The organism is Paenibacillus sp. HW567 (assembly GCF_000374185.1).
In the GTDB taxonomy this organism is placed as follows: Bacteria; Bacillota; Bacilli; order Paenibacillales; family Paenibacillaceae; genus Paenibacillus_AQ.
In genome coordinates this window covers 6,589,323-6,646,993 of sequence record NZ_KB910518.1, presented here as the reverse complement: position 1 = coordinate 6,646,993, position 57,671 = coordinate 6,589,323, and the positions used below count along the sequence as shown (strand labels likewise).

Below are 57,671 nucleotides of genomic sequence, written 5' to 3'. Positions count from 1 at the left end.
ACCAATCCCTATTATAATAAGAAGAATTGGAGCCAAGAGCAAACTGCCAGCCACCGCAATGATGTTAAAATACTGCGGTGTTTTAAAGGCCACCATCACACCCAAGAGACTGAGGGCGGCACGGGTCAGAAACCCGAGATTTACGCGTCTCTTGCCTTCACCCGCCATCATATCCGCCACTTGCCGGACCTTATAGCCGAGGTAAGTCACATTGATGCAGCCAATAGCTCCACCAAGCGCCATACCGAGCGCAATACTCCGGAAGTCCGGGAATAAAGCCGCAGCCAGAACGCAAAGGACCACGAAGCAAAGTGTTGCTATTGCCAATACCTTGCGGTATCTGGATAAATCATCCATCACTTTCCTCCATGACAGCTTTAATAATGAAGATGACACCTGCTATACCACACAACACACCTAAAATAACACCAAGCGCTACTCCGAGCCCGGAGTTGTTCCACTTGCTGTCCAGCCATGCCCCCAAGAAATAACCGCCCAAAGTAAAGGCGGCCAAATTAATTCCGACAGCACTGACAAGACTCATGGCTTTTAGCGCCCGGCCCGTTTGTTTATGCGGTTCTTGAGGCTTATCAGGGCCCTTCATTTCAACACATCCTTAGAAGTCCCATTCATTTTACTGAATGTTACAAGAGTTTGTCAATCCAGCGCAAATCATGGCTTTTTCGGATGAAAGTATGAAAATAATCACAGCAAAACTCTCCAAAACCATATAAACCGTACAGTTTTACTGTATGTTGATTTTGGTCAATTCAGAATATCGTTTTCATGCTTTATAGCTTATTTTGTGAACATTCTGTGAAACTCTTCCGGACGTTCCTCGATCACACCGAAATGGTGCAAAATCGCATTGACAATTCTCTCGGAGGCTTTACCGTCTCCATACGGGTTGGCGGCCCGGCTCATGGACTGATACAGGTCCTGATCAGTCAGCAAAGCATGTGTCCGTTGATACACCTTCTCCTCGTCCGTTCCCACAAGCTCCAATGTTCCGGCCTCGATCCCTTCCGGGCGCTCGGTTGTATCACGCAGCACAAGCACAGGAACTCCAAAGGAGGGAGCTTCCTCCTGCAGGCCGCCGGAATCGGTCAATATCAGGTGGGTATGCGGATAAAAGTTATGCAGGTCAACGACATCCAGCGGATCAATCAGCTTGATTCTAGGGTGTCCGCCGAGTATTTCATGTGCCGGTTCCTTAACTGCCGGACTCGGATGCACAGGATAAACTATGGCTACATCTTCAAATTCATCAGCGATTCTTTTGACAGCACGGAAAATATGACGGTGCGGTTCGCCTTGAGATTCTCTGCGGTGCGCCGTCATTAAAATAAGTCTTTTTCCTGCAGCAAAATCCAGTACAGGATGCCGATATTCCGGCTGTACGGTATATTGAAACACATCAGTTACAGTATTGCCTGTGATATAAATACTTGATTCTTTTTTGTTCTCATGTCTTAGGTTGCCTGCCGACCAATCCGTTGGAGAGAAGTGTAAATCCGCAAGCACACCGGTAAGCTGACGGTTCATTTCTTCAGGATATGGAGACAGCTTATTCCAGGTCCGAAGACCTGCTTCCACATGACCCACTTGAATTTGCTGCAGGAAAGAAGCGTAGCTGGCAAGGAACGTGGTGAGTGTATCTCCATGCACCAGCACCAGATCCGGCTTGGCCTCCTTAAGCACCGGCTCCAGTCCTTCCAGCACCCGAATGGTAATTTCATTCAGTGTCTGGCGGTCCTTCATCACATCCAGATCATAATCAGGAGTGATTTTGAATACCTCCAGCACCTGATCCAGCAGCTCACGGTGCTGTGCAGTTACGCAAACAACAGATTCAATGTGTTCGGGATGTTTTGCCAGCTCCAGGACCAAAGGCGCCATTTTGATCGCCTCGGGGCGCACTCCGAAAATCGTCATCACTTTAATTTTGGACATAACCCCTATCCTCTCTTCAAATGCTTTATTTGGTTCCATACAAACGGTCTCCGGCATCACCGAGCCCTGGCACGATGTAGCCATGATCGTTCAAATGATCATCCAGCGCAGCGACATAGATATCAACATCCGGGTGGGCAGCTTGTACAGCGGCAACACCTTCCGGAGCAGCAATCAGATTCATCATCTTGATCTGAGTACAGCCGCGCTTCTTCAGCGAGCTGATTGCCGCGATAGCAGAGCCGCCAGTAGCCAGCATCGGATCAATTACAATCAGTTCGCGTTCCTGAACATCTGTAGGAAGCTTGATGTAGTATTCGACCGGCTGCAGTGTATCGGGATCACGGAACAGCCCTACATGTCCTACCTTCGCGGCCGGGAGCAGCTTCAGAACGCCTTCAAGCATTCCCAGTCCGGCGCGAAGAATCGGAATCAGACCCAGCATTCTTCCAGAGATCACTTTGCTCTCCGTCTCTGCTACAGGTGTCTGGACCTTAATGGTCTCAAGCGGAATGTCCCGCGTAATCTCATATGCCATAAGTGTAGCGACTTCGTCGACATGCTCTCTGAACTCTTTCGTATTTGTCCGCACATCACGAATAAATGTAAGTTTGTGCTGAATCAAAGGATGATCACAAATCACCAATTTTCCCATTCTTGTCCCTCCGGTAATTGTCTGTCTTTAATAGCCATAGAAAGCGCTTTTGCTTCCTCCAAGGCTAAATCTTGTTTATTATATCATCACCGAAGATGCTTTTCACCTACGACGGACCGGTTCAACAGACCGAATTACAATCTGCTGTACATCATTATGTGTAGGAACAATTCAAGTAGACCCCTTTACTCCATATATAAAACGAGACTTAGTTTATGTCATTTTGTAAAATTAATACTTTTCACATTTCTTTCACTACAATTGTTGAAAATTCCATGAACTTTCATGAATATTTCACGATGAAATTCGACATTTTACCGTCCAAAATTGTGAACATTGTGCAACATATTGCATGCAGAAGATAAGATTCTGGTTCATTGGCACAAAAAGCTCAAAGAATCCGGGGTGGAACGGAGGTAAATGGTCAAGTTAGTCGGAAGTATAAAACAGCCAGCCCCAGGTCCTACTGGTGGCATTTCCGCTGCTTTTCCAGTCAAACCAGCCGCCCCCGTCTCAGCAACGGCATTTCTGCCGTTAATTCTCATCAATCTAGCGGAGCGTCAAATTAAAATGGTGGAGTAGGGGCATGGGATGCCCGAAGGACGGAAGGTGTGAAGTGATCCTCCCCCAGGTGCACCCTTTCCCAGACGGGGTTCATTCTTAAATTGGCGTTTGACTCGGCGTTACGGACTGTGGTGCGCTTAATTATGATGAGAGTCATGGCTTGGGTAAGTTACGGACACCACGGGCCTTATGATCGAATATTCCGTTCCTAAACGTTCCTTGGAGAGACCAGAAGCGCCCCTCGGTCCGTTAAGCCGCAACAAGTGGCGTTTTCTTGAAAATAACGGCTCTCCGGTCCGCAAGGAGCCGACTTCACTGCTGCGTTTTCTCTTCCCCAGAGGGTATGGCCTCACCCACAAATTTAGCTCTGATGCCGGACTAGCCACACGCGCCTCAGCAACGGATTTCTGCCGCTGTTATTTTCTCAATGACAAGTGGAAACGGCTACGCCGTCCTTATAAGGACGGTATCCGTTTCAGCGAGAAATATATGGATAATTTATAGTGTGAAACATATTAATTCTGCCCTGAAAATAAAGTTGCTCTAAGGAACCAAAAGTGCGCATACCAAAACAAACCCCATGTTTTTATTTTTTTGAAATTGGCCGTTAGGCCGATTGTTCACTCAGGTTTACTTGATACCCGAGCGATTCCAAGCGTTTTATGGATCGGTTCATTACCATCTCGCGGTTTCGTTGGTCGAAGTAGTCAAACCCTAATTCTTTATATGCTTGTCTTCGCGTTAACAAGACATAGACTATCGCTAAAATGCTGTGCCCGACGGCTACGGCTGCTCTGTTTTTCCCTCGCCTGCCTGCGATCCGGTGATATTGGGCCGACAGGTAGGTGTTCTTTTTTCGTCCTGCCGCTCGCGCCGATTCCACCAGTGCACTTCGCAGCTTTTTATTCCCTTTTCGTGTCCTTGCTGATCGTTTTTTCCCCGCGCTTTCATTGTGACCTGGAGTCATACCTGCCCAAGAGCATAAATGCCCTGCGCTCGGAAACCGTGTCATGTCGGTCCCAATTTCCGCCAGAATTTGTTCGGCGGTTCGTTTACCGACACCGGGAATGGTATCCACTAACTTCAGGTCCTCTGCAAAAGGGGCCATTCGGCGCTCAATCTCTTCATCCAGTTCAGTGATCAACCCATTCAACTGGTCAATATGTCCTAATTGTTTCTCCAGCATGAGCAACTGATGAGGACCTAGGCTTCCCTCTAGTGCCAGCTTTAATTGTTCTTTCTTGGCTTTCAGCTTCTTTTGCGCAAAGTCCGCTAGAATCGAAGGATCCGTTTCGCCCTGAATCATCGCTTCCAACATGTTTCGTCCTGACACTCCAAGCACATTGGATGCCACGGACGAGAGCTTGATATTGCCTCCTTCCAGCACCTTTTGCAATCGGTTCACTTCCCGGCTTCGCTCTTCGATGATACTTCGCCGATACCGGATCACTTCCCGAAGTTCCCGCTGCTCCCGATTCGGAATATAGCTCCCTTGCACCAGCCCATGCCGGAGTAATTTCGCAATCCATTCCGCATCTTTCACATCTGTTTTGCGTCCGGGCACGGCTTTGATATGCTGCGCATTCACGACAACCGGCTTGACGTCTTCCAGTTCAAGCAGGTTATAAATCGGTTTCCAGTAATCTCCGGTGCTCTCCATCGCGACATGGGTGCACCGCTCGCTTTTAATCCAATCCACTAAATCGACTAGCCGGCGAGTCAGCGTTTCAAAGCTTCGAATCTCCTTTCCTTTCGGGGTGATGATACAGGCTGTGATACTCTTCTTGTGTACATCTAATCCACAACAACGTTCAATGAGGATCTCCATCTTTTCTGTCTCCTGCCTGCTGGCGCTTATTAAGGCTGGTGCAAAGACCAATGCTAAGGTTATTCTGCCCTGCGTGCTTCCCCGGAGGGAGCAACAATCTGTGATGCACCGGGTCGTTGGGGTCCGTCTTATATTCGGGTTCGTAACACCAAGAAGTTCCGACCTACCTTCGCCAGCCCAGTAACCAGTATAGACAATATTTTCATTCCTCAGTGATGCCGCGCAGCGGCATGGGTGTCTTATATTTCAAAAAAAGTCTCGGCAGGACTGGAAGAACCAGATCCTACAGAGACTTTTACATAAAACGCTACATCTAATTCAAAGGCAGAAGCTTAGTATCTCAGCGCCGGATAGATCGGATATTGCTCAGTAAGTGCAGCCACTTCACGGGCAGCCTCCGCAAGTTTGCCTTCATCCTTCGGATTCTTAAGCACATTGGCGATAATATGTCCGATCGTCACCATAGCCTGCTGGTCCATCCCGCGGGAAGTAACGGCAGGTGTACCGATGCGGATACCGCTGGTCACGAATGGACTGGTAGGATCAAATGGAATAGCATTTTTGTTCACGGTAATGCCGATGGAGTCGAGTACCTTCTCCGCATCTTTGCCTGTAATGTTCAGGCTGCGGGTGTCAATCAGCATAAGGTGATTATCTGTGCCTCCAGATACGATGTTAACTCCTTCACCGATCAGCGTCTCAGCCAGCACCTTGGCATTCTTCACCACATTCTCGGCATATGTCTTGAATGACGGCTGCAGTGCTTCGCCAAAGGAAACGGCTTTGGAAGCAATCACATGCATCAACGGTCCGCCTTGGGAGCCTGGGAATACTGCCTTGTCGATTGCTGCTGCCCAAGGCTGTCTGCACAGAATCATACCTCCGCGCGGACCGCGCAAGGTTTTATGCGTAGTCGTGGTTACAAAATGAGCATGCGGAACCGGACTCGGATGAAGCCCTGCCGCCACTAGTCCGGCGATATGTGCCATATCAACCATAAACAAGGCGCCAACATCATTTGCGATTGAACCAAGCGCAGCGAAATCAATCGTACGCGGATAAGCGCTTGCTCCGGCTACAATTAATTTAGGACGGTGTTTGAATGCTGCCTTGCGCACTTCATCATAATCAATCAGGAAGGTATCCTCTTGAACGCCGTAAGCGACAAAGTTATACAGCAAGCCGGATGCATTCACCGGGCTGCCGTGAGTCAGGTGGCCGCCATGAGCCAGATTCATGCCCAGTACAGTATCCCCCGGGTTCAACGCGGCAAGATACACCGCCATATTGGCCTGAGCGCCGGAGTGCGGCTGAACATTGACATGCTCCGCTCCAAACAACTGCTTGGCGCGGTCACGGGCCAGGTTCTCCACGATGTCCACATCTTCACAGCCGCCGTAATACCGTTTGCCGGGATAGCCTTCGGCATATTTATTAGTGAGCACAGAACCCATAGCTTCCATAACCGCTTCGCTGACGATATTCTCCGAGGCAATAAGCTCAATATTGGCACGCTGACGGCTCAGCTCCAATCCCATCGCTTCCAGTACTGCCGGGTCACTCTTACGCAATTGTTCCATGATTCTTATTTCCTCCCTAATGCTCTTTAGTTAATGGTTTTGTGAAGACTTACCAACCGTTCGTGTTCCCAGCCTTTCCTTAATCACAATTCCGTGATCCGCTGACCTCCGGGGTGCGGTACACGGCGCGCTCCCCGCCAATGAGCGGGGGTCTGCTCCAGGCCGCATTCACCCGTGCTGAACCAATGTAGCGCAGGCTTGGCCGAAAAGGCACCGCGACCCGGCGCAGATGCATGCCGATCAGCGTCTCTCCGATGTCTATCCCGGCATGGGCCTCTACGGTCTCAGCCAGAACAGGGTCAGCCATTGAACGGTACGCAGCAGCAGCCATCGAACCCCCGGCTCCCGGAATCGGCACTGCCGAAACCTCCCGGAGCCCCAGCTTTTCAAGCAGTGAACGCTCCATCACCAGGGAGCGGTTCAAATGCTCACAGCATTGATAAACTGCATGAAAGCCCCGCTCCTCAGCAACCTGAGCCACGCCCTGGAGCAATTGCTGCGCCACTTCAAGTGCGCCGCCAGTGCCAATACGGACACCAGCCACTTCACTTGTGCTTGCACCGACAACAAGAATCTTACCTGGTCCAAGCTTGCCGGCTTCCGCCAGTTCACGCACTACAGCAGCAGTTGCAGCGGTTAAAGAAAGCTCCGCTGCCGCCGGCTTGCCGGCATTTCCAGATGAACCCCCGGAGGCCCCGTTCTCCGATGAGTCCTGCTTCATGACTTGTTCCATCATTCTGCCTCCCTCAAGCGTTGCCTACTCTCAGCATAACAGCACTCCTACATTTTAAACAAAAAAGAGCAGTCCGCAGCCTTCTGCGGATGTGCTCTTTTGCCCAGGCGACCGGCCGTTTATTCCAGGTGCTCCATCGTGGTTTGATCCACCTTGTCGCCAGTCACACCGGAACCGGGTAATATTTATTTCATCTTATAGGAATGGCCGCGAAAAATCAACCACCTTTACAAACGGCGTAAGGACTCCAGCTTATCCAGCAGACTATGCAGCGCCGTGCGGATCTCGGCAGCCGCAAGTTCGTAATCCTCGCGCGAGCCGCCGAAGGGATCGGAAATATCAAAGCTTGGGATTCTTTGACGGATCTCGATGATCCGCTGCATATCAGCGGCATCCGGCTCCACACCCAGCGCCAGGTTAAGCTCTGCAGCGGCATACAGGCTATCCAGCTCGCGGATATCCTGCTCCACCGAATCTTCATCATGCACGTATTCTTTTAGCGTATAGGTCTTCGTAACCGCAGCCGGAAAATATTGCAGCACATGCCGCTTATGTCCGCCCGTTAATGTAAGCACCAGATCGGCCCAGGCCAACGTCTCTGCGCTGAGCTGGGAGGATATTATATGATCATTCACGCCTTCGTCCCGCAGGATCGCTGCGGCATGTCTGGATATGGAAGTACCGGAAATGGCGGAGACGCCTGCAGACCGCACTTCCACATCAATCCCCCGTTCCTTGGCCAGCTTCCGCAGAAGCCCCTCAGCCATAGGACTACGGCATGTATTTCCCGTGCAGACGAATAAAATATGCAGCATACTTTCCACCTCCATGAAATGAAAATTATAATCTTGTGCCGTTATTGTATCAGAAGATGAACAGCAAGCCAAACGCAAGCAGGATTGCTCCGCCCAGCGCCTCGCCGTATACCCCAAGCCCCCGGCTGACCCGTCTTCCCAGCAGCAGTCCGGTAATCGACATCAGACCGCCGGTGGCCCCAAAGGCAAGTACAGTTAAAATTATGCTATTCACAAACATCCCCAGTGAAACCCCCACTGAGAAAGAATCTATACTTACACTCAGTGCAATGAGCAGCATGCCCCAAAAGGACCGGTGATCCATAAAATGCCGATAGTTGTAGCTATCATTGTCCCGAAAAGAGTTAAACACCATATGCCCGCCCAGCAGTACAAGCAGGCCGCCCGCAGCATAAGCCGTAACTTGTCCGAGCAAATGCCCTACGTAGCTGCCTGTAAACAAGCCCAGCAGCGGCATCAGCACATGAAAAAAAGCAACAAGCAGACTAAGCTGCAGCACATGCAAAAGACGGATGCCCTTCATCCCGATTCCAACACCGAGCGAAAAAGCGTCCATCCCCAGCGCGATTGCCATGATGGCAACCGTCACAAGCTGCCCCCAACCTGTATATACTCCCCCTATGTCCATGCCCATACCCCCAAGGTCCGAAAGTTCTTGTACAACCACGATATGCGGACAAGGGGGGAAACATGACTGTGAAGCGTACGGGGGCGGTGAGAGACTGCTGCGATCTGCAGGCAGCTCTCCTCTTAATGAAGCTAAAGCCCGCAGGGTAGAAGCCGGAATTATCCGGCGTCGATGACGGTTCCGCTGGCGGCTTTCATCAGCCGGTTCATAATCGCTGCACCGAGGCCGGTATCCGGGCAGGCCTCGGCCAGAATATAGGTCGCTCCCGCTTCATCGAAGCGCCGCAGCGCGGCATACAGGGAGCGGGCCCCTTCCTCCGGCGAGGTCAGCGAGCCGAGAGAAACGACGCAGGCGGCCGGGACGGCGGGATACAGGGCCACATGCTCCTCGAAGAGGAGCAGGCCCGTAATCTCGCCATCCCGCTGCGCCGCCTGCAGCAGGCCCGCGGCGGCTTCCGCCACGCGCTGCGGCGAAGCGCCGCGCACTACGCCAAGCGCTCCGCGCGGGGCGTAGTGCGTGTACTTCATGCCCGGCGCGCGCGGCGCCGGGCTGCTGTCCCCGGCGGCCTGCGCCGCGCCGGGGGACAGGCCGGAAGCGCCGGCGGGCGCTTCCGCAGAAGCCGGGGCCGTGCCGACGGCCCCGGGACCGAGCACCGCCGCAAGCTGCTCGGCGGTGATGCCGCCGGGACGGAGCACCAGGGCCGTCCCGTCCGGCTGCACCTGCACGACGGTCGACTCCAGGCCGACTCCGGCCGCGCCGCCGTCAAGTACCCCGCCGATATAACCGGCGAGGTCCTCCAGGACATGGGCGGCCAGCGTCGGACTGGGCCGCCCGGAGCGGTTGGCGCTGGGCGCAGCCACCGGACAGCCTGCTGCGCGGATCAGCGCCAGGGCGAGCGGATGATCGGGCATGCGCACGCCGACCGTATCCAGCCCCGCGGTAACGAGCGGCGACAGCACGCCGGGACGCACGGGAAGCACCAGCGTCAGCGGGCCGGGCCAGAAAGCGTCGATCAGCGCCGCCGCTGAAGGATGCACCTCCGTAACCAGCCCGTCCAGATCACTGCGGCTGGCGATATGCACGATCAGCGGATTGTCGGAAGGCCGGCCTTTGGCGGCGAATACCGCCTCCACCGCAGCGGTATTGCGGGCATCCGCACCGAGGCCGTATACCGTCTCAGTCGGAAAGGCAACGGTACTCCCCTTGCGAAGCATAGCCGCGGCTTCTGCTAGGGCTTGCTTATCCTGTTCGCACACCGAGAAACCAGACGGCTCCAAGGCAGACTCTTTGAAGGAAGACAGCTCCCAGTATATTGTAGAATCTATTTGTCCGCTGTTTCGCTGGACCGCAAAGAGGTTCTCTTGATGTTCTGTCATTATTTATCACAAGCTTTCTTTAGGGTTCGTTATTCCAGATTTGCATAATCACAGAAACCATGAAGAAACGGCCCCACCAGGTGGAGCCGCAGCAATTCCAAAGTAAGTCCAGCTTATATCGTATCATGGACGGCAGTAGATTCATAGGAGCTTAGCTGAATAATCCGCTGATCCAGCTCCATAGATTCTCCAGCAGCTCCCAGAGGAAGAAACGCACCTTCGGCGCTTCCGCTTCCCCGCTGGCAGCGGCTGTGTCCGAACTCTGCTGCACCGTTTCTCCTGCTGCAGCCTTCACTTCAGGACGATCCCCGGAGGCCTCAGCAAGGGCGGCTTTGGCTCCTTTGGCCGCTGCCGGCGCAGCAGCATCTCCAGAGCCGGCATCAATAAAGCACAGCGGCGGGAACAGCACGCACCACCAGTTCTGCCCTTTGCCGGCCCCCAGCGTCACGCGCACAGCTTCATACTCCCCGGCCGGATAGACCTTGCCGCCGTACATTTTAGTCGGGAACGGAACGACTCCCAGCTCTACTTTATAATTATATTCAATCCCCCGTTTCGCAAGCTCACCCGCCACCAGCGCATTCAGCTCCGGCAGATGCTGTCTAATCAGAGCGCGTGCCTGTTCCAGACTTTGCGGGTCTTCCAGCGCGGAAACCCACTGGTTGATCTGCTCCACAATGCTGTCCCGAATCTGGCGTTTGACCAATTGATCACCTGCCGCATCCGAGTTCGCCAGAATCCGCAGACGGATGGAATCCTGGGGAATGGAGGCCTCCGCCACAGCGGCATCGCTTTTTTGCCCTTCCCAGGCCATCATGAGAATCATAAAAAAACAAATTAAAATGGCAGTATACTTAAAGGTTACGCGCAAGGAATCCCGTTGTCCCGGCTTGTTCATTTCCATCTTCCAGCAGCCCCTCTCCCTCTGAATCTCTTATGTCCTCAGTATGTCCAGAGATGGGAGAGTGCAAACCTATTAAACTATCATGAAATAACGATGCCCGAACAAAGGAGATTGTTATGGAAGCCTAGAATTGGGCGAAGTCAAATTGAGGGCCTTCTATGAAATTTCATCGTCTGAAGTACGGCGAAAGAGAGACAGGGTTGTCTATTAAATGCCGTGCGTATTCTTAGAGATGCAAGGCAGGAGCAGCGGGCAGATCCTCCTCCACCTCCTGTCCATACAGCAGCACACTCATCGCTATGCCCATGCTGGACATATTAATCAGGACTGAAGTCCCGCCGTAGCTGATGAACGGAAGGGTAATTCCCGTCAGCGGCATAAGGCCGATATACGCGCCGATATTCTCAAGAATCTGATACAGCAGCATCGCCACGATCCCAATAATCAGATAAGGACCGGCCCGTTCCTTGCACTCCAAGGCAATCAGAATCAGCCGGTGAATCAGGATAAAAAACAGCAACAGGAGCAGCGCCGCCCCTACGAAGCCGAATTCTTCGGCAATCTGGGCAAAAATCGCATCCGTATAGAGCACCGGTATTTTACCCGACTGGACGGAACCGCCCTTCATATACCCTTCCCCGCTGAGCCCGCCCGATGCAATGGCAATTTTGGCATTACGCGTTTGGTAGCTGTCGTCACTGCTCGCCAGCTCCGGTACCAGCCAGGGATCAAAGCGGGACACAAAATGCTCGCGGCCAAGCGTTTTACTCAAAAAGTTCGTCGTTTGATCATGATAGTTAATGTAGCTGAAAATAAAGCCGCCTATTGCCAAGGCCCCAACAATCAGGCCAATCAGCGCATGGGATAATTTAATGCCGCCTATCCACAAAAGACCGAGCAGGATAATCAAATAGCTGAGCGCGTTGCCCAGATCGTTCTGAATAATCACAATCACGAACGGCAGCAGCGCAACCAGACTGAGCGGCACAACATCGCGCCAGAACTGGAGCCTGCTCTTATTTTTGCGGACCAGCAGAGATGCCAGCCCAAGAATCAAAATCAGCTTGAACAGCTCCGCCGGCTGAAGGCTGAACCCCCCTACCTCCAACCAGCCCCGGGCACCGTATTTCACAGTCCCAACAAAGCTGACCAGCACCAATATCCCCGCACCCAGGATATAAATATAATGCGCATATTTAACAAGCAGGCGGTAATCGAATAAAGACAGTCCTATGAAAGCAAGAAACCCCACTCCGTACCATTTGATCATCTGGATGTGCAGGCCGTCATCTTTGCGTCCGTGGGTAACACTGTATATGGATAAAATACTGATGACCATCAAAAGGATTAGAACCACTACAATGACGCCGTCAATCTTTTTAAAACGCTGCAGCATGCGATGAACTCCTAACTGTATCCGGATTAAGGCCTCTTGCCGTCAAACGCCGACAGCGCAAAGCCGTTATTTCCCATTGTAAAGCAAGATACAGCGCAAATACAATTTTATAGCTCCCGGCCTTGAATTTGTAAAAACAAGCAGAACCGGCTGCGCTGTCCTTACTTCTATTATAAAAAAACCGCCGGAACCCATCTTAACGATAAGCTCCAGCGGTCTATAGTTATTCCGGTCTATCCTTGCTTAGTGGGTGAAGAATATACCGACGGATTCGGCAAGTCCTCCTCGACCTCTTGACCGTGCAGACGCACACTCATCACCAGGCCAATGCTGGCCATGTTGATCATCAGTGAGGTTCCCCCATAGCTGATAAAAGGCAGCGTGATTCCGGTCAGCGGCATAAGGCCGATAAATGCGCCGATATTCTCAAATATCTGGTACAGCAGCATCGCAACAATGCCGACGATCAGAAACGGCCCGCCCCGGTCCTTGCTCTCCAATGCAATTAGAATCATCCGGTGGATCAGGATAAAGTAGAGCAGCAACACGAGTGCAGAACCGACAAAGCCGAATTCCTCAGCAATCTCGACAAAGATGGAGTCGGAATAGGTATAAGGCACCCGGTCCGTCTGCACGGAGCTGCCATTCATGTACCCTTCCCCGCTCATGCCTCCTGAAGCGATGGCCAGCTTGGCATTTTTGGTATGATAGCTCGCCTTGGCAGTCGCCTCATCAGGGACGAGCCACGGGTCAAAACGTTCTACCCAGTGGGAGCGGCCGATATCGGTAAGAAACGTTTTGATTTCATCATGGTAGTGAATATAACTCATGATTCCCGCCACTGCCGCTCCGCCTATTACCAGCAATCCAATCAGGGCGTGGGAAAATTTGATGTTGCCAATCCACAGCAGGCCGAACAGGATCACAATATAGGAAAGCGCGTTGCCTAAGTCATTTTGACTGATGACGATCAGAAAGGGAAGCAGGGTGAGCAGTCCGAGCGGAACCACATCGCGCCAGAAAAGGAGCTTATTCTTCATCTTGCGCACCAGCATGGATGCCAGGAAAAGTATCAGAATCAGCTTGAACAGCTCCGCCGGCTGAAGGCTGAAGCCCCCGAATTTAATCCAGCCTTGGGCCCCGTTCTGCTCCTTGCCGATAAAGCTGACCAATACCAGAATCCCTATCCCCACACCATATACGTACAGTGCATATTTAACCAGCAGCCGGTAATCTACAAAGGTCAGTCCGATAAATGCAACGATACCCAGCACATAAAATTTGATCATCCGAAGATGCGCCCCGTCCAGCTTCTCCCGTCCATGTGTGACACTGTATATGGAAAAAATGCTGACGGCCATCAACAGGACAAGAATGACTACAATGACGCCGTCAATCTTTTTAATCTTCTGAAGCATATTCTGTCTCCTTACTCCGTACTGGGTCTTCTGAATTTCACGTCTACAAACCGAATTCCCGTCATTTCTATTGTACTGGAACGGGCAGCAAAAATACAATTTCACTGCATAGCCGAACTCCATAGCCTGGAGCAGACCTTCATGCTGTAACATCCGGCTGTTCCGGGAGATTAAGGATACATGGAAAAAGTAAAGCTAATTCCGCGCCGTTTGGCTCTGCCCCTCTACCGGGCGATCCCCAGCACGTGGCGCGGAATGCCTGCGAGATCGTCGATGGTGACGATCTCATTCCAGTGGCCGGCTGCGCGCAGCAGCCCGGCCACCTGCTCGGCCTGGCCTTGGCCGAGCTCGAACCCGACCAGCCGCGGCGGTGCCGGAAGCAGCCGGAGCTGGTCCATCATGCGGCGATACGGGTCCAGCCCGTCAGCGCCGCCGTCCAGTGCAGTGCGCGGCTCATGGTCGCGCACCTCGCGCTGCAGCCCGGCGATATCCCCGCCGGGAATATAGGGCGGGTTGGAGACGAGTATATCCGTCTCCATCCCCGCAAACGGCTCGAGCAGGTCGCCGAGCCGCAGCTCCACTGCCGTGCCGTGCCGCCGCGCATTGCGGCCGGCCACGGCCAGCGCGCCGGGCGAAATGTCGCCGGCGCAGACCCGCCACGCCGGCGCTTCCGCCGCCAGCGTGACGGAGATGGCTCCGCTGCCGGCGCCGATGTCGACGGCAGTCAGCGGGCGCGCCGAGCCGCCCGCATCCCCCTGCGCTGCTTCACCAGCAGCGTGCCTGCCTTCCCGCGCCGCATCCCCCTGCGCCGCTTCACCCGCAGCGTGCCCGCCTTCCCGCGCCGCGCCGCCCGGCTCCGCCACCACACCGTCCGGCCACAGCTCCGCGCCGTACTTCAGAATCGCCTCGACGAGCAGCTCCGTCTCGGGCCGGGGAATCAGCACATCGGGCGTCACCTCAAAGGCCCGCCCGTAAAATTCCTGCTCGCCGGTAATATACTGCACCGGCTCGCCCGCCGCGCGGCGGGTAACACCGGCTTCCCAGGCCGCCCGCGCCGCAGGCGGAAACGGATCAGCCAGTGCCATATAGTAAGCCGCGCCGGACAAGCCCAGCACATGCTCCAGCAGAAGCTGGCTGCTGCGCTGCGGCTCATTGCACCCGGATTTGTCCAAAAAAGAAGAAGCCTCCGCAAAGGCTTCCCTGATGCTTTGCACGTCAGGCATGACATAAGAGTCGTGGCTCAAAGCATTATTCTCCTTTTTCCATTAACTCCGCTTGCTCTGCAATCGACAATGCCGAGATAATTTCTGTAATGTCTCCGTTCATTACCTGATCCAGACGGTGCAGGGTAAGGCCGATACGGTGATCGGTTACACGGCTCTGCGGGAAGTTGTAGGTGCGAATCCGCTCACTGCGGTCGCCGGTGCCGACTTTGCTCTTGCGTTCTCCGGCATACTTCGCTTCTTCTTCCTGGCGCTTCATGTCCGAGATCCGGGCACGCAGCACCTGCAGCGCCTTATCCTTGTTGGAGTTCTGAGATTTGCCATCCTGACAGGTCGCCACAATGCCGGTAGGCACATGGGTTACACGAACTGCGGATTTCGTCGTATTAACCGACTGGCCGCCAGCGCCGCTGGAACAGAAGGTATCTACGCGGATATCCTTGTCAAGAATTTCAATTTCGAATTCTTCCGCTTCCGGCATCACCGATACCGTAGAAGTCGAAGTATGAATCCGTCCGCCGGATTCGGTAGTCGGAATACGCTGCACGCGGTGTGCGCCGCTTTCGAATTTCATTTTGCTGTAAGCGCCGCGTCCGTTGATCATGAAGATAACCTCTTTGAAGCCGCCAAGGTCACTGGTATTGACATCCATCAGTTCAACACGCCAGCCTTGGGCATCCGCATAGCGGGTGTACATCCGGTACAGATCGGAAGCGAACAACGCCGCTTCATCTCCCCCGGCTGCGCCGCGGATTTCCACGATCACATTCTTATCGTCATTAGGGTCCTTAGGCAGCAGCAGGAGGCGGATTTTCTCCTCCAGCATAACCTGGCGTGAGGAAAGATCGTCGATTTCCATCTTGACCATTTCTTTCATTTCATCATCAAGCTTTTCGGCCTGCATCATCTTCGCAGCTTCAAGCTCTTCCATTACGTTTTTATATTCAGCATACGCCTCAAAGGCAGGCTGCAAATCGGATTGTTCTTTGGAATAGTCCCTCAGTTTCTTACTGTCGCTTGCAACATCCGGGTCACAAAGCAGTTCACTGAGTTTCTCATAGCGGTCCGCCAGGGATTGCAATCGGTCCAACAAGGGAATTCACCTCTCCTGATTCATAGTCAAGTTCAAGCATATTGCTTTAAATTGTTGATACAATAAAAATAGATATACGACTTTATATTATATCACCAATCCTGCCGATTGGCTACAGTGCTATATGTACAGGGTCAGGATTTTTTGCAGCCGGCAAAAACGCTCCTTATTATGCAAAAAGCGCAGGATTGTTATGCATGTACGCTTCCGGTCTATGCAAAAAAGAAGCCATCCGGCCGGTAAAAATTCTACGTCCAGACAACCTCTTTCTGTTCCTTCTTCTGCTATTAAAATGTCAGCTTACACGTTGAAACGGAAATGCATAACGTCGCCGTCCTGCACCAGATATTCCTTGCCCTCAAGGCGAAGCTGCCCGCGTTCCTTGGCACCGTTCATCGAACCGGCTGCCAGCAGATCGGCATACGCTACAACCTCTGCACGGATAAAGCCCCGCTCAAAGTCTGTGTGAATTACACCGGCAGCGCCAGGCGCTTTAGTTCCCTTGCGGATCGTCCAGGCACGCACCTCCTGCACACCCGCGGTAAAGTAAGTGTACAGTCCCAGCAGCTTGTAAGCAGCTTTGATCAGGCGGTTCAGCCCGGATTCCTGCAGTCCCAGCTCTTCCAGGAACATCGCCTTGTCCTCGCCTTCCAGCTCGGCAATCTCCGCCTCCACCTTGGCACTGATCGGCACCACTTCAGCATTTTCGGCGACTGCGAATTCACGCACCTGCTTAACATAAGGGTTCTCTTCGGCAGTAGCTACTTCATCCTCGCCTACGTTAGCCGCATACAGCACCGGCTTCAGCGTCAGCAGGTGAAGATCGCGCACAATCAGGCGCTCGTCATCGGACAGCTCCACACTGCGTGCAGGCTTATCTTCATAGAGAGCTTCCTTGACGCGCTCCAGTACTTCAACTTCCTGGGCGTATTTCTTGTCGCCGCCCTTGATATTTTTGCGGGAGCGTTCGATCCGTTTCTCGATGCTCTCCAGGTCAGCCAGAATCAGCTCCAGATTGATCGTCTGGATATCGCTAATCGGATTCACTTTGCCGTCCACATGCGTTACATTCTCATCCACAAAGCAGCGAACGACATGAACAATCGCATCCACTTCACGAATATGGGCCAGGAACTTGTTGCCGAGGCCTTCGCCCTTGCTTGCACCGCGGACCAGACCGGCAATATCCACAAATTCAAAAGCGGTCGGAACCGTCTTGTTCGGCTGCACCAGCTCTGTCAGCTTATCCAGACGTTCGTCCGGCACTTCCACGACACCAACGTTCGGGTCAATGGTGCAGAAAGGATAGTTCGCGGATTCTGCTCCCGCTTGCGTAATCGCGTTAAATAATGTGGATTTTCCTACGTTCGGAAGTCCAACGATTCCAGCTTTCAAAGCCATTTATATGACAACTCCTATTTTCGGTTGAATTGATCACCGCATAATTTCCGAAGCCTGATCTAATCCATTATATATTAGAACAAAACCGCCAGCAACAGCAATCCGCCCCGTATTAGAGTTCTTTTGACATTGTAATGTCGGTGACCAGATAGCCCATTTTCTTGTAAAGCTCAAAAGCGCGGGTGTTCTGGCCGAACACATGCAGACCGATTTTGGCAACATTCATCTTGCGTGCTTCCTCATCAAGCGCAAGCAGCGCCTGCTTGCCGTAGCCTTTGCCCTGGAACGGCTCGAAAATATAAATATCATAAATAAAGGCCTCGCGGCTGCGGTGTCCCTCGGTCACATTGAACCAAATATAGCCGGCCTGGGTGCCCGTTTCTTCCTCCACTACAGAATAAAGATGGGCCCCTTCCGTATGCAGCCCCTTGGGCAAATATTTGCTCATCGCTTCCTTAGAGAGCTGCATGGCAATCTCGGCATCCCATGCTCCGGTTTTTATTTTGTCCTCTGCATAATCGCGGGTCGATTGAGTAATGAAAAATTGAAAAGTGGTTTCATCCATTGGTACCAGTCTAATCATTGTATTGGGTATCCTTCCTTATTTCCGTAATCTCTATTGCCTCTAGCAGAACGTCAGAATCTACATGTTGGAGCTCAAACGATACTACGCCGAACGGATTAGGGTGCGGAGATCACGCTCCAGGCGTATCAGGCCCCGCGAACACAGTCTTATCCTGAGCGGAAGAGTCTCCCCGTCTGCAACGGACTGGGCAGCTCTTATTTCTACTGGAAGTCACTTTTCCGCAAGAGAACGGACTCCAGCGGCTTTACGGGCAGATATTCACCCCAAATCTACCTGCCGAAGAGGCGATAAGCGTTTTTGGGTCTGTTAGCCCGGATAAATGTATTCCTTTCGGGAAAATAAGGGCCTTACGGTCTGTTAAGGAACAGGAGGATGGATAAGAAGCCCCCACGCCAAAGGCTGCGTCCGCAGCCACGGATTTAGAACGGCTGCTGTACTAGCGCCGGATCAAGCGCGGCGTACCGTGCAGCGCAGCCAAATCCGGCGCTCCGATGCCGAACATTGCGGTCCGCAGCTCCAGCTCCACCTGAGCGAGCGCATGATCCAGCGCTTCCTCCGATTGTACAGCCGGACCGAGCAGATTCCGCCCGAAGCCGGCCAGATCCGCGCCGAGCGCCAGCGCCTTCGCAGCATCCACACCGTGCCGTAGCCCGCCGCTTCCGATGAGCGCGCCATGCCTGGATGCCGCGCGCACCTCCACAATACACTCCGCCGTGGGAATTCCCCAATCCGCGAAGGCTTCCGCCGCCGCCCGCCGGACAGCATCGCTGCTGCGGAATTTCTCCACCTGGCTCCAGGAGGTTCCGCCCGCACCGGCCACGTCTATAAAAGCAACTCCCGCACTGTACAGCCGGGATGCCGTATCCCCGTCGATACCCCAGCCGACCTCCTTCACGCCTACAGGAACTTCAAGCTGTCGGCATACCTCTTCGATTCGGGGCAATAAGCCGGCAAACCCGGTGTCGCCCTCCGGCTGAAATACCTCCTGAAGCCCATTCAAATGCAGCACCAGCCAGTCAGCACCGGCAATTTCCACGGCTCTGCGGCACTCGTCCACACCGAACCCATAAGACAACTGCACTGCACCGATGTTGGCGATAACCGGAATCCCGGGTGCCTTGTCCCGTACCCGGAAGGTGGCGGCAAGCTCCGAACGCTCAACAGCCGCCCGGATAGAGCCGACTCCAAGCGTCCAGCCTCGGCGCTCGGCAGCCTCAGCCAGTCTGGCATTGATCTCGCCCGTCGCCTTGCTGCCGCCTGTCATAGAGCTGATCAGCAGCGGTGTCCGCAGCTCCCGGCTTAAGAATTCCGTCCGCAGCGAAATGTCATCATAATTCAGCTCCGGAAGGGCATTATGCCGAAACCGGTAATGCTCGAAGCCGGTTGTTACTCCGCTGCCGCCAACCTCCTCATTCAGGCAGAGACGCACATGCTCAATCTTCCGCTCACCCGTCGTGGACAAGGGCAGCAAAGACTGCCCCTTATTCCCGGCAGCTTGCGGGGCGGGGACAGACTCCGTATCTTGCGCCCCGTCTATACGCTGCGGCAAGTCATCCTGCGGCATCTGCTTCATGCTGTCTTCCCCCAATCCTTACGGTCTATTGTATATGTAAAATAGCGTCAGGCCACCCGAATTCAATTCTTCGGCTCTAGTACGCTTCATTATAGCACATTCACATCTCACCACCATGCGCACCACTAACAGCACAGGCAAGTCTGTACGGTTCTACATATGCTTGGCTATAAATTCACCTACCAGCCTTCCCGACAAGGACACAACCGGGGTTCCGCCTCCGGGATGTGTCGTACCGCCCACATACCAGAGTCCTTTGACATTGTTAGAACGATTTCCCGGCCGAAAAAAAGTCTGGCGCACAGAATTGGAGGAAATTCCGTAGATGGCCCCCCGGTGAGCCAGAGTATCGTCTGCAATATTTTGCGGTGTGTAGTGGTGAAGCACCTCCGCTTGCTCCAGCCCGTTAATTCCATGTCCAGCCAGCACTGCGAAGACACGCCCTGCATAGGCGGCAGTTTCTTCGCTCCAGTCAGTCGCTGCACTTAAATAGGGGGCATTAGTCAGAATAAAGAGATTGCTGCCACCCTCAGGAGCCATCCCGGATTCAGAATAACCCGAATAACAAATATACACCGCAGGCTGCTGAGGAGGACGCCTGTGTGTAAAAATATCCTTGAACTCCGGCTCGTAGTACTCCGGAAAAAATACCGTATGATGTAGTAATCCCGTATATTGGCGCCGCACTCCAGCCAGTGTAACCAACCCGGATAAAGACGGCTCGTATGCAGCGATTCTATCGTTGCTCATCCCCGGGCGGACCTCTTCGGGCAGCAGCAGCCTGTTAATACTAAGCATATCTCCCCCGGCAATCACGGTCTTAGCCGGATAGAAGCCCTGTGCCGTTTCCACGCCCTCCACTGTGCCGTTCACCACAGAAATCTGAGTGACCTCTGTTCCGGTAATGATCTGTACTCCGAGCCTCTGCGCCAGAGAAGCAAGCCCTTCCACCAGCTTATACGTGCCTCCGCGAACGCCAAATACCCCTCCCTGACTCTCCACATGGCTAAGCATGGCAAAAATTGCAGGGGCTTGAAAGGGCGATGATCCCACATAAGTAGCATACCGGCCCAGCATGGCAAGCGTATGCGGATGCCGGAAATAACGTTGCAGCAATTGTTGCAGACTGAGAAAAGGTCTGACGCGCAGAAGGTCGCGCACAACAGCCGGGCTAATTTTGTCTCTCCAGGACAAGAGCAGCCTGTTCAGAAATTGCTTCTCGCTCAGATCATACAGCAACGCGGCTTCAGCCATGAACCCCGGATACCGGAGGGCATCTTCGGGACTGAAGGCAGCAAGCTGCTCCTGCATAAACCCGGTATCCCGGGAGAGGTCAACTACCCTGCCATCGGCAAACACATTGCGTACCCGCGGCTCCAACTCGTACAATTGTACATAATCCTCCATGTCTTCACCGGCAAGCTTATACAACGAGCGGAAGACATGGGGCATCGTGATGGTGCTCGGTCCACGGTCGAAGGTGTAGCCCGCTTCCGTAATGCGCTGCAGCTTTCCTCCGGGATGAAGCTGGCGTTCCAGCACCGTTACTTTCCAGCCTTTGGCAGCCAGTGTCACTGCAGCAGACAAGCCGCCAAACCCGGCACCAATAACCACGGCCCTCTCTTTCATTGGTAACGCCTCCCTTTCCATTCATAGCCTTGCCCGGAATAACTGCCCCGCCAGGAGCTGAGCCCAATCGCCGTCAGACATAACATGCTGAAGGGCATGAGCAGGCACAGCCAGACCGGCTGTCTGCCTGAAGCATCACTGATTCTTTTGACGGCAGCTCCGGCAAAATAAGCAAGCAGGGAGTACAATGCCTCTATGCTCCACCCGTTCAGAACACTATAAATAGCTATCCCAAACGGCAACACGTACAGAAGCAGATAAAAGGCCAGCATCGCCAGCAGCAGCAGCGGGTTGCGCCCCACACCGGCATAAATGTTCTTGCGGTAGCCTCTCCAGACCTCGGCGGCATAATGGTACATTCGCATGTTGGAGTCATCTGCAATATCGGCCAAGCTCACAGGCTCCCCGGCACGCTTGACCGCGCGGGCCAGCGCCATATCATCCACAAGTTCACTGCGGATGGCCTTATGCCCGCCGCTAGTGAAATAGCTGTCCCTGTGAATCAGCATGAAACCTCCGTGAGCAGCTACAAAACGGGGGTCATGCGTTCCTCTTACAAGCGGAAGCGGCAAATGACAAATGATGGTGAACCCCATCAATGGAACCACCAGCCGCTCCAGCCAGGTCCCGGTAATCTGCCGGGGGAAGCCTGTAATGAGCCCCCTGCCCTGCATCTTTGCAGCGTCAGCAGCTTGCTGAAGCGCATTCGGACGCAGCCGGACATCTGCATCCAGAAACAGCAGCCATTCACCTCCGGCGGCTTCCGCAAGCTGCGCGCAGGCAAAGGACTTGCCAAGCCAGCCCTCCGGCAGCTCACGACCCTGCATGACACGTACCCTCGAACCTCCGGCAGCGGCAGCCAATCTTCCCGTTCCGTCTGAGGAATGGTCGTCCAGCACCAGAATCTCGACCTCTATTCCCGCAGCGGAGCAAGCCATGATGGAGGTGAGACAGTCCGAAATATTGCCCGCCTCGTCGCGGGCAGGGATAAGCACGGACAAGCGGGCGGCCTCCTTCCCGGAACAAGAACACTCGCCGTCCCCCATGCTTCCCCTCATAGCCCCCAGCTTCGGAAGCTGTGAAGCATTCCATAGTGCGAACAGCAGTTGCAGCAGCAGAATGACAATAATACCCTGAAGAAATACAATCATAGGCGGACCCTGCCCCGCCGCATAATATCCAACCATTCATTGGTAGACCGTCCCGGCTTCATAAGCGGCTTGAACTGCTCAGGCATATGCCCTTTGTGTTCAAAGATCAGCTCCCGGTGATGATGTAGCTGTGTTCTTAGTGCGGTTTCGAGATATCCCGAAATCTCACTCCGCTCTATACTCTGCCAAGCAAGCAACAGCGGAGCTCCCGCGAGCAGCGTAGCCTCGGGCTTGGAGTGCCGGAATAAGCCATGATACAGCGTAACCGGGACAACGGCAGCGTGCGGACACAGGCCCAGCACAAGCGCCGCGCCTTCCTTCAGGCTCAGCGGAGAATGTCCGAGCGGGCGGATCTCGCCTTCAGGATAGATCCACACATGGCCTCCTTCATGCAGCAGCCTTGCCGTATACCGCAAGGACGCTCTCAAATCGCCTATACTGCTGCGGTTAATCGAATAAGCCCCAAGCTTGCGGAAGAAGGCATATTTGCGAAGCTGCTCTTCTTCCATCATGAAGTAATGCCTGCTGTCCGTGAGTTGCCCGGCGGCATGATAGGCCAGAAGACCATCCCACCAGGAGCTGTGGTTCATTATATAGAGTATAGGTCTGCCCACGGCAGCCGCTGGCTGAAGCTCGCCGGAGAATCCCAGGAAGTGAAAATGCCGCCGCAGCAAATATAAGGAATTATAGCGGTAGAACCATTTGTCAAAGCTTTTCGATTTGGCGGCTTCCAGCATATCGCAGACTCCCTTCCGCAAGCGCAGCGCCCAGTCCGGCAATCACCGCGCAGAGCGGCAGCCCCTCACGCAGGCTGATCAGTCCGAACAAAATCAGAATCGCCTGATACAGGCGCGTGCCTCGGCGGGCTGCCGAATGTGAAATCCGAAGATTAGGCAGACACAGGGATAACAGGGCAGAGACGATAAGCCAACCGGCGAAATTGCTCCACGGCACATGATAGAACCCTCCCCCGCCATCCCATTTCCAGAAATTTCGTGCATGGGCAACCGGATCGAGCACCAGATCAAGCAGCACGGACCAAAAGCCGACCTGGATAGCCCTCACCGTCAAGAAGCGAAAACCCCGTTGTCCGAAGTCATAGCTGATGAGTGCGGCATTGAGCACAACGGCTATCCAGGCGAAGCCTAGAGTAAAGGGAACCCCATATAGCAATACCCCGAGCATACTGGAATATTCGTAGATACCAAACAAGCGGCCGGTATGGACACCGATCCACTCCACCGTCATTCCGCCTGTCCAGATCAGGGCAGCCATTAACCACAGATACCGTTCAGGTTTTTTATAAGGTAAAATGACTGACCAGTCGGACATTTGTCCCTGTACATATCCCTTAGCTAACAAATCAATGGCATATACAGCAAACAAAACAAGAAACAGACCGCTGGAGAACTGCAGACTTTCCGGTATGCTGAACCAAATTAGCAGCAGCGAGCCAATGGCATACCAAGCCCAAAATACATATTTGATCATTAAAGCGCCGCCGCATGAACATTGTTGCCAAAGTGTGGCGCATACCGTGCAAATGTGCGCTTGAACATCTGAAGCTTGGCTGCGTCGCTGACGAATGCCCGTCTGCTGAACACATCATATTCTGCAGCTTCAACGGAATCCAGAATCGCGGCGTAGAATGCAGCAGCCAATTCCACTGCCAGACCGCTCTCCGGCGGGTACGTTGCTACATTTACCAACCCTTTTTCGAACCAGGCCAGCGCCTCACTTCTCAATTCATGGAGCACTGCAATAAATCGTTCATTGACCACACCCAGTTCCAGCTCATGCTGGAGATAACCGTTCTTCTGCATTACTTCTAGCGGTAAATACCTTCGTCCCCGCCTCAGGTCCTCTCCCACATCACGGATAATATTCACGAGCTGCATTCCCATGCCCAGTGCAATCCCCGCCTCCCGGGCTTCTTCATTGTTGTCCTCTCTCAGGACAGGCAGCAGCATTTCTCCAACGGTCCCTGCTACAAGATAGCAATAGCTCTCAAGCTGCTCCATCGTCTCATAATGAGTAAAAGAAAGATCCCGGAGCTGCCCTTCCATTTGCAGGAGAAACGGCTTCCGTTCAAGCTGGGGGAAGGTGTGGAATAACCAACGCAGCGCCGGCCAGATAAAATGACCTTCCGCTTGCTCTAACTGCTGAAAGCAGTTACGCAGCTCATGAATGGTATATGGCGAAGCATCCGGTTCGTCCACACTGTCGTCAATAATCCGGCAGAAAGCATAAATTACATGTACCGCTTCACGGCGTGGACTGGGGAGGCCCGCAAAGGCTTTATAAAATGAAGATGACCCCCTCCTCATCAGTTCCTCGCATTGCTGCATTATCCTCTCATGCATATCCACTCATCTCCTTCATTAATTCCTGAACCGCTAGTCTTGCTCCCTGCATTACAATTGGAACTCCACCGCCCGGATGCACAGAGGCCCCGGCAGCATACAAACCTTGTATCGGATACGGCTTCGGCTGAGGGCGGAAAACGCCGGATTGACCCAGCACCGGAGCGATGCCGAAGCTTCCCCCGCCGAACAGCCCTTCCGCCTGGGAATCTGCCGGAGTACGGAGCTTGCGCCAGACAATGCTTGCCGTAAGTCCAGGAAATCCCCTTTTCTCCGCATTCGCGAGTACCCGGTCAGCCAAAGGTTCCGCGATGTTCTCCCAGTCCATTTCTGGCGCCGCTGGAACAGGAACCAGGAAATACAGTGTGCTTTGTCCCGGAGGGGCTGCGCTATCATCCAGGGCGGCCGGATTAAACAAGTAGTAGGAGGGATGGTCCGAGATCTTCCCTTGGTCAAACAATTCATGTAAATTGTCGTCCAGACTGTCCGGCAAGAAAAACTGATGCACCATTGCCTCCGGCCATCTTTTGGCTGCTGCGGCATAGATCAGCAGACAGCCTGAGGAGGGGATGAATTTCCCCTGGCGCGTTTTAAATTGCCCCTTAGGCAGCAACTGCTCCAAATGCGGGAAATCACCGTTATACAGCACCGCGTCATAATTAATCTCCTCACCCCGGACGGCAACGCCCCGGCAGCGGCGGCTGCTTACAAGCAGCGACTCCACTTCGGTATGGGTATGAATCTTTACTCCGCGCCGCTCAAGCTCTTCGGCCATAATCTGAGGCAGCCGGCCATACCCGCCCTTGAGCATCCAGATTCCAAAAGCGTGCTCGGCATAGGGGAGCATAGTGTATATACCCGGGGTACGGAAGGGAGCACCGCCGATATATAGGCTTTGCAGGGAGAACGCATCTTTCAGCTCCTCACTCCGAAAGTACTGCCCGACCGCCGCTCGCAAGCTTCTATACGCACGCAAGCGGGCCATGAGCGCCAGATTTCCAGGACTGAAAAAATCTCTGCGGCGCGCAAATCCCCGTTCGAGAAAGGAGGCCTTGCCCTGCGGGTACAGCTCCGACATTTCTTGCATGAAGCGGGTAAAGCCTCTTCCTTCTCCGGGAAATTCCCGTTCAATCTCTGCGGCTTGCGCTTCAGTCCCATTGACCTTAGTCAGGGTACGTCCACTCTGAAAATAAATCCGGTACAGCGGATCGCAGCGCAGCAGCTCCAGACTTCCTTCCGGCAACCCTGCTTCCTCCATGATGCCCAGCAGCATTTCCGGAAGCAGGACAATCGTCGGTCCCTGATCTATTCTGTAAGGACCACTTTCTTCAAAGGCTACCCGCCCGCCCACCTGCGGGCCGCGCTCATACACTACAACCTCATACCCTTGCCGGCTAAGCAGCAGCGCCGAAGTAAGGCCGCCGATTCCGCCGCCAACGATGGCGACCCGGCTCATAACGCAGCCCCCGTTCCCGTAGCTCCTGCCTGTACGTAACGGCGCCCGTGGACCGCACGGTCATGCTCCCGCAACAGCCGGACACTGATTTTCGCTGACTCGAAGATCGTCGGTAAGCCGCTGCCCGGATGGGTTCCCCCTCCTACCAGCCAGATGCCGCCCACCTCCTGGAAGGTATTGTGGGGACGCAGGTACATCATCTGGCCCAGATTATGGGCCAGGTTAAAGGTAGCACCGTTATAGACATTCAGCTTGTTCTGCCAATCCAGCGGCGAGAAAAACAGACTCTCCTCAACCCGCCCGGATAAATCTCCAAGCTGCGGGATACGCTGAAGCTGTTCCATCAATTGGGCCTCTACAGCCCCTCTTTCCTGCACCCAATCAATTCCGGCCGTCAGATTGGGAACCGGCATCAGCACATACAGAGAGGATTTGCCCGCAGGGGCCAGCGTCGGATCAATTACAGAAGGATTATGAACATAGATCGAAGCATCCTTGGACAGCTTGCCAAGCTTCGAAAGCTCTTCCACATTGCGCCGGTAATCCTGCGCGAAATGCACCGAGTGATGAGCCAAGTCTACGGCTCCATCCACCCCAAGGTAGAGCATAGCCGTGGAGCAGGAGTAGCGTTTGCCGGCAATCTTCGCGGGGGCATATCTTTTCAGAACACCCGGCTCAAACAGTTGGGTCATGGCCGAACCGAAATCAGCCCCAATCACCACATAATCTGCTTCCACCCGTTCTCCGCTCTCAAGCAGCAATCCCGCAGCATTGCCGTTCTTAATCAGAATGCGCTGCACACCGCTGGAGGTATGAATACGGCCCCCATGCTCCTTAATGACCTCTGCCATTGCCTGCAGCACACGGTTAATTCCGCCAATCGGATGATACAGCCCGTAGCGGTGCTCCATATAAGAGAGAATCGTGAACGTGCCAGGACATTCCCACGGCGACATTCCCAGATATTTGGCCTGAAAGGCAAAAGAAAACCGCAGCCGTTCATCATCAAAATACTGCGACAGCCGGTTGTATACGGTATCCGCCGCATTCAGCTTCGGCAGCGCGTGCAGTACATCTCTTTTGATATAATCTCTTAGTGATTGAAAAGGACGTTGCAGCAGTGGAATCACCCGTTCCAGCTTCTCTCCCTCTTCGGCTATAAAACGCCGGTAGCCCTCCCCATTGCCGGGAAACAAACGTTCAATCTGCTCCTCCGTAGAGTCCTGATCGGTAGAAGGGGTAAATACGGTATCGCCAAAGTGCAGAGCGTAGAGCGGATTCAATTCATGCATGGAAACATAAGAGTGCAAGGAACGGCCTGCGGATGTGAACAGCTCCTCCAACAAATGCGGCATCATCAAAAAAGTAGCCCCGCGGTCAAAACGGTATTCTCCCAGCCTCAGTTCTCCCGACCTGCCTCCAACATCAGCCTGTTTCTCGTGTACCTCCACCTCGTAGCCTTCGGCAGCCAGCAGCATGGCGGCCGCCAGGCCCCCTGGTCCTGCGCCGATCACCGCAACCTTCGCCGCACCCTCTCCTCTGGACATCTTCTTTCCTCCTCGTATCATTGCAAGCAATGCGTAAATAAAAGTAAACATTATACAATACCTATACATAATTGATACAAATATCATACATATTTTAACCGCTGATGTAAACACCACGAATATGCTTGTTGCCAAGGGGGCCGGAATCCTTTGGAATCCAATAAAAATAGAACCCTTCCACAACACCTGCCAGGTGTGAGGAAAGGTCCTCTCTCTTTGCTTCAATTCATGTATTAGTCACTAATTCACCCGCTTGATAAACACTTCCTGAAACCAAATGGGCCAGCGTTCCGCCGGTTCATTCATGGTATAACGTGCCACTGAAGAACGCGTCTCAGAACCCTCGTATCCTTTACCCCCTGCAATGAATTCCGTTTCCGGAAATGTCCGCTTCAGCCGTCCCATCAGGTCTTCACAATACTCCACCCGCTGCTTGTCTGTAACCGAGAGACAGACCAGCCTGATCCGCTGGTGCTTGTGAAGCATCTCCACAAGGCCCTCCTCCGGCGTATTCGCCCCCAGGTAGATGACCTCCACTCCGTTCTTGCGCAGGAACAGTGTGAATAGCAGAAGTCCAATCTGATGATCCTCTCCCGCCGGACAAAAGGCCAATACCTTAGGATAATGAGCCTGAACGGGAAACACGTTGAAAAATTGATAGAAGCGGTTCGAAATCATATGGGTCATGTAATGCTCCTGTGCCACAGTTGCAAGACCCGCCTCCCATTCATCGCCAACCCTAATCAGAATCGGCACAAGGACCTGATGGAACATCGCTTCATATCCGTACATCGAGAAGCCGAAGTCAATCAACGCATTGGCCCGTTCGCCCTGAAATTCCAGCAGCGCCGCGTAAATCTGCTGCTTCATTTTGTCAAAAGCATCCTGAGGTGTCCCTTCCGGTATACTTGTCCGCTCCTCCAGGAGTTTCTCTTTACTCGCCTTCAGTAGCCGGACAGCATGCGAAATGCTGATCCCCTTGGTCTCCGTCTGCTCCTTCAGCCAGCGCAGGTCTTCGATATTCTCCTGGCTATACAGCCTATAGCCTGATTCGGTCCGCTCTGGGATTACCGCCTGGTGCCTGTTCTCCCAGGCCCGCAGCGTAACGGACGGGATACCCAGCATTTCGACGACCTGTTTGATCGAATACACGTACCATCTCACTCACTTTCTCTATTCCCACTGTATATCTTTGAATTTTTAAACCTTATACAAATTATTTACACTCATTATACATACGCTATTCTGTTATGTCATCTGGTTCACTTCTCAAGCCGCGCCTGCCTCTTCATGCAAAAGACCGCCGGACAGTTGTATGAAGCTTGTCCGGCGGTCCTCTAGTTAATTTACAATTTATGCTCTGCAGCTCTGCGGTGTCTTACCAGCGCAGTCTCATCACAGCAGCGGAGACATAAGTCTTGCCGCCGACTCCAGCACCCGCTCCAGCAGCCGTTTGTTCATGAAGGTCTCATGCACAATCTGGCGGGTAGACAGCAGATCGCGTTCGAAATCAGCAACGACGCGGGCTACACTCTCCGTCTGCAGCAGCAGCGCATTGACCTCGAAATTCAGATGGAAGCTGCGCATATCCATGTTGGCTGTTCCTATCGTGGCTATTTCACCGTCGGTAATCAGCAGCTTGGAGTGAATGAAGCCCTTCTCATATTCGTAAATCTTCACACCGGATTCCAGCAGTGCCGGGAAGTAGGTATGCGAAGCCAGGAACGGAATCCATTTATCCGGTTTGGCCGGGAACAGCAGCCGCACATCAAGACCGGACATCGCAGCCACACGCAGCGCGGTCAAGATATCCTCGTCCGGGATAAAGTACGGGGTGGCAATCCATACCGACTTTTCTGCCGAGGTGATCATAGAGAAGAATATATTTTTGAGTGCGCGGCGCTCGTTGTCCGGTCCGCTGGCAATAATCTGCACCGCCCCGTCCCCGGTGGTGAAGCGAAGCTGCGGGGAGAGATAATCCTGCTCCAGTATTTTTTCGCCGGTCGTGTGCATCCAATCCTGCAGGAAAATAATCTGCATCGTCCGCACTGCCTCTCCCCTGATCAGCATATGCGTGTCGCGCCAGAAGCCGTACGTCTTGCTTCGGCTGAGGTATTCATCGCCAACATTCAACCCGCCCATAAAGCCGACATCCCCGTCGATGACAACGATCTTGCGGTGATTCCGGTAGTTCACCCGGCTGGAGAAAAAGGAGGTGGAATTGCCGTAAGCCGCCACCTGCACTCCGGCATCGCTTAATTCCTTGAGGAAGGCTTTTGAGAGCTGAATACTGCCTACCGCATCATACATAAATCTGACGGCAACGCCAGCACGGGCCTTCTCGATCAGAATCTGCTGAATACGCGTCCCAATGTGGTCAGCCCGGAAAATATAATACTCCATATGAATATGGTGCTGTGCCTGCCGCAGCTCCAGCAGCAGTGTGCCGAAGGTCTCCTCGCCATTGGTCAGAATGCGGGTCTCGGAATTGAACGAAATGGGAGTCCGTGCCAGTCTTTGTGATAATCCCAGCAGCTTTTGGTGCGGGGCATCAAAGATCGACCAATCCTGATGCATCCGCAGCGCGTCATTCTCAATCCGCTCGTAGGCCATCTGGTCGCGCTGAGCTTTTTTATCATATTTGCGCCGTTTGAACACATTTTGTCCGAACAGCAAATAGAAGACCAGCCCCAGCACCGGAATTAGCGCCAGCAGCAGAATCCAGGCCACCGTTGTGGAGGGATTGCGATTCTCCATAGAAATACCAAGCCCAATGGAAATAACGGTCAGAGTGGAGAAAATACTGATAATTGTTCCGGCAGTATTGCCAAATACGCCGAAACCAAAGTAATAATAGGCCAATAAAGCCGCAATAATAACTAAAGTCTGCAATCCTCTTCTCATAGATAACCTACCTTCTCTTTATACCTTACATCACTGAAATGACACATTTATATATTACATGAAGAATCTCATTCTTCCTACTGAAAACCGCCGCAAATCTAGAATTTAGGCAATAATGCAACCTCCAGCCAACCCGCACGTACCTAAATTTGTAATGTCCTAAAATGTATATTATAATCGGCTTGACCATTTAGTCAATTATAGAACTGGCTAGTCAGAAAGGAGGTTCATTTGCTGGTGGTTGATAAAAATGCAACTAAAAAGGAACAAATAATTATAACGGCCATGCAACTATTCGCTGTGAAAGGCTCGTCTTCCACTTCCATGCAGGAGATTGCCGAGTTATGCGGGATATCCAAGGGCAGTCTTTATCTGGCATTCAAATCCAAGGAAGAGCTGGAAAGCAGCATTTATATATATTGCTTCCGTATGATCCACGACCCTCTTCAGAGGGAGGAGCAGGAGAGCTCAAGGACACCGCGGGAAAAGCTGCGCAACCAGATTGAAATCCTGCTTAATCATGTATACGAGCTGCGTGAGTTTTTGCAGCGGCAATTTCAGGAGCTTGCCGGAAAAGGTGTGAAGGATGCGCCCGAGTGGCTGCGCAAGATCAACGGCCCGCTCGTCAGTTGGTGCCAGAGCAAGCTTGAAATGCTGTACGGGAAGGAGATACTTCCTTATACAGGCGAATTGTGCCTGTTAGGAAGCGGGATGATCCATTCTTATATCTGGGTGCTCTACAATTATGAGTCCGCAGTGCCGATTCCGCGCCTTGCCGATCACCTTGTTGACTTATTGGATGTTGCCGCAGCCGGCCTGCTCGCCGGAAGACCTGTACCCCTGATCCCCTCCGCCGCTCTGGACGACTGGTTAGAGCACCAAGAGGGGAAGAATAACCCGCGCCGGAGTCCGCTTCAGCTTATCAAAGACATGAAGACCGGACTCAGCTCAGATCCCGGCATGGAACCACAGAGTGTAGAAGATGCCATGGAATCCGTAACGATTCTGGAGAGCGAAATTCTCATGCCTTATCCGCGCAAGGCCATCATTCAAGGCATGCTGTCCAACCTGCAGGGCTATCCGGCAGTGCACAAGGAACTTGAAGAATTAATGAAGCTGATGCCGCTCCACATGCAGAATGTATGCAATTTTCAATGAAGCCTTCAACGGTAGTGACAGGTATGACAAGCAGAGAGAGAAAGAAGAACGGATAGGCTGTGCCAAGCACAATCATACAGGAGGTTTTCCCGCAGGAAAGCCTGAGAGGAGCAGAAATGTAACTTATGAAGAGCTTAATTAATTTCTCGCTCAGAAACAAATTTGCCATTTGGCTTCTGACGATCATCATCGTGTTCGCCGGTCTGTACAGCGGTCTGACCATGAAGCAGGAGACTTTGCCTAATATCAGCATCCCTTATCTCAGCATTACAACGATCTACCCGGGGGCGGCACCGGAAGGTGTTGTGAATGATGTCAGCAAGCCGCTGGAGCAGAAGCTCCGCAATGTTGACGGCGTGAAGACACTGACCTCGAACTCGCTGGAGAATGCCTCCAGCATCACTATTGAATTCGATTACGGTACAAATCTGGACAATGCAACTGCCGCCGTTCGCGAGGCTCTAAATGAAGTAACCTTGCCGGACAATGTGCAAAAGCCGCAAATTTCCCGGTTCAGCCTAAGCTCGCTGCCGGTGATTTCGCTTAGCTTGTCCGATAGCTCCGGTAATCTGGAAGAGCTGACCCGCATTGCGGAGAATGATATCCGTCCGGCCCTGGAAGACGTCGAAGGCGTGGCCTCCGTGCAGATTGCCGGACAATATGTGAAGGAGGTCACCCTGAAGTTCGATCAGGCGAAGCTTAAGCAATACGGACTGACGGAAGACACCATTAAGGGAATTGTTCAGGCCTCCTCCCTTCGCGTGCCGCTCGGCCTATTTGAGATGGAAAAATCACAAAAAGCGGTTGTTGTGGACGGCAATGTCACCACGGTTGACGATCTCAAAAACCTGAGTATTCCTGTTGTCCCTTCTGGAGCAGGCAATACAGGTGCAGGTGCACCCGCCAATGCTGCCGGCGCAGCTTCCGGGGCTGGGACAACCGGAGTAACCGGGGTAGGCGCGGCTGGTAATCCAGGCATGGCGGCCGGTGCCGGCCTGCCAACAGTCAAGCTTGGAGACCTTGCCGATATTGAAGTTGTCGGCAAATCAGAGTCCATTTCCCGCACGAACGGCCAAGAATCCATCGGGATTCAAATTGTAAAAGCCAATGACGCCAATACGGTAGATGTAGTCAACGGTGTGAAGGATAAGGCAGAAGAACTGAAAAAGCAATTCAAGTCGATGGATCTCACGGTGCTGCTGGACCAAGGGAAGCCGATTGAGGATTCCGTGAATACGATGCTGTCCAAGGCTGCTTTTGGCGCCCTGTTCGCCGTACTCATTATCCTGCTGTTCCTGCGGAATATCCGCTCCACCATAATTTCCATTATCTCCATTCCCTTGTCGCTGCTGATTGCCATTCTCTGTCTGCGCCAAATGAATATTACACTGAATATGATGACGCTGGGGGCCATGACCGTTGCCATTGGGCGTGTCGTCGATGACTCGATTGTCGTCATCGAGAATATCTTCCGGCGGCTGACCCTGTCCGGTGAGAAGCTGCGCGGCCGTGAGCTGATCAGTGCAGCAACTCGTGAAATGTTCGTGCCGATCATGTCCTCAACCATTGTAACTATCGCCGTGTTCCTGCCGCTTGCTTTTGTCAGCGGTATGGTGGGCGAGCTGTTCCTGCCTTTTGCGCTCACGATGGTGTTCGCCCTGCTTGCTTCGCTGGTTGTGGCAATCACCCTGGTGCCCGCACTGGCACATACGCTCTTCCGTAACGGTCTTAAGAAGGGCAAGACCAGCCACAGCGATAAACCGGACAAGATGGCTGCCGGCTATCAAAAAATTCTGAACTGGTCGCTCTCCCACAAGCTGATCACCTTCGGCGTTGCCGTGCTTCTGCTGGTGGGCAGCCTGTTCCTGATCAAACCCATCGGCGTCAGCTTCATGCCTTCCCAGGAGGAGAAGAACGTAACGCTCACCTTCTCGCCGAAGGCAGGCCAGACAATGAAAGATGTAGAGAATCTGGGGCTGAAGGCCGAGAAATATATTATGGAACAGAAGTATATGGCTAACAAGCATTTGGATAAAATGCAATATTCCATCGGGGGCAGCAGCCCGTTCGGATTGGGCGGCTCCGGGAACTCAGGTCTCTTCTACGTTACCTTTGACAGTGACACTCCGGATTTTGATACCGTAAAAGAAAAGCTGATTGAAGGCCTGACCAAAGAGGTGCCGGAAGGCGTGTGGGGTGATATGTCCGGCATGTCAGGCGGGGGTCTTGGCGGCAGCACGCTGACCGTAAATATTTTTGGCGACAGTCTGGAACAGTTGAAGCCGGTAGCCGACGAAATTGCCGGAATCGTACAAGCAGACACTGCCAACTTCAAGGATGGAAAGACCAGCCTAGCCGAAGCTTATGATCAATATACAATCGTAGCTGACCAGGCAAAACTCAGCTCCCTCGGCCTTACTGCCGGGCAAATCGCAATGAAGCTCAGTCCTGCCGGTACCCGCCCTGTCCTGACAGAGGTAGCGATGGACGGCAAAAATTATAAAGTCTACATTGAGACGGACAAAGACAAATACAGCAGCATTAAGGAAATGCAGGACGCTACGCTAACCTCTCCGCTTGGGATCACAGTGCCGATTGGCGAGGTAGCCAAAATTGAGAACGGAACTTCGCCGGACTCCATTACCCGGGAAGACGGTAAAATGAAGGTTGACGTTACCGCAGAGATCATTGCAAATGACGTCAACAGTGCTTCGAACAATGTCAAAGACAAGATCGACGCACTCAAGCTGCCAGATGGCGTAACCGTCACCTTCGGCGGTGTAACCGAGCAAATTAACGATACCTTCGGACAACTCGGCATTGCCATGTTAGCCGCTATCGCCATCGTATACTTCGTGCTCGTTGTTACGTTCGGTGGAGGTCTTGCACCGTTTGCAATCCTGTTCTCCCTGCCGTTCACGGTAATTGGAGCACTTGTTGCCCTGCTGCTGGCGGGAGAGACCCTGAACGTCTCTGCACTTATGGGTGCACTGATGCTGATTGGGATCGTGGTCACCAATGCAATTGTTTTGATCGACCGCGTAATTCACAAGGAAAAAGAGGGAATGGCAACGCGCCAAGCCCTGCTTGAAGCCGGGGCTACCCGCTTGCGCCCAATCCTGATGACCGCACTGGCAACCATCGGCGCACTGCTGCCGCTCGTAACGGGCCTCGAAAACAGCGCAGGCATCATCTCCAAGGGCCTTGGCGTAACAGTTATCGGCGGTCTGGTCAGCTCCACCCTGCTAACATTGGTTGTCGTACCGGTTGTGTATGAATTCCTGATGAGATTCCGCAGCAAAAAGGTGTATGAATAAACGGTGATTATGTAGCTGTAGAACGAAGATAAGGCGCCTTTCCTTTATGGAAGGGCGCCTTCGTTGTTGTTGATGTTCATGTTCAGCATGTTCATCATAGCTCTGCTGAACTACCTCAAAAAGAAATAGACCGCCCTGTCCAAAGGAAACGGTCTATTTCTGTCCGTAAACACCTTTTAAGCCACCGCCCTTAAAAGCGGCTGTTGCAACTGAGGACCGTGTTACCAGCACGGTTCTCTTTATTTTACGCTGATTCTGGCTCTATTATAACATGCTGATTCTTTATTTCAATCCTCGTATCTTCTTTATTTCCAGCCTAAGCCATTGCCGCCGCGCTGCTCTCCAGAGAGGCCTTCCAGGCCCGCAGCATTTGCAGATCATACGGCAGAAATTCCTGCAGCATGTGGCTGAGTCCCAGATAGAGCGGGCTATCCGTTGCGGCATTCAGTCTCTCGCAGAATTGCGGAGTCCATTTCAGCAAATGCTCTTCCAGGAAGCTTTCCTGGATTTCCAGCAGTTCCATTGCACTGCGGATGGAGAAGCTGTTGTGCAGCATCCGCTCATGGAGCACCGCCATAAATTCAAGCTCAATGGAGATATGATCATCGGCCTCGCCGCCGCATTTCTTAAAGACAATCCCTGCCGAGGCGTAGACATCAGAGAGAACATTGCTGAATTCTTGCTCACGGCCCAGTTCGGCCGCTTCACGGGCAATAATGGTGCTGGCTGCACGCTCATTCATCAGCCGCATGTATTCGAGATTCTCCCGCTCGCAGATCTGCGGCAGCGCCGAAGGCTCTTGACTGCAGAGGTAACGCTTCAGTTCCCGTCCGCCCTCAGTCATGTCCGCAGCTACACTGATCTTCTGATTCCGGCTCCACTGCGCGACCAGCGAAAGGCTTGGATTTCTTCCATAAAAGTCCACTAAAAGCTGATATATTAATCCCCGACTCTCCAGCCAACGGCTAAATATCTCCGGTACAAAAAGTGATGAAGTTGTTTGTGTTGTCATTTTGCAAATCCTCCCTATTGGTTTGCCGGGCGCTTATCGCCTATAATCGTACAAGGCGCGCGTTATCCGGTCTCATAGCTGTGCTCATCGCAAAAGTGAATTATAAAGTGTGAATCTTCCGCACTTAAATTATATCGAAATTGTTAAGCGCTTTCAGTGAGCATTCTATGACCATTACTTAAAATTGTCGCAACTCTGTCAAATTTGGACTTTGCCATTTCAGTTCATTCCCATATGATTTAGGTTGTCCTTTTCTTCTGTTTCACAGCCCGTGGCCCTCCTCTTCCTAACTCTTTGCTGGTAAAGTGCCGCAGCCTTGTGCATTGACGCGAATGAACACAATCATTAAAATTTAAAATAAAATCCCAAGCTGAAGGGAGCACTTTATGGAACCGCTGACGGACCCGTTCGGACGTTTACATGACTATATCCGCATTTCGGTTACAGACCGCTGCAACCTGCGCTGCATTTATTGTATGCCTGCGGAAGGAATGCAATTCCAGCCCCAGGATGAAATTATGAGCTATGAGGAAATAACCGCAGTGGTGAAAGCCCTCGCGCCGCTCGGACTGAGCAAGGTCCGGCTAACGGGCGGGGAGCCGCTGATCCGCAAGGATATAGAAAAGCTGGTATCTATGATCGCTGCCATCCCAGGCATTGCAGATATATCGCTGACCACCAACGGCCTCATGCTTCCGGGCAAAGCCGCACTTCTGAAGAAGGCCGGATTGTCGCGGGTGAACATCAGCCTGGATTCCCTGCGGCAGGACCGCTTCGCCATGATCACACGCGGCGGCGAGGTCGCCAAGGTATTGAAGGGCATTGAAGCTGCTGAAGCAGCGGGTCTCTCTCCAATCAAGCTTAATGTCGTACTGATGAAAGGCATCAATGACGACGAAATTACAGACTTCATCTCACTGACCCTGAACAGCCCGCTGAATGTGCGGTTCATTGAATATATGCCTATCGGCAGCGCAAGCGACGCCTGGCGTCAGACCTATCTGCCGCTGGAGACCGTAGTCGAAGCCTGCAATGCGGCAGGCTGGGCCACGGAAGAAGCCGATATGCCTTCGGGCAACGGGCCATCCCAGAACCGGCGGGTCGTCGGCGCACTGGGAACCTTCGGGCTGATCCATCCGGTGAGCGAGCACTTCTGCGACAACTGCAACCGGCTGCGCCTCACCGCCGACGGCCACATCAAAGCCTGCCTCTACTGGGCGGACGAATACAATGTGCGCCCTCTGACCGGAGATCCGGCTGCAGTTCAGGCCCTATTCCGCACAGCTCTGGGCAACAAGCCGCACAACCACGAAATGGCCCTCGCCCTGGAACGCAAAACCCAAAGCCATACCCCAACCCTGCGGCGCATGTCGCAAATTGGGGGGTAGCGGGTTGAGTCCCAACACAAAGGCAGTACCTTCCACTTCAGGAGGGTGCTGCCTTCTCTTTTGATCGTTGTTACAAAATAGAAGCTATTGAACAAGTCAAATCAGGAGATACCCAAGCGTCCAAAGTAGAGCGTCAGATTTACAATTGGCGGAGTAGGGGCCTGGGATGCCCGAAGGACTGATGGCGTGGAGCGCGATCTCCCCTCAGGTGTACCCCTTCCCAGACGGGGTTCATTCTTGAATGGGCGTTTGGCTTAGCGTTACGGACTGAGGTGCGCTTCATTCGGATGAGAGTCACAGCTTGGGTAAGTTACGGACACCACAGGCCTTATAATCGAATATTCCGCGCCTAAACGTTCCTTGGAGAGACCATAAGCGCCCCTCGGTCCGTAAAGCTGCAACAAGTGGTGTTTTCTTGAAAGTAACGGCTCTCAGGTCCGTAAGGAGCCGACTTCACTGCTGCGGTTTCAGGCTCATGGGAGATGTCCCGAAACATAAAGGGCTGGAAATTTGCTTTTACAATATTACGTCAACGGTTCGAAGATGGCTTCAATGAATATTTGGAGACTCTCCGGTATACGATTCTTTTCAAAATGAATTTGGGAATGAGCGAGATAAGCTTAATATTACTTGGAAAAATAACCGATTTGTTTTTGAAAAGATTCTTCACGGCTGACTTTGCAACCAAATCTGGCGGCATCAATGAATTCTTTTTATTTGTGTTGCCTGCAAAATGGAAGAAACTCGTATCTGTATCTCCAGGGCATAGACAGCTAATCGTAAGTTTTGTATGTCTCATTTCATACCGTAATGCCTCTGTGAAAGATAAGACAAAGGATTTAGTTGCACCATAAACGCAATAATAAGGCAATGGATAAAGGGCAGCTACGCTTGCTACATTTAGAATAGAGCCTCTAGACAGATTTATAAGATCGGGGAGAAAATAATGAGTGATTTTCACCAAAGCATGGATGTTAAGTTCAATCAGCCTTATTTGTTTATCTATATCTAATCGTTCGAACTCGCCAAACATACCGGCACCAGCGTTGTTCACAACAGTGTCGATAATGAGGTTCCTTTCCTTGCACCATTCATAGACAAGTCGGGGAGCCTCTTTCTCGGTCAAATCACAGGAGAGCCACAACACCTGAATCGGAAAACACTCCATCAATCGTAACGACATTGCTTCCAATTCGTCTGCCCTTCTTGCAATTAATACTAAATTAGCTTTTTTCTTAGCGAATTCTTCAGCCATTTGTTTCCCGATCCCGCTACTTGCCCCTGTAATTAACGTGTGAGTGTTGCTGCTATAAAGTGAATCCATATGTATTCTCCTATCGCTGATTTTTATCAAATCATACGATAAGCATCAGGATATTTCTTTTACATTTGTTAAATTTTTCTCAGCTTGCCTCTAATTCTGCTTAATGATACTTGTGAAATACCCAAATACGAAGCAATATGTCCGAGATTGATGCGTTGCTCAATATACGGATAACGATGGAGTAGGTTTACATATCTTTCGGAAGCAGTTTCCAATAAAAAGCTGCTCTCACGTTCTTCTTTATAGATTAAAGCATGTTGCTGCATAGTTTTAATTATTTTTAGCCAAAAGAAACTGTCCTGGGTCAACAATTCGAATGAACGATAATCGACATAAAGAAGCACGCAATCCTCTAAGGCTTCAATATAATACTTGGACGCTTTTTTGAGAAGCAAACCCGAATAAGAAATAATGGACCCCTCAAAATAGAAATATTTCGTCACATCGTTGCTTTTGGTATCAATGTAATAACACCGCAATAATCCTGATACATTGAAGGCCAACGCAGTTGGGATATCCCCTTCTTTTATAAAAAGCTCCTTTTTATTCAACCGAATTGGCTTAAAAATATTTATGATGTTTTTTTGTTCGTCCTCCGGAATTTTCGCGGCAATAAGTGATTCCAAAAATCTGAATAAAGGGGCATATAAATCAGCTTGCATGGGGGGTTCCTTCCTTTGCTCCGTTTTATGGATGAAAGACAATAATACCTTACACCTCCCTATATATTAATCTCAAAATCCACCGATATCGTGCCTTTGATCACATTACGTTCGTTGTCGATTTTGGCGGAAAGCTCTACGCTGCGCATTGAGATTTCATTCCCTCTGTATTGCTTGCGGGTCAGATAATAGGTTGCCAGTTCGCTGCGGAAGCGGGCGTGGTTGTCATTTAAAATCTGCTTGTTATAATCGCCTAATACACTGGAGTACGTATGATAAGGGATATATACTGAAAATCGCTTCAGGATATGGTCCACATCCCATTGATAGCGATTGGCCGTCTGCACAATTCTGAACAAAGCTATAAAGATCTCATTCTCTTGCGTTGAAATATACTCTACGTATTCATCCAATACCTCTTTTTGTCCATCCATTAAGCGGTATAGGTATGTATTCGCGGTTCCCCACTCCTGAAATTGATTGAGAACCAGGTTAACTTCCTCTCCGTCTTCCTCTATCCAGCTCCCATCCATGTAGAGCGGCACAATTTCCAATGCAGCCTTATAGTCTTCAAGCTCCTCGCATACGTATGCACGCATTAGTTGTGCGTATAGAATATACGAGTACAAAGGTCTCTTTTGAATTCTTGGCTGGTCGTATTTGCGATCAGATTTACAATGCAGCTTATATTGAACCGAAGCAAGCCGGAGCAGCTCATGCGCCAGCTCATTTACCTTCTCCCACTCGTGCAGTGAGCCATATACATGAGCCAAAAGCTTCAAAGCATCCAACTGATGAGCCTCATCCAGCCTTGTAACATAACTCTCAAAAAGAGTAGCTGCGATCAGATTCTTTTGCGGATCATCACCCAAGGACATTTCGAATAGACGGTATTGGCAGAGTGCCAGCCGTTCGGAGTGCTGATACTTCTCGCTGGCCCCCACATTTTCGTATAAAATCGCTGCCGCCTGCTGCTTACCCTGCTGAAATAATTCTTCCGCCAAGTCAAAGAGCAGAGGTCCATACATAAGATTATCCAGCAGACTCTGCACCAAACGTTCGATACAATCCAGACGTCCAAGCTCCGCAGAACGCAAAATAAACGGCCGAAGCCGCCGCCAGGTTGGTGCAGAATCATACAGACACTCATCCACATACTTACTGTAAAAATAGTCTTCCGCCAGCCCCATACTTTCGGTAATCCTTTCCAAATGGCTCATGGCCATGGCCTGCTGACCTTTCATAATCCGGCTGAGTGTCCCGGAATGAATACCGCTGACTACAGCAAATCTATTAATAGTCATCTTCTGATCTGACAAATACGCCCATATTTCATCACGTATTGTAGCTGTGTGTTCCAAGAGAATACCACCTTTTTCATCTCTTCTATTGCAGGATTGATATCTTCCATTTACGAAGGGGCAATGTTTATCTCCATGCATACGATTCCGGCCATTGGCAGGTCTCTGCTGCATATGATTATTGCTGTAGCTGTTCAGCAGCTTATCCAGTTTTACCGATTGCCGAAGCACTTCAGGGTGGCTAAAACCACCGTACTGGGTATGCATCTGATGAAGCTTGCACCTTGCCCGCTCAATACGAATTCTAATGAATACAGTATTACTCATGGCGGTTTTCGCCTCCTTATGCAATATTTTAGTTATTTATGTAAAATTGTAGGTGGCTAATGGGGTTGCAGCACCTTAATTATTTACCGTGGTAAAGGGTTTGGAAGGGATTTACATAAAAAAACGCCCCTGATTAACAGGAGCGTTGTGGGCAAGTATTTATATTGATTCTCGTATATTATTCTAAACCTCTTCTGTTCCTTAGTCACCCGCTCCGTGTACCAGGGGTTTAATTAACATTTGAGTACTTCCGGCTCCAGCTTCGTTAGTTCCAACAGGTAATAAAATTAAAGCGGCCAAGCTACACGAAGCTAATAGTAGTACGAGCTTTCTTTTCATTCGCATCCTGCGCCTTTCTGATTTGAAGTTGGTACTGCCTCTTCTCTTCTTCGCTTGCTACATGCCGATACTGTTCAAATAGATCGACACATTTCATCATTATACTTTCACTATTGATCTTAGCAGATGACTCCAAACTTAGCAGTATAACCCTAATTCCTTCTTTACGATTGTTATGTAAGTGATAGGTCGCCAACTCAACAAGGAATCTCGCATATTGATCCGCTATAACCTGAGGATTGTGAGCACCAAAATCATTAAGATCTATTCTATACGCAACATAATCGGAGAAGCGCTCAAGAACATGATCCACATTCCAATTGTAACGGTTTGCCGATTGAATAATTCTGTATACAGCCATAAAAATCTCATTCGGTTGAGTTGAGATATACTCCACGTATTCCTTTAATACTTCTTCTTGCCCTGCCAGCAAACGAATGAGATAGGTATTTGCCTTGCCCCATTCCTTAAATTGGCCCAACATTTGCTGTACTTCCTCGCCATCTTCCTTTATCCAGCTTCCATCCATAGAGAGACCGATTAATTTCAGCGCTGAATTGTAATCTCCCCATTCCACAGAAGCGCTAAAACGCATAAGCTGTGCGTATAAAATATAATAATACAGGGGCTTGGTAGGTCTTTTCTCACTAATACCACCGCGCTCTGCATGACACTGGAGATCATATTGAATCGTAGCAAGCCGCAGTAATTCCTGAGCCAGCTCGTCCACTTTACGCCAATGTTGAAGAGAATAATATGCAATCATTAGATGCCTCAGAGCATCCAACTGATCCGCCTCATCCAACCGGGGAATGTAAGGCTCGAACAAGGTCGCAACACGCAGGTTCTCGCTCTGGTCGTCGCCAAGGGCGATTCGGAATAAGCGGTATTGGCACACGGCCAGACGTTCGGAATACTGGTACTTCTCGCTGGCGCTCACATTCTGATACAGCAGTGCTGCTGCCTGCCATTGCCCTTGCTCGAACAGCCCTTCGGCGATATCGAATAGCGTAGGCACATTGCTCAGATTATCGAGCAGGATCTGGACCATACGTTCAATGCAATCCATTCGCCCAAGTGCCGCACAACTCAGCATAAAGGGCCGCAGGCGACGCCAGGTTGGTGCCGAATGATAGAAGCACTCATCGACATACAGACTGTAAAAGTAATCTTCCTCCTTTCCCATTCCTTTTGTAATCAACTCCAGATGACTCATTGCTATCGGCTGATGGCCGTTGACAATCCGGCTGAGTGTTCCGGAATTAATGCCCGATTGTTCTGCAAAATGATTAATGGACATGCTCCGTTCTGACAAATACTGCGCTAACTGATCTCGTATCGTGGCTGTAGACTCCAAGGAAACACCACCTTCCGAATTCCAAAAAATAGGTTTTTGTCTTTATATCTGTAATCCTATGTGATAATATTCCATCGGTCAATATACTAGATTTGTATAAAAAGTGAACTCGTCAAAATATTTTAAATTTTAGGCAACACGGTTGCCATTTCCTTATGAAACAAGGAGAAACACGTCAAAATGCCCTCCACAACTGCACTCCCATGTACACCGCAATGCCCCAGATCAGGAGCGCGGAAGCTGTATTCAGCACCTTAATTGCTCTGCCGGAGGAGTCCGCTTGACCCAGCAACCGGCCTGCCGCTGCCAGGCAGAGAAACCACACCCACGAGACTCCCGCAGTGGCAGCCGCGAAAGCCCACCGCTCAGCACCCGTATATTGCAGGGAATTGGTTCCGATAACGCCGACGGTATCGAGCAGCGCATGAGGATTCAATAGGGATACGGAGAGGGCGTAGCCTACCTGTGCTTTTAGCGGTAAACGTTTGGTGCCGCCTGCTGCCGGAGCGGTGGAATGCCATATTTTCCAGCCCATGATGCACAGAAAAATAATCCCGGCACCATACACAAGCGGCGTCACCCACTGCACCGAGAGTATGACCAGCGAGACACCGCCGACGGCGGCGGCAATCATCAGCGTATCGCATACAGCCGCCGTCAGCACAACGGGCAGCGCACTTCGGAGCTTCGGCTGCAGCGCCCCCTGATTAAACACAAATATATTCTGCACGCCAAGCGGCAAAATCAGCCCAAACGCCAGTATCATTCCATGTACTACTGCTTCCCACATTACTCTGTTCCTCCAGCCTTCATGATTTTGTACTGATAGTACCCCGCAATTGCAGGTTAGTAACCAGCCAAATCTTCGGAACACCACCCAACCAAATTAAGCAATGGAGGCTGCAAATGATATAATTCAGGTAAAAGAAAACAAGGGGGCTGGCACTTTGACCGACTCACGCCAACGCCGCACAGAAGCTTGTCATAGCCGGGAGTGGGCACCGGACCGGGCGGCGGCACTGCCGCTTCACCAGCAAATAACCGGCTATTGCCTGGACAAAATCACCAGCGGGGTTTGGCCGCCCGGCATGCGGCTCGCCCCGCAGCGCGAGCTGTGCCGCCAGCTCGGCGTGAACCGCAGTACAGTGGTGACCGCGCTGGGGCAGCTAAAGGCGCTCGGTGTGATCGAGGGCAGACGCGGCGGCGGGACCCGGGTTACAGATGTGCAGGCTGGGGCACACTCGGCGGCTGAATCCGGCGCCGATTCATCGGAGCATGCCGCTCCTCTGGCAAGCGCCGGAAGCTGGAATGCCTATGTCGAAGAGGGCGTCCATTACCCTAACCTGCCCACGGTGCAGGACATTAACAGGCTGGAGTATGAGCCGGGCCTGATCCGGCTGGGTACTGGAGAGCCTGCTCCAGAGCTGCTGCCCGGCGAAGCGATGACGCGGGTGCTCGCTGAGCTGTCCCGGCAGACACTGCCGCCGCTCTCCTACGAGGAACCGCTCGGCAGCCTCGGGCTGCGGAGAGCGGTAAGCCGCGAGCTGGCGAAGAACGGCATAGAAGCTGATCCGGCTTCAATTCTGATCACTTCAGGAGCACTTCAGGGTCTGCAGCTTATTGCGATGGGCCTTTTGCCGCGCGGCTCCACCATCCTGCTGGAGAAGCCGTCTTATCTCTACTCCATCCATGCGTTCCAGTCGGCCGGAGTCAAATTCAGCGGACTGCCCCTGGATGAAGGCGGATTGTGTGTGGAGCGAATTGCCGGGGAAGCCCGCAGAACCAAGGCCGCTATGTTATACAGCATCCCTGCCTTTCATAATCCAACGGGAATTCTGATGAGTGCCGAGCGGCGGCAGGAGCTTATGGAGGTGACCGGCAGACTTGGGCTGCCGATTCTGGAGGACGGAGCCTATCAGGAGCTATGGCTTGATGCGCCGCCGCCCCTGCCGCTAAAGGCACTGGACCGCGAAGGCAGAGTGCTTCATCTGGGCACACTGTCCAAAGCAGCCAGTCCGGGCCTGCGCATCGGCTGGATCGTCGGCCCGGAGCCGGTAGTGCGGCGGCTGGCCGACATTAAGATGCAGACCGATTACGGCGCAAGCTCCCTCTCGCAGCTTGCGGCGGCGCGGTGGCTGGAGGGCGGCTACCACGAGGAGCATCTCCAGCTTCTGCGGGCCAAGCTGCGTCAGCGGCGTGATGCTGTGCTGGAGCTGCTGCAGTGTCATTTTGCCGATCTCGCGGCATGGAACATTCCTTCGGGAGGATTCTATATCTGGCTCTCGCTGCACAAGCCCGTGCCGCTGCGGACCCTGTTCCGCACAGCCCACAAGGCCGGGCTGCTGCTGAACACCGGCGATCTGTACGACCGCAGCGACGGCCGCCACCTGCGGCTATCCTACGTCTACGCCCCGCCTGCCGAGCTGGAAATCGGCCTCCCTATATTGGCGGGACTGATCCGTAAACTTCAGCAGGCGGGTGTTTGAGCAGCCTGGATGAACAGATCCACCGGCGGCACTGCTTCAGCAACGGCACTTCAAGCTCTTGTAATCAAAGTAAACTTATATCTCCTCTCTGCTTCTCCATAATTCAGCATCAGTTCTAAATCTGTGGCTTAAGACGCGGCCTTTATGGTTCGGGGCGAGAGGGATTCGTCGTATCCATCTCCTGATCATTGCGGACCGTAAAGCCTTTATTTTCCCGATAGGGGTACATTTATCGGAGCTAACAGACCATAAAGCGCTTATCTCGGCTTCGGAAAGTATATTTGAGGGTAATTGTCTGCTCATAAAGGCGCTGGAGTCCGTTCACTTACGGAAAAGTGACTTCCAGTAGAAATAAGAGCTGCTCAGTCCGTTACAAACGGGCAGACTCTTCCGATCAGGAGATGTTCTATTTGCGGGGACTCATTCGCCTCCAGCGTGATCTCCACGCCCTCATCCGTTCGGCGGAGGATTACAGGTGTATTGGAAGATAACGCGGCAGCTCTACAAATACGGCTGCCGCGTTTTTCAAATAAATTACTGGGCAGGGATAGGCTGAATGATCTCTCCATAGTTCTTAGGCTGATAAGTGAAGGATCTCGTTGATCCATCTGATGTTGTATAAAAAGCTTTATATTTCCCTCCTGAATAATCAAAAGAGTCATTAAATAATTCGCCCATATAACTAGGTTCTTGGCCGCCTAAAGTTGTATATAAATCATAGCCAGGGATACCATTAGTACTATATTGCCATACGGCATAAGCCGTATTATTCTTGATTTCAACTACAGTGGTTACTAACTTATTTTCGTAGATATAACGAGTTGCATCATTTGTGGCAAATGTGTACGAATAATTTAATTGTTTATCACTTTCTGCTGTACTATTCGATTTGAATGAATATTGAATAGGTAAAGAAATAGCTGCTAGACGGGCTTCCTGAACATTGTTGGAAGTTAGCTTAGCTGTATCCGGCTTGTAATCCTTGCTTGTCACAAACAATATTCCACGCGTCCCCTCATAGTACACACTATAGCCGAATGCTTCACTAACAAACCGGGCAGGAACCATCAAACGTCCGTTGTAGTTATTGGCTTCGCTATCCATTTGGACGGGCTGGTCGTTTTTATAGGCAGTACCCTGTCCTTGAGTCATTTTAAAAGTATCTTTTGCAGAATTGATAATCGTAGCAGCATGAGATTCGGCATCCCAGGAATAGGCTAGTCCAAGCGAGGCAAGAGTCCGGATAGGAACCATGACTCTACCGGAAACAATAAATGGGGTACTGTCTGTAGTGACAAACTCCCCGTTAATGTTTACCGTAATGGGACGGATCGCAGAAGCCGCAGAAACAGCACCCTGACTGATAACAAAAAGCATAAGACAAACCGCTATGATTTTCCTAAAAGCAGGCATTATGAAAACCCCTTCCATTTTAATGAATATATAGACGTACTACTTAGGAATAAGTTTCCAGGCTAATCAGGTCTACAGCTCAAATAGCCCCTCTGCTCTCTACAGTGAAAGTTGGAATTACAGCACTAACTATCTCAGGTAATCATCTAGAATGACAAAATTCAATATTTGTCATTTGTCATATCATCTGTTATGCTGAGCAAGAGGAGGGCACTTATGAATAAATCCAGCTCATTTTTGAGCAAAAAAGAAATCATGGATGCTGCTGAGCAGACGCTGCGCAGATTTGGCCCTGACAAGACTTCGGTAACGGATGTAGCCAAGCTGCTCGGGGTCAGCCACGGCACGCTGTACAGGCATTTTCCCAGCAAAGCGGCATTAAGGGAGGCCGTAACCGAGCGGTGGCTGGAGGAGCAGATTGTTGCACCGCTGACGGGGATCGTTGACGCTACCACAGGCAATGCTCTGGCACAGCTAAGAATATATATCGCGCGGCTGATCGAGCTTAAGGTTCACTACGCCGAGCAGGACAGTGAGATGTTCAAGATGTACGCCGACGTTACCGCAGAAGCTGCCGGGCTGGTTCAGACGCACATTCAGCGGATTATTGATCAGATGAGCATTCTCATAGGTAGAGGGGTTCAGCAGAAGCAGATTGACCCGGGTGCTGAGGCCGGGGCGCTTGCCCGTTCGATTTTTTACGCGACCGCCCGGTTCCACCATCCGGCCCATGCCTATGAATGGCACAGCGCCAGCATCAAGCAGGAGTTCGAACAGCTCTGGACGCTCTTGGAGCGGGGATTTGCGGTTACGGATCATTAAGGCTTTTTATAAGAACATTCAGGAGGGATACAAGATGAGTCAAGCCCTGCAAGGAAAAGTTGCGATTGTTACCGGCTCCTCCAGAGGAATTGGACGCGCGGTTGCGGAGAGATTAGCGGAAGAAGGGGCCTCGGTAATCATTAATTACTCGAGCAGCCCGAAACAGGCGGAAGAGGTCGTTCAAGGGATTAAGGCCAAAGGCGGCACCGCCGCCGCTATTCAAGCCGACATCAGCAAGCCCGTACAGATTGAGCAGTTGTTCAAGGATACGAAAGCTTTGTTCGGAAAGATTGATATCGTAGTCAACAACGCGGGAATTATGGTCAACAGCCTGATTGGGGAAGCTACCGAGGAACAGTTCGACAAGCAGTTCGCCATTAATGTAAAAGGAACCTACTTCGCCTGCCAGCAGGCCTTCTATCATCTGAAGCAAGGCGGACGGATCATCAATTTCTCCACTTCGGTCAACGGGCAAATGTTCCCGGCCTACAGCATCTATGCCGGCACCAAAGGCGCAGTGGAGCAGTTCACCCGCCAGCTAGCCAAGGAATTCGGGAGCAAAGGGATTACCATTAACGCCGTTGCTCCGGGACCGGTCGCTACAGACTTATTCCTGGAAGGCAAATCCCAAGATCAGCTTGAAGGCCTGAAGAAGGCCAACGCCTTCGGACGTTTGGGAGAGCCGGAGGATATTGCCGGAGTGGTCAGCTTCCTCGCCGGAGAGCAGTCCGGCTGGATTTCCGGCCAGACGCTTCGCGTGAACGGCGGATTTATCTAGGCGGCAAGGGCAATCGCACCAGCGAAGCCGTTCCCTCACCGGGACGGCTTGTTATGGTTATGCTGCCGCCATGAATGTCCACAATTTTTTTGACCAGGGACAAGCCCAGCCCGCTTCCGCCGCCGCTGGCGCTTCTGGCTTTGTCCACCTTATAGAAGCGTTCAAAGATGCGGGGCAGCTCCTCTTCGGCAATGCCGATGCCGTTGTCCCGGATCTCCACTTCAATCCGCTCATCCACGGCACGCAGCCGGACTGTAATCATTCCTCCAAGGGGGGTGAATTTGATGCTGTTATGCAGCAGGTTGGTCCACACCTGGCTCAGGAGGTCTTTGACCGCATGCACGGTGATCTCCTCCAGTTCAGCCTCCACATTGATATTCTTGCCCAGCCATTGCGGCTCGCAGGCGAGAATCATCTCCTGCACCTGCTTATCCAGCCGGTAGTCTACGCGCTCGAATGGAAAGCTCTCCGCCTCCAGCGCCGACAGCTTCAGCAGATTGTCACTCAGCCCAGAGAGGCGGCTGCCCTCTGCTTCGATGATGTCGAGGTAATGCGCCCTGCTCTCCGCGCTCAGCCCTTCATCCCGCAGGGCGCGGGCGAAGCCGCGGATGGAGGTGAGCGGTGACTGGATTTCATGCGAGACATTGGAGATAAAATCCTGGCGCATGGTTTCCATCCGGCTTAGCTCGCTGGCCATTTCATTAATGCCTTCGACAATGCCGTGAAACTGGCGATACTGCTTGGTGTTCAGCTCTACCTTGAAGTTCCCTTGGGAGATTTGCCGGATCGCCGTTAGAATCGGCATATAAAAGGCTTTTTGCCGCCCACGGGAGGCAAGACTGATCAGTCCGGCTATCCCAAAAATCAGGACCAACTGCAGCCCCATAATCAGGAGCTGATACGTATAGTCAGACAGCGTCCAGCCCACTTTTTCCAGAATCAGCTTGACCCCGAAGTAACTCCCGTTCCAGGAGACATACAGCATCGCCAGAAAAGCCATGAAGTTCAGAACACTTTTGACCGCATTCCAGACCTTGCCCATCAGACATCCCCCTCCAGCCGGTAGCCAAGACCCCGGACCGTACGGATGACAAAACCATACTCCTCCTGGGGAAACCGCTCACGCAAGCGGCCGACATGCACGTCCAGTGTCCTTTCGTTGCCTTCAAAATCATAACCCCAGATTTCTTCAATCAGCCGGTCGCGCGTCAGCGTCTGCCCCGGATAGCTGGCCAGCTTGAACAACAGCTCAAATTCCTTAAGCGGCAGCGTGATGCTTCCCTCATCCGAGACTACCTCGTAGGTTCTGCGGTTCATGCGCAAATGGCCGACATTGACGCTCTGGGCAGCCGAAATCTGGTACCGCTTCAGCAGTGCTTTGATCCGGGCGATCAGCACCAGCGGCTCGAACGGCTTGACCAGATAGTCATCGGTCCCCAGCTCGAAGCCCTTGACGATCTGCGAGGTTTCGCCTTTGGCCGTCAGCATCAGAATTGGAATATCATAGCTTCGGCGCAGCTCCCGGCACAGCTCCCAGCCATCCATGTTGGGCATCATGATATCAATGACCGCCATATCTACAGTGGTATCTTCGAGGAGCCTCAGCGCCTCCACCCCATCAGAAGCGCTGTATATGTCCTCCAGGCCTTCAGCTCTCAAGAAGACTTCCACCAATTCGCGGATGTGCGGATCGTCGTCCACTACTAATATTTTGGCCATTTGCTGCGGAACCCTCCTCTTCACTGCCGCCTGGAAGCTCTGGTGTATTCATTTGAAGCTGCTGGGCAGCGAATTCCCGGTACAGCTCATGCTTCTGCAGCAGCTCCTCATGTGTGCCTCTGCCGGTAATCCGGCCTTTTTCCATAAAAATAATCTGATCCGCATTCACCACGGTAGCCAGCCGGTGGGCAATGACAATCGTGGTCCGGCCCTGCATCAGGTTAGACAAAGCCTTCTGCACCACCGCCTCGGACTGGCTGTCGAGACTTGAGGTGGCTTCGTCCAGCATTAATATCTTAGGGTCGCGCAGCAGTGCCCGGGCAATGGCGATCCGCTGGCGCTGTCCGCCGGACAGCTTCACCCCGCGTTCGCCCACATCCGTATTATAGCCGTCCGGCAGCTCTTCAATAAATCCGTCCGCATAAGCCATAGCGGCAGCGCGGCGCATTTCCTGGGTGCTGACCTCCCGGTCCAGCCCATAACCAAGATTATCGGCAATTGTGCCGGAGAGCAGCGGACTTTCCTGTGAGACGTAGCCGATCAGCTTGCGCCAGGAACGCAGCGAGAAGGTAGAGACCGGCTTCGTCCCCAGCCTGATTACACCGCTCTGCGGTTCATAGAACCGCTCCAGCAGGGAGAACAGGGTTGTTTTGCCGCCCCCGCTTGGCCCGACAATCGCCGTCACCTGTCCCGGCAGCATGAAGAAATCCAGCCCGCTTAACACAGGCTCGCCTGTTTTGTAGCCAAAGCTCAAATCTTCGACCACAATAGCTTCCTTTGCGCCTCTGGCTACCTCCACCCCTTCGTAAATCTCCTCATCCTCCGCCAGCGTTTCAATGATCCGTTCCGAAGCGCCTTTCGCTTTTTGTATCTGGGTGAAGAACTGGGTCAACTGGGTGAGCGGCATCACAATCTGAATCAGATACAGAATAAAAGCCACAAGTTCGCCTGCCGTCAGAGCGCCTGAAGACACCTGCATCCCGCCGTAGCCGATAATGACCACAAGCAGCATCATGAACACGAAGGAGACCAGCGGGCTGATCATCGCACTGATTTTACCCTCGCGGATGCCAAAGGACAGCAAGTTCATAATTCCGGTACGTCCCGCTTCATATTCCCGCTCCTCGGCACCGGAGGATTTCACCAGCCGGATTTCGGACAGCACGCCGCTGAGCGTAGCCGTGAAGGACGCTGTTTCATCCTGCGTGCCTTTGGATATCTTATACATCTGCCGCCCGAGCGGCACCAGAATCAGCGCGGACAGCGGAAGCACGGTGAACAGTACCAGCGTCATTTTCCAGTTCAGGTAGAGCAGCACTGAAATGGAGCCGACTATGGAAATGATTCCGGTGAACAGGCTCGCCAGATGCTCCGAGATGAGCGTTTTGATAATTCCGGTATCGTTCGTCATCCGGCTGACGCTCTCGCCTGTGCGGTTATCGTTATAATAGGAGACCGGGAGCACAAGAAATTTGCGCCATAACCGGTCCCGCAGACCTGCTACTACCTTCTGTCCGACATAGTTCAGTAAATAGATCGAGACTCCGCCCGCAATCGTCTGGGCAATGAAGGCCCCGGCAATTCCGGCAATCTGCAGCCTGCTGATCGACGCAAGCGAGAAGCCGTCAACCAGATTCTTGGTGAACATCGGAATAACCAGCCCCACCAGGGTCGATATCATACTGAGTGCAACGGCTACTGCCAATAGTCCATAGGAAGGTTTGGTGCCATGCAGCAGCTTCAGAAACGGCTTCATCGCCGCCCCCTGCTTCTTGGCAGGTTCATTGGTATTCATGGAAGATCCCCTTTTCTGCGGATAAATATCTGGACAGGTAACCTCTCCTTCCGCCTTAATTAACACATTAACTTAGCTATTTAAACTGAAGTTAAACAGCATGCCGCCTGTGCCGGGACAATCCTCTGTCTCTACTTTTGAGCTGAAGCTTGCTTGAGGGCGGCCTCGTAATCCTCCGGTGTGTTCATATTTAGCAGGGATAAGCCGTGTGTTCCCGGACCCTCGGGATAGTCTTCTTCATGAACATAATGTACTGCAAGTCCGGCGAGAAAATCCATTACCCGCAGCTCATTTTGCATCAGCGCCTCATCAAGTTCAGGCAGGATGCTCCGGTGATAGAGCGCCAGCAGCGGCTGGACTTTGCCTTCGGAGGTGACTGGCACGATTGCCTGTACAGCCGTCCCGCCAGCGATAAGCGCCAGCATATGCCGGAGCAGCCCTTCTGAAGCAAAGGGCAGATCACAGGCCAGCAGGACAACCCACTCTGTGCGTGCTTCCATTAGTGCGGCATGCAAGCCGGCCAGCGGCCCAAGCCCGGGATATCGGTCCGGTATCATGGGTAAATGAAGGGTCCTGTAGGCCTCCCGTTCTTCTTGACCGCAGGCAATCACGACAGTAGCTGCAAGCTGCAATAAGCGGGCTGCAGTGTACGCGATCAGCGGCTTTCCTGCCAGTGGAAGCAGCGCTTTATCCGTTCCCATCCTCCGTGAGGTTCCTCCAGCCAAAATAACACCCGTAATCTCCATTTCGCCGCCACTTTCCTAATGATTTGAAAATATCCTTAAAAGTTGGTTTGTATCCCTTTTCAACAAATGTTACAGTGATAGAAGCAGCCTGTTCGGGGCTGCCCCTAATGAATGCAAGGCATTTGCAGGAAAGGAGTGCCCAAATTGCGGGAGAACCCTGATAAGCAGTTTTCCTTCACCTCCTTGAGGTGGTTCAACTTCTTCTTGTATGGAACAGTCGTCCTCTTCACCAGCTTCTTTCCACTATACCTGCAGGAGGTGGGAATGAACAAGCTGGAGATTGGGAGCTTAATGTCGGTGGGAGCGCTTGTCTCGATCATTGCCAATCCCTTCTGGGGCATCTGGACGGACCGCTGTCAGAATATCCGGCAGATTGTCCTGCTTATGCTGGCAGGGACGCTGGTGTTATCCCAGCTTGTATTTCGAGCAAATACATATGAAATGATGTACATCTCCATTCTGTTCTTCTATTTCTTCCAAGGACCGCTGTTCGCTGAGAGCAACACCCTGATCCTGGGCTATATTGACGGCACGAGGCACCGCTTCACCTCTTTCCGGCTGTGGGGGTCGCTGGGCTGGGCGCTTACGGCAATCTCGGCAGGGCCGATTATTGAGTGGGCAGGGGTTTCCATATTAACCTATCTCTTCGCCGCGCTGCTGCTTGCGGCTATGATTTCACTGGCTGTGCTGCCTAAACGGCGCAATCATTCCATCGGAATTGCACCGTTTCCGTTCAGGGGCTTCGGGCAAATTTTGTATCATCCGTTCTTTCTGAGTTTCATCTTCTTCGGCATTCTGGTCTCCATCTCCAATACGATGAACAACACCTTCGTGTCGCTATACATCACAGAGCTTGGAGGCAGCAAGACGATGATCGGCCTGGCCGTGTTCCTCTCCTCTATTCTGGAAATGGGTGTGCTGCTTCTGTGCGACCGCTTCCTGAAACGCAAAATCCCGGTCCTGCTCGGCTGGCTTGCCCTTGTCAGCACATTGTTCGTCCTGCGCTGGTGGCTGATGGCCGATGCAACAACACCGCTTCAGGTGGCATTCATTCAAGTGCTGCACTGCATTACGTTCGGCGGGTTCTTCTATGTAGGTACCCGGCTTACCATGCTGCTGGTGCCGAAGCAATACCGTTCTTCAGGACAAGCGCTGTATACCTTAAGCTGGAGCGGCATTTCAGGAATCCTGGGCGGCGTTCTCGGGGGCTGGCTGTATCAGAACCTCGGAGCGCAGAGCATGTACCAATCCGGCGTTTTTCTCTCGTTGTTCGGAACTCTGGGATTTGGCGCAATGTGGCTGCTTGCCAGCCGCGACAGCTATCACCCTCCGGGTGAGCTGGAGGGTGAAGATCCGGAGGATTCCGAGACTAACCGATGACGAATATGTGACCGTCACATTCAAAAAACAGGCTTGGCTTCCTTGATAGGAACGCCAAGCCTGTTTTTTGCAGATTATAGGGTTCAGCCTTATTTGCCGGGCTGGAACGAGCTTTTGAGAGAGACGATAAGATTGAAGACCAGATGTCCAGGCGCTGAATATTTGCTGTCCACATTGAAGTATCCATGACGGAAGAATTGGAACTTGTCCTGCGGCACACTATCCTTCAGCCCCGGCTCCACAAAACCATGCAGAATCTCGATGGATTTCGGATTGAGCTGATCGAGGAAGCTTGGCTCCGGCTTGTCGGCGGAAGGCTCCATACCTTCGATTTCGGCCTCCGCATCGGCTTCTTCGGCGGAAATCAGCGGCTCATAGAGGCGGAATTCCGCCGGTACAGCCTGGCTGGCATCGACCCAGTGCAATGTTCCCTTAACCTTACGGCCGGTGAAGCCGCTGCCGCTCTTGGTCTCCGGGTCATATGTACAATGCAGCTCGACAACCTCGCCGTTCTCGTCCTTGATGAAATCCGTGCATTTGATGAAGTAAGCATTCTTCAGGCGCACCTCATTGCCGGGAAAGAGCCGGAAATACTTGCTTGGCGGGTTCTCCATGAAATCATCGCGCTCAATATAAATCTCGCGGGAGAACGGAATTTTGCGGGTGCCCATTGCCTCATTCTCCACATTATTCTCAATCTCGAACCATTCGGTTTCGCCTTCCGGGTAGTTGGTAATGACCACCTTGAGCGGGCGCAGCACCGACATCGTCCGGGGAACGGTCAGCTTGAGGTCCACACGGATGAAATGCTCCAGCATTTGCAGGTCCACCAGACCCTGGCTTTTGGAAATACCGGTCTCATGGACAAAGCTGCGGATTGCCTCCGGGGTGTATCCGCGGCGGCGCAGTCCGGAAATCGTCGGCATGCGCGGATCGTCCCAGCCGTCTACATGGCCTTCATCCACAAGCAGCTTCAGCTTGCGCTTGCTGGTTACCGTCTGGGCCAGGTTGAGGCGGCCAAATTCATATTGATGCGGCGCAGCAGGCATTTCGCATTCCGCTACCACCCAATCGTAGAATGGACGCTGATCCTCAAACTCCAAGGAACAAAGGGAATGCGTCACGTGCTCAATGGCATCCTCAAGCGGATGGGCAAAGGTATACATCGGATAAATGCACCAGGTATCTCCCGTATTGTGGTGATGTGAGCGGGAAATCCGGTAAATGACCGGATCACGCAGGTTGATGTTCGGCGAGGACATGTCGATTTTGGCGCGGAGCACCTTTTCCCCATCCTTAAATTCTCCTGCCCGCATGCGGCGGAACAGCTCCAGGTTCTCTTCGATTCCGCGCTCCCGGTGCGGACTGTTCACTCCCGGCTCTGTCAGCGTACCGCGATACTCACGGATTTGCTCAGCGGTAAGGTCGTCCACGTAAGCTTTGCCTTTTTGAATCAGCAGCTCCGCCCGTTCGTACATCTCTCCGAAATAATCCGAGGCAAAACGCAGCTCGTCCCATTCATAGCCAAGCCATTTCACGTCCTCCTGAATGGAGTTCACATACTCCGTATCCTCTTTGAGCGGATTGGTGTCGTCGAATCTCAGATTGGTCTTGCCGCCGAATTCATCGGCCAGGGTGAAGTTAATCCAGATCGCTTTGGCATGCCCGATATGTAAATAACCGTTCGGCTCCGGCGGAAAGCGGGTAACCACTTCCTTCACTTTGCCCGAGCTCAAATCTTCGGTAATGACATTCTTGATGAAATTGGAGGGTGTTCCACGGTTCTCCACAGTTATCAACCTTTCATTCTGTAATATAACTACTTCCTTGTTATGAACATGTTTCCTCTTAATATACCCGTTAACCGGGGAATGTTCAATAAAACTCAGGAAGAATTAGCCGATTGCCATGCTGCGGACGCTCCTTCGCCTCCGGTGCTTTGACTTATTTCCGGGGGATGGAGTAGCATGGGAAGTATAGGTTTTTAGTATCTGCATAACTGCATAAAGGGGGACTTATTCGTGAAGCCAATCAAGCTGCCCAAAGAGCAGCGGGACATCATTACAGAGAATATCCGCGCCTATTTCGAAGAGGAGCGTGGGGAGGAGATCGGCCATCTGGCGGCAGACAATCTGCTGGAATTTTTCTTAAAAGAGCTGGGTCCGGCGATTTATAACGGGGCGCTCAGTGACTGCCGGACTCTCGTAGAGCAGCGGATGCAATCGCTGGAGGAAGACATCTACGCGCTGGAATGGAAGAAACGTTAACTAGCAGACCTTGCATCGCAGAGGGGGTAGCCGCATGTTTAATTATGTCATTGATGAGGAGCTTATGCTGAAATTGCTCATGCCGGAGCACGCGCGCCACATGTTCGCACTGGTGGAGCGCTCGCGACCCAGGCTCAGGCAGTGGCTGCCTTGGGTGGATGGCGTCGCAGAGCAGGCCCATCTGACCACTTTTATCAAAAATGCCATGAAGCAGGGCACCGAAAATGGCGGGTTTTCCGCCGGACTGTGGGTCCGGGGAGAGCTGGCCGGCATCATCGGCTACCATGAAATTGACTGGCACAACCGCTCCGTCGGCATCGGCTACTGGCTCGGTGAAGGCTATGAAGGCAAAGGCTACATGACCAGCGCCTGCCGCGTTTTGATTGACTACGCGCTGCTGGAGATGGAGCTTAACCGCGTCGAAATCCGCTGCGCCACCGGCAATCTCTCCAGCCGGGCCATCCCCGAGCGGCTGGGCTTTGTATTCGAAGGCGTCATCCGCCAGGCGGAGAAGCTGCCCGACGGCTATGTGAACCACGCCGTCTACGGCTTGCTGCGCAGCGAGTGGAAGCTGCTGGGCTGATGGAGTATGAACTGGATTAATAAAAGCCAAAACCTTAGAGACCTGCGGGTCACCGGGTTTTGGCTTTTCTGCTCATACGTAGCCTTTTCTGTGCAGCGTCAGGAACTTGGAGGCTTAAATCCTGCAGATAGTATCAGACGCAGGCGCAGGAATAGCGGCAGAACTAGCTCTCCCCCGCATCCAGCCAGCCCCGGAACTTCGCCCGGGTCACGGCGGACAGAGTGTCCAGCTCGGACAGCTCGGCGAGATCCGTCTTGTCCTTGCGTCCATGCTCCATCAGATAGAGCACCCGCCTAACGGGAAAACCGCCCGCGCCGCTCTCCTTCTTGACGATCCTGTCTCCAGTGGCAATCTGTCCCTCGCGCAGCACGCGGAAATAGAAGCCGCTGTACCCGGTGGACAGCACCTGGGCCGGCATTTCAGCCGGGCCGTGCTTTTGCGAGAGCTTATAGCAGGGAAAACGCGGCTGGCTGACCTGCAGCAGTGCCGAGCCAATCTCGTATACATCGCCGATGCAGACCTCGGTCTCCAGCAATCCGCTTGCCGTGATATTCTCGCCAAATGCGGAATACTCCAGCCTTTTCCCGAGCTGCTGCTCCCAATAGGCATAATGCTCTATCGGATAGACGCACACCGCCTTGTCGGGACCGCCGTGGTTGACCAGATCCGCTTGTCCGTCACCGTCGAAGCCTCCGAGATGAAGCTGAACCCTGCCGGCGGC

Annotated in this window: 51 protein-coding genes and 1 riboswitch (2 of these 52 cut by a window edge); of the genes, 11 read left to right on the top strand and 40 right to left on the bottom strand. The window is 52.5% G+C overall.

Annotated features, from left to right (window positions below; translation table 11 throughout):
* From B212_RS0129690 to upp, 4 genes are all read right to left on the bottom strand, one after another.
* Positions 1-357 carry the 5' portion of an ATP synthase subunit I gene (locus B212_RS0129690; protein WP_019914997.1) on the bottom strand. 21 nt of this gene lie to the left of the window's left edge, so only the first 357 of its 378 coding nucleotides appear in the window; the start codon lies at positions 355-357; its stop codon lies off the left edge, out of view.
* Complete coding sequence (locus tag B212_RS0129685; protein ID WP_019914996.1) at positions 350-604, bottom strand: AtpZ/AtpI family protein; 255 nt, start codon at positions 602-604, stop codon at positions 350-352. The genes B212_RS0129690 and B212_RS0129685 overlap by 8 nt, the downstream gene beginning before the upstream one ends.
* A 194-nt stretch (positions 605-798) precedes the next feature.
* Entirely contained in the window at positions 799-1,953 is a 1,155-nt protein-coding gene (gene wecB, locus B212_RS0129680; protein WP_019914995.1) for a non-hydrolyzing UDP-N-acetylglucosamine 2-epimerase, read from the bottom strand.
* A 25-nt stretch (positions 1,954-1,978) separates the two neighbouring features.
* Entirely contained in the window at positions 1,979-2,608 is a 630-nt protein-coding gene (gene upp, locus B212_RS0129675; RefSeq protein ID WP_019914994.1) for a uracil phosphoribosyltransferase, read from the bottom strand.
* A gap of 753 nt (positions 2,609-3,361) precedes the next feature.
* Between upp and B212_RS34875 the strand changes: the two genes are divergently transcribed.
* A complete protein-coding gene (locus tag B212_RS34875; RefSeq protein WP_198015903.1) occupies positions 3,362-3,676 on the top strand; it encodes a hypothetical protein in 315 nt (104 codons plus the stop codon).
* A gap of 103 nt (positions 3,677-3,779) precedes the next feature.
* Here the strand turns inward: B212_RS34875 and B212_RS0129665 are convergent, their stop codons facing one another.
* The 23 genes from B212_RS0129665 to cls form a co-directional block, all read right to left on the bottom strand.
* Positions 3,780-5,000, bottom strand: a complete 1,221-nt coding sequence (locus tag B212_RS0129665) for an IS110 family transposase (protein WP_019909933.1) — start codon at positions 4,998-5,000, stop codon at positions 3,780-3,782.
* Positions 5,001-5,332: 332 nt separating this feature from the next.
* On the bottom strand, positions 5,333-6,580 hold the full coding sequence (glyA, locus tag B212_RS0129660; protein ID WP_019914991.1) for a serine hydroxymethyltransferase: 1,248 nt from the start codon (positions 6,578-6,580) through the stop codon (positions 5,333-5,335).
* 79 nt (positions 6,581-6,659) lie between these two features.
* Positions 6,660-7,313 (bottom strand): TIGR01440 family protein, encoded by a 654-nt coding sequence (locus B212_RS0129655; RefSeq protein WP_019914990.1) that lies wholly within the window; start codon positions 7,311-7,313, stop codon positions 6,660-6,662.
* A 94-nt stretch (positions 7,314-7,407) separates the two neighbouring features.
* A riboswitch (ZMP/ZTP riboswitch) is annotated at positions 7,408-7,490 on the bottom strand.
* A gap of 50 nt (positions 7,491-7,540) precedes the next feature.
* Positions 7,541-8,128 (bottom strand): low molecular weight protein arginine phosphatase, encoded by a 588-nt coding sequence (locus tag B212_RS0129650; RefSeq protein ID WP_019914989.1) that lies wholly within the window; start codon positions 8,126-8,128, stop codon positions 7,541-7,543.
* Between the two features lie 49 nt (positions 8,129-8,177).
* Positions 8,178-8,756 carry a manganese efflux pump MntP gene (locus tag B212_RS0129645; RefSeq protein WP_019914988.1) on the bottom strand — a complete coding sequence of 193 codons (579 nt, stop codon included), beginning with the start codon at positions 8,754-8,756 and terminating at the stop codon, positions 8,178-8,180.
* A 158-nt stretch (positions 8,757-8,914) separates the two neighbouring features.
* Entirely contained in the window at positions 8,915-10,132 is a 1,218-nt protein-coding gene (locus B212_RS0129640) for an L-threonylcarbamoyladenylate synthase (RefSeq protein WP_019914987.1), read from the bottom strand.
* A gap of 151 nt (positions 10,133-10,283) precedes the next feature.
* Entirely contained in the window at positions 10,284-11,036 is a 753-nt protein-coding gene (gene spoIIR / locus B212_RS0129635; protein WP_019914986.1) for a stage II sporulation protein R, read from the bottom strand.
* Between the two features lie 226 nt (positions 11,037-11,262).
* Entirely contained in the window at positions 11,263-12,432 is a 1,170-nt protein-coding gene (locus tag B212_RS0129630) for an FtsW/RodA/SpoVE family cell cycle protein (RefSeq protein WP_019914985.1), read from the bottom strand.
* Between the two features lie 233 nt (positions 12,433-12,665).
* On the bottom strand, positions 12,666-13,850 hold the full coding sequence (locus B212_RS0129625; RefSeq protein ID WP_019914984.1) for an FtsW/RodA/SpoVE family cell cycle protein: 1,185 nt from the start codon (positions 13,848-13,850) through the stop codon (positions 12,666-12,668).
* Positions 13,851-14,074: 224 nt separating this feature from the next.
* Positions 14,075-15,094 (bottom strand): HemK family protein methyltransferase, encoded by a 1,020-nt coding sequence (locus tag B212_RS0129620; RefSeq protein WP_019914982.1) that lies wholly within the window; start codon positions 15,092-15,094, stop codon positions 14,075-14,077.
* A gap of 4 nt (positions 15,095-15,098) precedes the next feature.
* A complete protein-coding gene (gene prfA / locus B212_RS0129615) occupies positions 15,099-16,166 on the bottom strand; it encodes a peptide chain release factor 1 (protein ID WP_019914981.1) in 1,068 nt (355 codons plus the stop codon).
* Positions 16,167-16,466: 300 nt separating this feature from the next.
* Positions 16,467-17,567, bottom strand: a complete 1,101-nt coding sequence (gene ychF, locus B212_RS0129610; RefSeq protein WP_019914980.1) for a redox-regulated ATPase YchF — start codon at positions 17,565-17,567, stop codon at positions 16,467-16,469.
* A 112-nt stretch (positions 17,568-17,679) separates the two neighbouring features.
* Entirely contained in the window at positions 17,680-18,150 is a 471-nt protein-coding gene (locus B212_RS0129605; protein ID WP_036668621.1) for a GNAT family N-acetyltransferase, read from the bottom strand.
* Positions 18,151-18,589: 439 nt separating this feature from the next.
* A complete protein-coding gene (fni, locus tag B212_RS0129600) occupies positions 18,590-19,726 on the bottom strand; it encodes a type 2 isopentenyl-diphosphate Delta-isomerase (protein ID WP_019914978.1) in 1,137 nt (378 codons plus the stop codon).
* A gap of 153 nt (positions 19,727-19,879) precedes the next feature.
* Entirely contained in the window at positions 19,880-21,355 is a 1,476-nt protein-coding gene (locus B212_RS0129595; protein WP_019914977.1) for a phytoene desaturase family protein, read from the bottom strand.
* Complete coding sequence (locus B212_RS0129590; protein ID WP_019914976.1) at positions 21,352-22,506, bottom strand: glycosyltransferase; 1,155 nt, start codon at positions 22,504-22,506, stop codon at positions 21,352-21,354. The genes B212_RS0129595 and B212_RS0129590 overlap by 4 nt, the downstream gene beginning before the upstream one ends.
* Positions 22,503-23,243, bottom strand: coding sequence for a lysophospholipid acyltransferase family protein (locus B212_RS32820; RefSeq protein WP_019914975.1), 741 nt, complete (start codon positions 23,241-23,243; stop codon positions 22,503-22,505). Before B212_RS32820 ends, B212_RS0129590 begins: the two co-directional genes overlap by 4 nt.
* Complete coding sequence (locus tag B212_RS0129580) at positions 23,212-23,997, bottom strand: carotenoid biosynthesis protein (RefSeq protein WP_019914974.1); 786 nt, start codon at positions 23,995-23,997, stop codon at positions 23,212-23,214. The genes B212_RS32820 and B212_RS0129580 overlap by 32 nt, the downstream gene beginning before the upstream one ends.
* The gene (locus B212_RS32815; protein WP_019914973.1) at positions 23,997-24,869 is read right to left on the bottom strand and encodes a phytoene/squalene synthase family protein; all 873 of its coding nucleotides are present in this window, start codon (positions 24,867-24,869) and stop codon (positions 23,997-23,999) included. The genes B212_RS0129580 and B212_RS32815 overlap by 1 nt, the downstream gene beginning before the upstream one ends.
* Positions 24,862-26,325, bottom strand: coding sequence for a phytoene desaturase family protein (locus B212_RS0129570; protein ID WP_019914972.1), 1,464 nt, complete (start codon positions 26,323-26,325; stop codon positions 24,862-24,864). The genes B212_RS32815 and B212_RS0129570 overlap by 8 nt, the downstream gene beginning before the upstream one ends.
* Positions 26,322-27,872, bottom strand: coding sequence for a phytoene desaturase family protein (locus B212_RS0129565; RefSeq protein WP_019914971.1), 1,551 nt, complete (start codon positions 27,870-27,872; stop codon positions 26,322-26,324). The genes B212_RS0129570 and B212_RS0129565 overlap by 4 nt, the downstream gene beginning before the upstream one ends.
* Positions 27,873-28,112: 240 nt before the next feature.
* Positions 28,113-29,036, bottom strand: a complete 924-nt coding sequence (locus tag B212_RS0129560; RefSeq protein ID WP_232231518.1) for a MerR family transcriptional regulator — start codon at positions 29,034-29,036, stop codon at positions 28,113-28,115.
* Between the two features lie 231 nt (positions 29,037-29,267).
* Positions 29,268-30,776 carry a cardiolipin synthase gene (cls, locus tag B212_RS0129555; protein WP_019914969.1) on the bottom strand — a complete coding sequence of 503 codons (1,509 nt, stop codon included), beginning with the start codon at positions 30,774-30,776 and terminating at the stop codon, positions 29,268-29,270.
* Positions 30,777-31,013: 237 nt separating this feature from the next.
* Between cls and B212_RS0129550 the strand changes: the two genes are divergently transcribed.
* From B212_RS0129550 to B212_RS35995, 3 genes are all read left to right on the top strand, one after another.
* A complete protein-coding gene (locus B212_RS0129550) occupies positions 31,014-31,934 on the top strand; it encodes a TetR/AcrR family transcriptional regulator (protein ID WP_028531111.1) in 921 nt (306 codons plus the stop codon).
* Between the two features lie 125 nt (positions 31,935-32,059).
* Complete coding sequence (locus B212_RS0129545; RefSeq protein WP_019914966.1) at positions 32,060-35,251, top strand: efflux RND transporter permease subunit; 3,192 nt, start codon at positions 32,060-32,062, stop codon at positions 35,249-35,251.
* A 63-nt stretch (positions 35,252-35,314) separates the two neighbouring features.
* Positions 35,315-35,380: a putative holin-like toxin gene (locus tag B212_RS35995; RefSeq protein ID WP_442950125.1), complete on the top strand. Its 66-nt coding sequence runs from the start codon at positions 35,315-35,317 to the stop codon at positions 35,378-35,380.
* 187 nt (positions 35,381-35,567) lie between these two features.
* Here B212_RS35995 and B212_RS0129540 read toward each other — a convergent pair whose 3' ends face one another.
* A complete protein-coding gene (locus B212_RS0129540) occupies positions 35,568-36,263 on the bottom strand; it encodes a TorD/DmsD family molecular chaperone (protein ID WP_019914965.1) in 696 nt (231 codons plus the stop codon).
* Between the two features lie 386 nt (positions 36,264-36,649).
* Between B212_RS0129540 and moaA the strand changes: the two genes are divergently transcribed.
* Positions 36,650-37,651 (top strand): GTP 3',8-cyclase MoaA, encoded by a 1,002-nt coding sequence (gene moaA, locus B212_RS0129535; protein ID WP_019914964.1) that lies wholly within the window; start codon positions 36,650-36,652, stop codon positions 37,649-37,651.
* Positions 37,652-38,180: 529 nt separating this feature from the next.
* On the opposite strand, the gene B212_RS32810 is transcribed toward moaA, so the two are convergent.
* The 5 genes from B212_RS32810 to B212_RS0129510 form a co-directional block, all read right to left on the bottom strand.
* A complete protein-coding gene (locus B212_RS32810) occupies positions 38,181-38,975 on the bottom strand; it encodes an SDR family NAD(P)-dependent oxidoreductase (RefSeq protein WP_019914963.1) in 795 nt (264 codons plus the stop codon).
* 68 nt (positions 38,976-39,043) lie between these two features.
* The gene (locus B212_RS0129525; protein WP_019914962.1) at positions 39,044-39,637 is read right to left on the bottom strand and encodes a Crp/Fnr family transcriptional regulator; all 594 of its coding nucleotides are present in this window, start codon (positions 39,635-39,637) and stop codon (positions 39,044-39,046) included.
* A gap of 59 nt (positions 39,638-39,696) precedes the next feature.
* Positions 39,697-41,265 (bottom strand): Spo0E family sporulation regulatory protein-aspartic acid phosphatase, encoded by a 1,569-nt coding sequence (locus B212_RS32805; RefSeq protein ID WP_019914961.1) that lies wholly within the window; start codon positions 41,263-41,265, stop codon positions 39,697-39,699.
* Positions 41,266-41,566: 301 nt separating this feature from the next.
* Positions 41,567-42,961 (bottom strand): helix-turn-helix domain-containing protein, encoded by a 1,395-nt coding sequence (locus tag B212_RS0129515; protein WP_019914960.1) that lies wholly within the window; start codon positions 42,959-42,961, stop codon positions 41,567-41,569.
* Between the two features lie 175 nt (positions 42,962-43,136).
* A complete protein-coding gene (locus B212_RS0129510; protein WP_019914959.1) occupies positions 43,137-43,751 on the bottom strand; it encodes a LysE/ArgO family amino acid transporter in 615 nt (204 codons plus the stop codon).
* A gap of 157 nt (positions 43,752-43,908) precedes the next feature.
* Between B212_RS0129510 and B212_RS0129505 the strand changes: the two genes are divergently transcribed.
* Positions 43,909-45,447 carry an aminotransferase-like domain-containing protein gene (locus B212_RS0129505; protein WP_019914958.1) on the top strand — a complete coding sequence of 513 codons (1,539 nt, stop codon included), beginning with the start codon at positions 43,909-43,911 and terminating at the stop codon, positions 45,445-45,447.
* Positions 45,448-45,981: 534 nt separating this feature from the next.
* On the opposite strand, the gene B212_RS0129500 is transcribed toward B212_RS0129505, so the two are convergent.
* Positions 45,982-46,860: a copper amine oxidase N-terminal domain-containing protein gene (locus tag B212_RS0129500; RefSeq protein WP_019914957.1), complete on the bottom strand. Its 879-nt coding sequence runs from the start codon at positions 46,858-46,860 to the stop codon at positions 45,982-45,984.
* 216 nt (positions 46,861-47,076) lie between these two features.
* Here B212_RS0129500 and B212_RS0129495 point away from each other — a divergent pair, with 216 nt between their 5' ends.
* Both B212_RS0129495 and B212_RS0129490 read left to right on the top strand, forming a co-directional pair.
* Positions 47,077-47,682 carry a TetR family transcriptional regulator gene (locus tag B212_RS0129495; protein WP_019914956.1) on the top strand — a complete coding sequence of 202 codons (606 nt, stop codon included), beginning with the start codon at positions 47,077-47,079 and terminating at the stop codon, positions 47,680-47,682.
* Positions 47,683-47,716: 34 nt separating this feature from the next.
* Complete coding sequence (locus B212_RS0129490) at positions 47,717-48,460, top strand: SDR family oxidoreductase (protein ID WP_019914955.1); 744 nt, start codon at positions 47,717-47,719, stop codon at positions 48,458-48,460.
* Here B212_RS0129490 and B212_RS0129485 read toward each other — a convergent pair.
* The 4 genes from B212_RS0129485 to mobA all read right to left on the bottom strand — a co-directional run bounded on the left by B212_RS0129485 (position 48,453) and on the right by mobA (position 52,720).
* The gene (locus B212_RS0129485) at positions 48,453-49,502 is read right to left on the bottom strand and encodes a sensor histidine kinase (RefSeq protein ID WP_019914954.1); all 1,050 of its coding nucleotides are present in this window, start codon (positions 49,500-49,502) and stop codon (positions 48,453-48,455) included. The two genes, B212_RS0129490 and B212_RS0129485, sit on opposite strands and share 8 nt — an antisense overlap.
* Positions 49,502-50,179 carry a response regulator transcription factor gene (locus B212_RS0129480; protein ID WP_028531108.1) on the bottom strand — a complete coding sequence of 226 codons (678 nt, stop codon included), beginning with the start codon at positions 50,177-50,179 and terminating at the stop codon, positions 49,502-49,504. Before B212_RS0129480 ends, B212_RS0129485 begins: the two co-directional genes overlap by 1 nt.
* Positions 50,109-51,974 (bottom strand): ABC transporter ATP-binding protein, encoded by a 1,866-nt coding sequence (locus B212_RS32800; protein ID WP_019914952.1) that lies wholly within the window; start codon positions 51,972-51,974, stop codon positions 50,109-50,111. Before B212_RS32800 ends, B212_RS0129480 begins: the two co-directional genes overlap by 71 nt.
* A 131-nt stretch (positions 51,975-52,105) precedes the next feature.
* The gene (mobA, locus tag B212_RS32795) at positions 52,106-52,720 is read right to left on the bottom strand and encodes a molybdenum cofactor guanylyltransferase (RefSeq protein WP_084673377.1); all 615 of its coding nucleotides are present in this window, start codon (positions 52,718-52,720) and stop codon (positions 52,106-52,108) included.
* Between the two features lie 144 nt (positions 52,721-52,864).
* On the opposite strand from mobA, the gene B212_RS0129465 reads away from it, so the two are divergent.
* Complete coding sequence (locus B212_RS0129465) at positions 52,865-54,100, top strand: MFS transporter (RefSeq protein WP_019914950.1); 1,236 nt, start codon at positions 52,865-52,867, stop codon at positions 54,098-54,100.
* A gap of 89 nt (positions 54,101-54,189) precedes the next feature.
* Here the strand turns inward: B212_RS0129465 and B212_RS0129460 are convergent, their stop codons facing one another.
* Entirely contained in the window at positions 54,190-55,890 is a 1,701-nt protein-coding gene (locus tag B212_RS0129460) for a glutamine--tRNA ligase/YqeY domain fusion protein (protein ID WP_019914949.1), read from the bottom strand.
* A 231-nt stretch (positions 55,891-56,121) separates the two neighbouring features.
* Here B212_RS0129460 and B212_RS0129455 point away from each other — a divergent pair, with 231 nt between their 5' ends.
* Both B212_RS0129455 and B212_RS0129450 read left to right on the top strand, forming a co-directional pair.
* On the top strand, positions 56,122-56,367 hold the full coding sequence (locus B212_RS0129455) for a DUF2164 domain-containing protein (protein WP_019914948.1): 246 nt from the start codon (positions 56,122-56,124) through the stop codon (positions 56,365-56,367).
* A 34-nt stretch (positions 56,368-56,401) separates the two neighbouring features.
* Positions 56,402-56,950, top strand: coding sequence for a GNAT family N-acetyltransferase (locus tag B212_RS0129450; protein WP_019914946.1), 549 nt, complete (start codon positions 56,402-56,404; stop codon positions 56,948-56,950).
* A 163-nt stretch (positions 56,951-57,113) separates the two neighbouring features.
* Here the strand turns inward: B212_RS0129450 and B212_RS32790 are convergent, their stop codons facing one another.
* Positions 57,114-57,671, bottom strand: the 3' portion of a protein-coding gene (locus B212_RS32790) for an MOSC domain-containing protein (protein ID WP_019914945.1). 87 nt of this gene lie beyond the right edge of the window; only the last 558 of its 645 coding nucleotides appear in the window; its start codon lies off the right edge, out of view — the gene reads right to left on this strand; its stop codon occupies positions 57,114-57,116.

Coding starts and splice junctions, on each gene's coding strand:
- ychF (WP_019914980.1), bottom strand. CDS start 17,567: ATGGCTTTGAAAGCTGGAATCGTTGGACTTCCGAACGTAGGAAAATCC.
- B212_RS0129625 (WP_019914984.1), bottom strand. CDS start 13,850: ATGCTTCAGAAGATTAAAAAGATTGACGGCGTCATTGTAGTCATTCTT.
- B212_RS32800 (WP_019914952.1), bottom strand. CDS start 51,974: ATGAATACCAATGAACCTGCCAAGAAGCAGGGGGCGGCGATGAAGCCG.
- moaA (WP_019914964.1), top strand. CDS start 36,650: ATGGAACCGCTGACGGACCCGTTCGGACGTTTACATGACTATATCCGC.
- fni (WP_019914978.1), bottom strand. CDS start 19,726: ATGAAGCAGATGCCGCAGGATGACTTGCCGCAGCGTATAGACGGGGCG.
- B212_RS0129450 (WP_019914946.1), top strand. CDS start 56,402: ATGTTTAATTATGTCATTGATGAGGAGCTTATGCTGAAATTGCTCATG.
- B212_RS0129490 (WP_019914955.1), top strand. CDS start 47,717: ATGAGTCAAGCCCTGCAAGGAAAAGTTGCGATTGTTACCGGCTCCTCC.
- B212_RS0129640 (WP_019914987.1), bottom strand. CDS start 10,132: ATGACAGAACATCAAGAGAACCTCTTTGCGGTCCAGCGAAACAGCGGA.
- B212_RS0129540 (WP_019914965.1), bottom strand. CDS start 36,263: ATGACAACACAAACAACTTCATCACTTTTTGTACCGGAGATATTTAGC.
- B212_RS0129485 (WP_019914954.1), bottom strand. CDS start 49,502: ATGGGCAAGGTCTGGAATGCGGTCAAAAGTGTTCTGAACTTCATGGCT.
- B212_RS0129545 (WP_019914966.1), top strand. CDS start 32,060: ATGAAGAGCTTAATTAATTTCTCGCTCAGAAACAAATTTGCCATTTGG.
- B212_RS0129480 (WP_028531108.1), bottom strand. CDS start 50,179: ATGGCCAAAATATTAGTAGTGGACGACGATCCGCACATCCGCGAATTG.
- B212_RS0129595 (WP_019914977.1), bottom strand. CDS start 21,355: ATGAAAGAGAGGGCCGTGGTTATTGGTGCCGGGTTTGGCGGCTTGTCT.
- B212_RS0129665 (WP_019909933.1), bottom strand. CDS start 5,000: ATGGAGATCCTCATTGAACGTTGTTGTGGATTAGATGTACACAAGAAG.
- B212_RS0129630 (WP_019914985.1), bottom strand. CDS start 12,432: ATGCTGCAGCGTTTTAAAAAGATTGACGGCGTCATTGTAGTGGTTCTA.
- B212_RS0129495 (WP_019914956.1), top strand. CDS start 47,077: ATGAATAAATCCAGCTCATTTTTGAGCAAAAAAGAAATCATGGATGCT.
- upp (WP_019914994.1), bottom strand. CDS start 2,608: ATGGGAAAATTGGTGATTTGTGATCATCCTTTGATTCAGCACAAACTT.
- B212_RS32815 (WP_019914973.1), bottom strand. CDS start 24,869: ATGCATGAGAGGATAATGCAGCAATGCGAGGAACTGATGAGGAGGGGG.
- B212_RS0129605 (WP_036668621.1), bottom strand. CDS start 18,150: ATGATTAGACTGGTACCAATGGATGAAACCACTTTTCAATTTTTCATT.
- B212_RS32810 (WP_019914963.1), bottom strand. CDS start 38,975: ATGGATTCACTTTATAGCAGCAACACTCACACGTTAATTACAGGGGCA.
- B212_RS0129580 (WP_019914974.1), bottom strand. CDS start 23,997: ATGATCAAATATGTATTTTGGGCTTGGTATGCCATTGGCTCGCTGCTG.
- B212_RS0129645 (WP_019914988.1), bottom strand. CDS start 8,756: ATGGACATAGGGGGAGTATATACAGGTTGGGGGCAGCTTGTGACGGTT.
- B212_RS0129590 (WP_019914976.1), bottom strand. CDS start 22,506: ATGATTGTATTTCTTCAGGGTATTATTGTCATTCTGCTGCTGCAACTG.
- B212_RS32805 (WP_019914961.1), bottom strand. CDS start 41,265: ATGAGTAATACTGTATTCATTAGAATTCGTATTGAGCGGGCAAGGTGC.
- B212_RS34875 (WP_198015903.1), top strand. CDS start 3,362: ATGATCGAATATTCCGTTCCTAAACGTTCCTTGGAGAGACCAGAAGCG.
- wecB (WP_019914995.1), bottom strand. CDS start 1,953: ATGTCCAAAATTAAAGTGATGACGATTTTCGGAGTGCGCCCCGAGGCG.
- spoIIR (WP_019914986.1), bottom strand. CDS start 11,036: ATGGAAATGAACAAGCCGGGACAACGGGATTCCTTGCGCGTAACCTTT.
- B212_RS0129565 (WP_019914971.1), bottom strand. CDS start 27,872: ATGTCCAGAGGAGAGGGTGCGGCGAAGGTTGCGGTGATCGGCGCAGGA.
- B212_RS0129510 (WP_019914959.1), bottom strand. CDS start 43,751: ATGTGGGAAGCAGTAGTACATGGAATGATACTGGCGTTTGGGCTGATT.
- B212_RS0129650 (WP_019914989.1), bottom strand. CDS start 8,128: ATGCTGCATATTTTATTCGTCTGCACGGGAAATACATGCCGTAGTCCT.
- B212_RS0129685 (WP_019914996.1), bottom strand. CDS start 604: ATGAAGGGCCCTGATAAGCCTCAAGAACCGCATAAACAAACGGGCCGG.
- cls (WP_019914969.1), bottom strand. CDS start 30,776: ATGAGAAGAGGATTGCAGACTTTAGTTATTATTGCGGCTTTATTGGCC.
- B212_RS0129570 (WP_019914972.1), bottom strand. CDS start 26,325: ATGAGCCGGGTCGCCATCGTTGGCGGCGGAATCGGCGGCCTTACTTCG.
- glyA (WP_019914991.1), bottom strand. CDS start 6,580: ATGGAACAATTGCGTAAGAGTGACCCGGCAGTACTGGAAGCGATGGGA.
- mobA (WP_084673377.1), bottom strand. CDS start 52,720: ATGGAGATTACGGGTGTTATTTTGGCTGGAGGAACCTCACGGAGGATG.
- B212_RS32820 (WP_019914975.1), bottom strand. CDS start 23,243: ATGCTGGAAGCCGCCAAATCGAAAAGCTTTGACAAATGGTTCTACCGC.
- B212_RS0129655 (WP_019914990.1), bottom strand. CDS start 7,313: ATGGAACAAGTCATGAAGCAGGACTCATCGGAGAACGGGGCCTCCGGG.
- B212_RS0129500 (WP_019914957.1), bottom strand. CDS start 46,860: ATGCCTGCTTTTAGGAAAATCATAGCGGTTTGTCTTATGCTTTTTGTT.
- B212_RS0129525 (WP_019914962.1), bottom strand. CDS start 39,637: ATGCAAGCTGATTTATATGCCCCTTTATTCAGATTTTTGGAATCACTT.